A 57,344-nucleotide genomic window follows, 5' to 3' on the forward strand; every position below is an offset into this window, starting at 1 on the left:
CGCGACGCGGACGAGCTGGCGACCCGCATCCGCGGCGAGTTGGGCCGCCGGGGTGACAGCGACGCCGCGCGCCAGGTGGAGCGCAGCGCGGTCCGCGCCGCGCGCCCCAGCAACCCCTGCGGCGACGACGACACGCGCGTCGCGGCCCTCAACGCCCTCATGGGGATGGACTCCGACCGCGCCCTCCCGGTGCTGGAGCGCGTCCTCGCACGGCGCGACGAGTGCTCCGCGGAGCTGAGGGAGAAGGCCGTCTTCATCGTATCGCGCATGGGCGCGCCGGCCGCGGAGAACATTCTGATGCGCGTCGTGCGCACCGATCCCTCGTCGGAGGTGAGGGAGCAGGCCGTGTTCTGGCTTTCGCAGTCGGGAACGGAGCGCTCGCTTCAGCTCATCGAGGAGATCCTCCGCACCTCGAACGACATGGAGCTGCGCGACAAGGCGATCTTCGCCCTCTCGCGCCACTCGAGCCCGCGCGCGGAGGCGGCGCTGCACGCATACGCCGAGGGCGAGGGGAACCCGGCCGAGCTGCGCGAGAAGGCGATCTTCTGGATCGGCCAGCGCGGCACCCCGCAGAGCGCCTCGTACCTGCGCACCCTCTTCGGCCGCACGCCGAACGCGGAGCTCAAGGAGAAGCTGGTGGCCGCCCTGGCGCACAGCCGCGGCAACGAGCGGTTCCTGTTCAACGTGGTCGCCGACGCGTCGCAGCCGGGTGACGTGAGGAAGCAGGCGCTCTTCTGGGCCGGGCGCGCGAATGGGGTCACGAGCGCCGAGGTCGCGTCCGTTTACGACTCGCTGCGCGACCGCGAAATGAAGGAGCAGGCCATCTTCGTCCTGGCGCAGCGGGGCGACTCCGGCGCCGTCGACAAGCTGATCGCCATCGCGCGCCGCGAGCCCGACCGCGAGCTGCGGGAGAAGGCGGTGTTCTGGTTGGGCCGCTCCCGCGACCCGCGTGCCGCGCAGACCCTGGCGGAGATCATCGGATCATGAAGACGATCGTGACTCGCGCCGCGCTGGCCGGCGCCCTCCTGCTCTCCGCCTGCGACGCGCAGGCGCAGGACGCTCTCGCCCGCCGCGTGGCCGCCGCTCCGGACGGTGAGGTGCGCATCTCCTTCGCGTCGAAGCCAGGGGTGTGCGGGTGGGAGGAGGGGATCTCGACCGGGCGCGGGACCAGCGAGGGCCGCCGCACCGTCGTCAACGGCACCGGCTGGCGGTCGGAGGAGTGCATCGAGGGCCCGGTGCGCGTGGCGCTGACGAAGCGCGGCGGCCGCGTGACCGACGTCAAGACGCGGGTCGGGCACCCGTTCCACGACCGCGGCGAGCGCGTCACGGACCTGGGGACGGTGGAGCCGCGCGAGGCATCCGACTACCTCCTCTCCCTCGCGGAGCGCGGTACGGACGCGAGGGGCGGCAAGGAGGCCATCTTCCCCGCGACGCTGGCGCAGGGGGCGACCACCTGGCCCGCGCTGCTGCGGATCGCGCGGCGCGAGTCGATCCCGTCGGAGGTGAGGAATGGGGCGGTGTTCTGGCTCAGCCAGGAAGCGAGTGACGCCGCCACCCGCGGTCTCCAGTCGATCGCGGACGACGACGGCGACCAGGAGGTGCGCAAGCAGGCGGTCTTCGCCCTTTCGCGCCGCCCCAACGACGAAGCGGTCCCCGCGCTGATCCGCATCGCCCGCACCCATCGCGACCCCGAGCTGCGCCGCACCGCGCTGTTCTGGCTGGGGCGTTCGGAGGATCCGCGCGCGCTGGCGCTGTTCGAGGAGATCCTGCGGTAGGGCCCCCACCCCCGCTCGTCACCTCGCGGCCCCTCCCCCAAAACTGCCTGGGGGAGGGGCTGTTTGCGTGGGTTGGTGCGCGCCTGCGGGGTTCGCCGCGGGGGAGGGCACGGGCAGCCACGTGGGGCGGCCCCTACAGGGTGGCGGTGCGCGTGGCGGGGTGTGGTGCGCGGGAAAGGGTGGGCAGACACGTGGGTCTGCCCCTACGATTTTCCACGGGGAGGGCCGAAGATCGCGTTGAGGCCGTAGGAGCAGAGTTGCTGCAGGCGGTCCGGGCGGAGGTTTCGGTCGGCGGGGATGCGCGCGGCTGAGCGGATGATGTCGTCCACGGCGCCGAATTGCTTCGCGGTCAGTTCCGGGATGGTTCGTCCGATTTTCGGGGGCAGCGTAAGGAGGAGCGAGGATGTCCAGAGGTCGCGGAGGGTGTGCAGCTCGTTGCCGAAAAGCTCGAGTGTGTCGTGGATGTAGAGAGCGTCCTGCGCCTGTTTGTCGGCGGGACGCTTGCTTCGGATCAGGAGCTTCTGCGCGATGAAGCTGACCGGGTTCGCGATGGAGAGATCGACGGGGGGATCGAGGGGGATCGGCGCACCTGGGCCAAGGCGCACCGACCAGGGGTCGGCCAGGAGCAGATCCACGTGCCGAAGCTTCTGCGCCGTGATTCCGGCCTTCCGGAGGGTGGCATCCGGGGTGCCGTCGCGGCGTACTCCGCCGCCGTGCAGCGGGGTGAGGAACTCGGCGTAGAATCCCTGGCCCTCCTCGTCGCCGAGCTGGTAGTGGACTACCGGCGGAGTGTGGTCGCCGCGGAACGCTTCCTGGAAGTTGGCGGCGCGCAGTGCTTCGCGGATGTCTCCGGTGAGTGGCGAGCGTCCCGAGAACGCCACGTCCGCGTCGAGCGTCATCAGCGGAGCGTAAAGCGGGGTGCCCGCCAGCTCGTGCAGCCGGTGCAGACGGTGCGACCAGCCGCCCACGATCACCAGGTGGCCGAGCCAGGGGCGAAGCGCGTCCACGAGCCGCGCAAACGAGTCCACCTCGCTCATCCTTCCTCCGGCCCGGAGATCAGCGGCTCCAGTACGCGGCGGCGGATCGCGTCCGCCTGTTCCGATCCGCGCGACGGGTGCAGGGAAACGTCGAGCCAGACCTGGATGGCGTCGCTGGCCCACACGCCGCCTCTCTCCACCATCCCCCGGAAGACCGAGCTTCCTGGTGGACGCTCACGCAGGATCAACGTGGGCGCTTCGTGCCGCTCGGCGGGGACGATGTTCTGCCGGGCCGCGCCGCCTGCGAACGGGTCGCGCTGCACGTAAACGTGGGGTGGGACGCCGTGCACGAAGCCCAGATTAAGCGCGTCCGCGGCCGCGAACAGGCCGAGACACCCCTCGCCGTTCTGCGCCAGCCGTGCGGCCTCCGCGCGCGGGTCGCCAATCAGCACGCGAGACGGCATCTCCCGTCCAGGCCGCGAGGCGGAGTGCAGCCACCGTTCGAACAGCGGCTGCCGCCGTACGAGGCGCAAGTAACGCCGCGACTCGTCCATTTGCCCCTCGCGGACCAGCTGCCGCGTGAACCGGTACGCCACCGATGCCGACACACGTGCCGCCTTCGCCAGCTCGGACGCATTCCGGTAACGGCCGCGGGGTGCCGTCAGGAGCTCTTCCGGGAGCTCGGGCGCGAGCAACACCTTCAGCAGCCACTGGTTGAGATCGGAGAAGAGGTCCGCGTGCGACGCAACGGCCACGCGGACGCTCGCGCGTGGCGCGTCAGGATCGGCGTTGAGCGTTTCGAGGCCCTCACCCCGGAAGCGCCGCAACCCCGCGAAGTCGATCACGCCCGCGGCTGTGTCGGGGGCGTACTTGGAGGCGAATTCCAGGACTGCGTCCGCCGCTTTCGAAGAGATCTTGGGTGCCGCCACAACGGCCAGTGCCCGCCGCGCACCGCGCCGGTGCGACGCCTGAAGGCACGCCTGTGCCCACAGGGGGATGAGGCGGTCGCTTCGCCCCTCCGCTCCCGCCTTTACCTCGACCACGTACCACGGAGAGTCCGCGCTTTGACGCGCAACGAAGTCTGCTGCTGCGCGTTCCACCGTCCACCCGGCCGACGCGAACGCCTGCTCGAGCAGCTCCCCGAACCGCCGTTCGCGGGCGCGCGGTTCCTTCGCATCCGCGACCATTCGCCCCTCCGCGAAAAAGTGTCGCGGCCAAGATAGTTGTCTTGGCCGCGACACAACAGTGTATTCTTCCTTGAGCAACTACCGCTTCCCTTCGATCTCCGCGCGCAGGCGAAGGAGGGCGTCTTCGGAGGTCACGAGCTCGTCGCGGGCTTCGTTGAGCTGGTCCTGCTGGACCTGCACGAAGCGGCGGTAGGGGGCGATGCTCTCGTTGACGCGCTCGGTGCTGTCACCGATGGCGCCGTGGACCTGGCGCGTGAGGGCGTCGCGGAGGCGGGTCCGGAGGTCGGAGATCTTTTGCGTGAACTCGGCCTTGGCCTGGCGGCGGCGCGCGGGGATCACGTACAGCCCCGTCGCCGCCAGGGTGGTCGCCAGCACCACGCCCGTCACGTCCGCCACGGCGCCGGTGAGGAGCGCGGTCATCAGCACGCCGAGGCCCATCCCCGCGCCGGCGAACATCGTCATGCCGGACGAGGAGCGCACCTCGTCGGCCAGCTTGCGGCCCTCCGCTTCACGGTTGTAAGTGCCAACCGCTTCGCGCGAGGCTCGGCCGATGGAGTCGAGCAGCGCCTGGCGGTTGTACGAGAAGTTGCCGGTCACCTCGCCGATCATTCCCTCGCGGTGGCGGGCGATCTGGCGGCGGTCGATGTAGCCGCTGATGTCCTGCCACAGCTTGAGGTTGCGCTCCACGATCCAGTCGATGACGCGGCCCACTTCGTCGTCGATGTCGCGCGGGGTGTCGCCCACCACGTCGCGCTCGAAGTCGCGGCGGATGGTCTCGCTGTTCATCAGCTCGCGGATGCGGCCGAAGCGGATGCGCTCGTCGAAGAAGTTGAGGCCGCGCACCTCCATCTCCGAAAGGAGCGCGTCCATCCGCCCCAGCCGCGGCTCGAAGTCGCGCAGCATCTCCTGGTGGAAGGCGCCGAGCTGCGTGTCGATGTTCTGGAGCGTGGAGACGTCCTCGGCCAGCATCTTGAGCCGGTCGAAGGCGGTCTCCTTGTACTTCCGCGCCAGCGTGAGCCCCACGTTGAGAGGGTTGAGGAGCTTCAGCCGGACGCGCTCTTCCTGGTCCAGCGTGTTGAGCAGGTAGTCGTCCACCGCCGCGAAGCCGCTCTCCTTGTAGAGCGCGTCGTCGTTCTGCTCGCGCGCTTCCTTGGCCTGCCGCGCGGATACGGGAAGCACCAGCGCCGGCTCGCCCAGCAGCCGCTCCGCGTTCTCGCTCACGAAGGTGGTCACCTGCCGCCGGTCCATGGGGTCCTGCAGCAGGTCGATCTTGTTGAGGATGAAGACGATCTTCTTCCCCCAGGTGCGGATCTGCTCCAGGAAGCCGCGCTCGCTTTCCGTAAAGGGGCGGTCCGCGGAGGTCACGAAGAGCACGAGGTCCGAGCGGGGCACGAAGTCGCGCGTGAGCTCTTCGTGCTCGCGGATGACGGCGTTGGTGCCCGGGGTGTCGACGATGTTGAGGTCGCGCAGGATCTCGGCGGGGTGGCGCCGCTCCAGGAGGTACGCCTCCACCATCTCCTCGCCCGGCTCGTCGCCGTGGCGCACCAGGTTGATGCGGTCGGTGGTGGGGGTGACGCCTTCGGGAAGGATCTTCTCGCCGAGGAGGGCGTTGATGAAGGAGCTCTTCCCCGAGTTGAACTCGCCCGCGATCACCAGCAGGAAGAAGGAGGAGAGCGCCTCGCGCGCCTGCTCGAAGTGGCGCAGGTCGTCGGCATCGACATCCGTGCCGAAGCGCCCGAGCGCGGTCGAGAGGCGGTCCAGCAGCTCGCGCTCGCGTGCGCGCAGCTCCAGCTCGCGCTCTCCCAGCAGCCGGTTTCGCCGCCGCAGCAGTCCCAGCGCCATGCTCGTTCTCCGCGTGTCCGTGGCCTCTCGCTCCCCAATCCCGCGGAGAGTAGCAAACGCGGGGCCGCACGTCGCAAAAGCACGCGATGTCGCTTGTCTCACGCAGAGGCGCAGAGACGCAGGAAGAGAACAACAGAGAAAATCATCACACAGGGGGAGGCCAGAGATGAAACAGAAAGCCACAGAGAAAACCTTTAGCGGTTCTCTCTGTGGCTCTGTGTGAGCTATGCAGTTGCAGCTCTCTCCTGCGTCTCTGCGCCTCTGCGTGAGACTTCAGTGTCTCCGTGAGGCGTTTTCAGTCGCCCCAGGCCGGCTCGGGGGCCAGGCCGGCGTGCTCCTGCTCCTCCTCGATCTCAGACTCGCGGGCCGGCGACGTCAGCTTGCGCTTCACCCATCCGCCGAAGTCGTCGAAGTAGGTATAGGCGACCGGCACCACCAGAAGCGTGAGGAGCGTGGAGGTGATCAGGCCCCCGATCACCGCGCGGGCCATCGGGGCCCGGAAGCCGCCCCCCTCGCCCATGGCCATCGCCACGGGGAGCATGCCGAAGATCATCGCCAGCGTCGTCATCATGATGGGACGCAGGCGCACCTCGCCCGCCTCCACCAGCGCCGTCCAGCGGTCCTTGCCGTCGGCGCGGCGCTCGTTGGCGTTGTCCACCAGCAGGATGGCGTTCTTCACCACGAGCCCCATCAGCATGATCAGCCCGATCATGGACATCATGTTGAACGAGTCGCCCGTAAAGAGCAGCGCCAGCAGCACGCCGATCAGCGAGAGCGGCAGCGACAGCATGATGGCGAACGGCTGCGTGAACGACTCGAACTGCGACGCCAGGATCAGGAAGATGAGGATGACGGCCAGGATGATGGCCTCCAGCACGTAGCCCACCGTCTCCACCATCTGCTCCGTCTCGCCGCCGAGCGTGACCTGGTAGCCGGCGGGCATGCGCACGTCCTCCAGCGCCGCCGTGATCCGCGACGAGGCCTCGGAGATCGAGAGCTCCGGCGCCGTGCCGGCCGAGACCGTGGCCACGCGCTCCAGGTTCTGCCGGTCGATCTGCGAGGGCGCGGTGCCCTGCACGATGCGCGCGACCTGCCCCAGCGGCACCGTCACCGCCGCGCCCGCCGCGTCCCGCCGGCCGGTGGCCACGGGGAGCGAGGTGAGGCTGGCGAGCGAGGTGCGCTGCTCGGGGGCCACCTGCACCACCACGTCGCGCTCCTCGCCCGTGGGGTCCTGCCAGGTGGTGGCCGTCTGCCCCGCCAGGAGCGGGCGGACGGTGCCCGAGATCTGGCCCACGTCCAGCGCCAGCTCGTTGGCCACGTCGCGGTCCACGTCGATGCGGAACTCCGGCCGCGGCGCGCCCAGGGAGGTCTCCACGTCCACCACGCCGGGGATCGCCTTCATCTTCGCCGCGATCTGCCCGCTGATGCGCTGCAGCTCGGCGACGTCGGGGCCGCGCAGGTTCACCATGAGCGGCTTCTGCGCGCCGCCCACGCCGCCCGCGTCCAGTACGGCCACCGTGGTGCCGAAGTGGCCGCCCAGCGCCCTGCGGGCCGCCACCATCAGCTCGTCCTGCGAGCGCTCGCGCTCGGCCGGCTTCACCAGCTTCACGTACACGTTGCCGCCCGTGACGGTGCCGGTCACGCCCGCGCCCACGGTGGTGTAGGTGTAGTCCACCCCCGGCAGCGCCTTGATCCGCGCGCCGATCTCCTCCGCCCGCTGCCGCGTGTACGCCAGCGACGAGCCCTCCGGCGTCTCGAAGGTGACGGCGAACTCGGAGTTGTCCGAGTCCGGCATGAAGCCGCCGCCGATGAGCGGAAAGAGCATCATGGAGCCCACGAAGGCGAAGAAGGCCATCGCCAGCGTCGTCTTGCGGTGGCCCAGCGCCCACTCCACGATTCCGCGGTACTTCCTGGCCTGCCGGTCGAACCAGCGGTTGAACGCCGCGATCCCGCGCGTGACGGGGTTGCGCGACGGCGTGTGCGAAGCCGAGTGCGCCTCCACGCCCCACCACGCGGCCAGCATGGGCGTGAGGGTGAAGGAGACGAAGAGCGACACCAGCACCGCCCACGCCACCGTCATTCCGAACTGGTAGAAGAAGCGGCCGATGATGCCGCCCATGAACGCCACCGGCACGAACACCGCCGCCACCGAAAAGGTGGTCGCCATCACCGCCAAGAAGATCTCCTTCGTCCCCACGTTGGCCGCGGTGAAGTGGTCCTTCCCCATCTCGCGGTGCCGCACGATGTTCTCGATCACCACGATGGCATCGTCGATCAGAATGCCGATGGAGAGCGAGAGCGCCATCAGCGACAGCACGTTCAGGGTGAAGCCCAGCACGCTCATCAGGATGAACGACGAGATCACGGAGACGGGGAGCGCCAGCGCGGTGATGGCCGTCGCCTTCCAGTCGTTCAGGAAGAGCATCACCACCACGATGGTGAGCACCGCGCCCAGGATCAGCTCGTGGATCACGTCGTCCACGGAGCGCCGGATGCTCACCGAGTTGTCGCGGATCACCTGGAGCTGCGTGCCGCGCGGGAGCGAGCGCTGGATCTTGGCGATCGCCTCGTTGACGCCGTCGGCCACCGCCACCGTGTTGGCGCCCGACACCTTGAGCACGTCCATGGAGACGGCGCGGGTGCCGTCCACCAGGGCGAGCGAGCGCTCCTCCTCGGTGCCGTACTCCACGCGCGCCACGTCGCCCAGGCGCACGGGCTGGCCCTGGCGGTTGGCGACGATGACCTGCGCGAACTGCTCGGGCCTCACGATGCGGCCGGTTACGCGAACCAGCTGCTCCTGCGACCCGCTCTCCAGGCGCCCCGCGGGGACCTCCAGGTTCTGGCGCTGCAAGGCGCCCATCACCTCCTGGGCGCTGACGCCGGTGGCCTGCATGCGGTCCGGCTGGATGAAGACGCGCACCTCGCGCTCCAGCCCGCCGGCGATCTGCACCTGCCCCACGCCGCTCACCGACTCCAGCTGCCGGCGGATCCCCTCGTCGGCCAGCGTCGTCAGCTCCGCGATGGGCGCGGTCTTCGACGACAGGGCCAGCGAGATGATGGGCTGCGCCGAGGGGTCGAACTTCTGCACCACCGGCTGCTCGATGTCCTGCGGCAGGGAGCGGCGCACCGCGTCGATGCGCGCGCGGATGTCCTGCGACGCCTGGTCGCCGTCGCGCCCCAGGTCGAACTCCACGATCACCTGGCTGACGCCTTCCAGCGAGATGGAGGTGATCTTGTCGACCCCTTCCACCGGGTTGAAGGCCTCCTCCAGCCGCTTGCTCACCTCCCGCTCGATCGTCTCCGGGCTGGCGCCGGGGTAGACGGTCTGCACCGTCACCACCGGGATGTCCACCTCGGGAAACTGGTCGATGGGAAGGCGCCGGTAGCCAAAGATTCCGAGCACCACCAGCCCCACCATCATCATGGTGGTGAAGACGGGGCGCCGAATGGCGAGGGCGCTGAGCCCTCCGCCCATGCTCTGTCTGTTGTCGCTCATGACGTTCAGCGCCCCCCGGCGGCGTTGCTGGCCCCGCGCACCACCACGCGCGCGCCCTCTTCGATCTCGCCCGGCGCCACCAGAACCCGCTCGCCGGCCGAGAGCCCCTGCGCCACCGCCACCATCCCGCGGGCGTCGTCGCGCTCGCCCAGCGTGATGACGCGGCGCTCGGCGCGGTCACCCTTGATCACCCAGACGAACGACTCCGCGCCCGCCGTGCGCACCGCCGCCGAGGGCACCACCACCGCCTGGCGCGTGGTGCCGGTGAGCACGCGCCCCGTGGCGAAGAGCCCGCCGATCAGCGACCCGTCCGCGTTGGGAAGGCCCAGCGTGACGCCGAGCTGGCGGGTGTTGGGATCGGCCACCGGGTCCACGCGCGACACGGTGCCGCGGATCACCCGCCCCGGCTGCGCGTTCAGCTCGAACTCCACGGGCTGCCCTTCGCGCACGGAGGCGGCCTGGTCCACCGGCACCTGGCCGCGCAGCTCCAGCCTCCGCGAATCGACCACCGTCAGCAGCACCTGGCCCACGCTCACGGCCTCGCCCGGCTCCACGCTGCGCTCGCTCACCTGGCCGGTGATCGGCGACACCACGCGCGTGCGCGACGCCTGCTCCGACGCGCCGGACGACGCGGCGCGCGCCGCGGCCACCTGGGCGCGGGCCGCCTGCACCTGCGTCTCCGCCGCGCGGAAGGCGATCTCGCTCATGGCGCCCGCCTCGTGGAGGGTACGCGCCGACTCCAGCTGCCGCTGCGCCTGCGCCAGCGCCGCCTGCGCGCCGGCCACCTGCGCCGCGGCGCCGCCGGCCTGGCTCTGGATTCCCTGCGCCTGGATGCGGGCCAGCAGCTGCCCCTGGCCCACGCGGCTCCCGCGGTCCACCGAGAGCCCCGCCACCACGCCCGGCACCTGGGCCTTCACCTGCACCACCCGGAACGGCTCCAGCGACCCGGTGAGCGCCACGCCGCCCTGCAGCTGCGTGGTGCCCGCCGCGGCCACGTCGGCGGGGGAAAGGACCACCTCGTCCCTGGCCGCCACCGTGTCGCCGCGCGCCTCCTCGGCCGATGCGCCGCCGCCGCCGCCGCACGCCGCCAGCGCGGCCGCCAGCGCCAGCGCCAGGGGAGCGCGGGCCCGGCGCCCGCGCGATCTGTCGATCGTCATCACCGTCTCCATTGGGTCGAGGTTGGGTTGCCGCGTCACGGTGCCACCGCTCCCGCCGTGGCGCGCCGCACGCGCGCCGTGGCGATGCGCAGGTCGGCCGTGGCCTGCGCCAGGTTGCTGCGCGCCTGGAGAAGCTCCAGCCGCGACTGCGACACTTCTAGCTGCGTGGCGAGCCCCCGCTGGTAGCGGAGCACCGTCAGGTCGTAGACGCGCTGCGCCGCCTGCACCGTCGTCTGCCGCGCGGCGATCGCCGTGCGCGCGCGCTCCGCCTCGCCGCGCGACTGCTCGTACTGGAGCTGCACGCCCGCGCGGAGCTGCGAGAGCTGCAGCCGGGCGCGCTCGGCCTCGATGCGCGCCTGGGCGAGCTCGGCCGTGCGCTGGCCGCCGTTGAAGATGGGCACCTGCACCGCCAGCGTGGCCGCCGCGTCGCCGCGGGAGGCCTCGTCGAATCCGAACACGCTGGACGGCTGCAGCTGCCTGCCGTAGTGCGCCTGCACCGAGACGCTGGGGAGGAACGCCCCGCGCGCGATGCGGATCTGCTGCTCGCGGATCGCCACCTGCCGCTCCGCCGCGGCGATGGAGGCGCGCCCCGCGGTGGCTTCGGCCGCCGTCAGCGCCGCCTCGGCCTCCTGGGGCGCGTCCAGCGGCGAGGTGAGCCGCAGCGGCTGGTCGAGCGGAAGGTCCAGGAGGCGCTTCAGCTCCAGCAGCGCCAGCTCGGCGGCGTTGGTGGCCTGCACCAGCTGCGGCCGCAGGTTGTCGCGCGACACCTGCGCGCGCAGCACCTCCAGCTCGGAGCCCTCTCCGGCGCGCAGCCGGAGCTGCTCCTGCGCCAGGAACGCCTCGGCCTGCTGCAGCGCGGCGCGGGCGAAGCCGGCCAACTCCTGCGCGAGCTGGGCCTGCGTGTACGCGTTCCTCACCTGCAGCTCGATCTCGGCGCGCCGCTCGGCCAGCCCCAGCTGCGCCGCGGCCGTGTAGTCGCGCGCGATGCTGAGCGCCGCGCCCGTGCGCCCGCCCGAGTAGAGGAGCTGCGATCCGCTGAGCGTGGCCGTGTACGTGTTCTCCTGCCCGAACGGGAGGCCGCTGAACAGCCCGCCGATCCCGGCGAGCCCCGCCAGCGGCGCGTTGCGCTCCAGGTAGGCCACGCGCTCCGCCAGGCTCGCCGTGCTGTCGGGCGAAAAGCGGAGCGAATCGGGAAGCGTGAACGCGCCCCCGCCGCCGAACGGCGACTGGAAGGTGCGCGTGTACGCCAGGTTTGCGCTGAGCTGCGGGAGCGCCCCGGAGCGGGCGGCGGTCACCTGCGTCCGCGCGAGCCGTACCTCGCTCTCGGCCAGGCGCACCTCGTCGCTCTCGGCCAGCGCGCGCGTGAGCGCCGCTTCCAGCGTCAGGTTCACCGTGTCGCGCGCCTGCGCCGGCAGCGCCCGCGGTGCTCCCGCGGCGAGCAGGGCAAGGAGGAGGATCGATCGTCTCATCTATCTTCTTCGTTCGAGAGTGTTCGGAAGCATCACCGCGCGGCCGCGGCGCCGCGCTTGAGCCGGCGCAGCGTGCGCTCCACGCTCCGCGTGGCGAAGGAGTGCAGCCGGCAGAGGACGCGGAACCGCTCGCCCACCACCGGGTTCTGCGCGGCGGTGGTTCGCGAGCCCAGGTCCGCCGCGTCGCGCAGCCGCCGCATCCACTCCAGGCGCCGCTCCAGCATCATCACCGCACCGTCGGGGCGTGCGCGGTAGAAGTCGCGCCGGTCGCCGGGTCGGCTCACCTGCTCCACCACGCCCCACTGCTCCAGCAGGCGGGCATTGGTGCTGACGCTCGCCTTGCTGGCCTGCACCCGCTCCGCGATCTCGTCCAGCGACAGCTCCTTCGGGCTCAGCAGGAGGAGCGCGGCCATCCGTCCGGCCGTCCGCGAGCCGCCATCCTGCTCCACCAGCCGCGCGAAGTGCTCGATGAACTCGTCTTCGTGCAGCGGAGGTCCTTCAGTGCGTTCAGTATGCATTATACGTCACGTGTACGAGATCTGTTTCGGCGTGCCGCGTTCCGCCTACTCGGCCGGGCGCCGCAGCTCCTCGCGAAGGCTCATCAGCGAGCGGATGGCCGCGCGGTTGAAGGTCACGGCCCTGCCGAAGCGCGCGCTCACCTCCGGGTCCAGCGGGCCCAGCGCCTCGCGCGACCGTTCCAGCCGCTCGATCATGAGCTCGATGCGCCCGAGCTGCCGCTCGATCAGCCGCTCGGAAAGGTCGGGGGCGATGCGGTAGAAGTCGCGCCGGTCGCCGGGCCGCGTGATCCGCACGGCGACGCCCCAGTCCTCCAGCAGCCGCGCGTTGGTGCTGACGCTCCCCTTGCTCACCTGGAGACGCTCCGCGATGTCGTCGAGCGAGCACGGCTCCTCACCCAGCATCAGGAACCCGAACACCCGCCCCGCGATCCTGGGAACGCCCTCTTCCTCGAAGTGGCGCCCCATGACATCGATGAATTCGTCCCGCGCGTCCGCCATCGCTCCCCAGAGGTTCCGTTTCAAGGTGCAACCTACATCTACCCGATCGTTTAGTCAATACTGAACGCACAGAACAAAGCAGTGGTCAGCGTGGCACGAGCCGTCCCCTCGACCCGCGCAGTAGATCCTTCGCCACGCGCCAGAGTGTGGAGCCGGGGCAAGGCCCGAGAGGCGCGTTGCTCAGGATGACAAGAGGGGGGGACACCGCCCGCCTTCACCCATTTCTTTTTGTCATCCTGAGAGAGCCGCCCGCGCATAACTCTGCGTTCCCACCTAACTGTGGCGGCGATCAAAGGATCTAGCGTGCGAGGCAAGGGGCCGGCGTGACGGGCACCGTTCCCTCGACGCGCGTAGTAGATCCTTCGCTCGCGCCAGAGTTTGGGGCACGTGAAAGGGCGGAGAGGCGCTTTGCTCAGGATGACAAAAGGGGGGGCCGAGATGCCCTCTCTGTGCCTCTGCGTGAGCTCACCTACCGGCGGCGTGCGGTCCAGCGCCCGTTCGCCGTCACCTGCTGGCCGTCGGGGAGGCGGACGGGGCAGGAGAAGGTGCCCTCCATGCGATCGGGCTCGGTCAGGACGGCGGAAGGGCGGCACCCGGAAAGATCCAGCGATACCGTGGTCCCCCGCACGGTTCCCGTCCCGCTCCCCCGCCCGGAGTTGTCGATCGTGCGCCCGTCCAACGTGCACTGGCCGGTCTGCTCGAAGGTGACGCCGAGCGTGGCGCCGTCCTGGGTGAAGCGGTACGTGCCCTGGCTGCGGCAGCGGTAGCGGTCCCCCTCGCGGCCCACGGTCTCGTCGTAGTCCCACAGGCCGGTCATCTGCGGGGGGCGCGGCGCGTAGCTCACGCGGCGGACTTCGCGGATGCGCCCGCCGTCTTCCGCCCCCTCCACCAGCTCGTAGCCCAGCAGCGCGAAGATGCGGCCCCGCAGGAAGATGGGGCGCGCGTTGCCGTACCAGTCCACGCACGACGCGCGGCACCCGTCGTCGTCGCTGGAGGAGCGGGCGGCCAGGTCGCCCAGCTCGGAGAAGCGGAACGCGCGGTTGCGCAGGAAGAGCACCGACGCGGACCCGTGGCGAAGCTGGTCGTAGCCAGAAGCACCGGGGCCGCGGATGGGGAGCCCCAGCACGCCCGACTCCTCCCCGTCCTGCCGGTAGAAGAATCCGTGGCTGCGCGTCTCGCCCTGCGACGCGCTGGAGCGGGTGTAGCGGTCCGCGAGCGCCGCGGTCGTGCCCAGGCGCACCCCGCTGAAGTGCAGGTCGCCGCGGCTGTCGCTCCCCACCACGACGGCGCCCGTCCCCATCGCCTCGATGCGGTCCACCCGGTGCGGCACGGGGAGGACGACCACGCTGTCCGCCGCGGCCCAGCGCACGGCAAAGACGGCCGCACCGCCGGCGGAGCGCGGCCCCCCGTCGCCGTTCCCCGTTCCGTACAGGAGCCACGAGCCGACGTACCGGTTCTCGAAGCTCCCGCGCCGCTCCGGCACCAGGAGCGGGCGGTACGCGGAGACGGGCGCCGCCCGGCTCCCATCGCCGAACGAGGCGAGCGGAATGCGGAGGAGCGACAGGGGCTGCGGCATCGCGTGCGCCCCCCGGAGCGCGGCGTCGTGCACCAGCACGTTCAGGTGGCCGTCGCCGCTCTCCAGAAAGGAGAACTGGTCATCCGGCTCGCCCGTCACCCGCACCCCCGTGGGCGCCGTTCCGTCGAGCGGCATCCGGTAGAGCACGGAGCGCGAGGGGGCGTCGTCCTTTGCGTCCCACGCGGGCTCCTGCGTCGCCCACACGTACACCGCGCGCGGCGACACGTAGAACTCGCTCGACTGGGGCCCGAGCAGGGCGGTGGATTCGCAGCGCATTTCCCTGCCCGCGGGGTCGCACACGGTCACGGTGTGCATGACCGGCTCGTCTTCGAAGCTCACCGGGCCCGCGGGGCGGTACACCCGCGTGGCCCGGGCGGTGCGCCGGAAGGTGCTGTCCGGCGCGCCCCAGTGGCGCACGGCGGGCAGGGAGGCGAACGGGTCTTCGTCGTCCGCATCCACGGGGATGGGGGCGTAGAACACCAGCTTTCCGTTCACCAGCCGGCTGGCGTAGTTGCTGGGCGAGTAGTAGTCGAACGAGCGGAGCTGGTAGGTACCGCGATGCGCCAGGCCGCCCGCCGCGTCGATGCGAAAGAGCCCCACCTCGGTGCCGCCGCGCTGGTAGCTGTAGCCGATGACGGCCACCATCGTGTCGGACACCAGGAGCTCGTCGTACCAGGAGCTCCGCGGATCGATCCCCGGCCCGAACGCGTCCACGGCGGCCACGGGCTGCAGCGCGTCGCCGCCGAAGCGCACCGTGAAGATGCGCCCGCGGCGGAGGATCACCAGGTGGTCGCCGTGCGTCTTCACGATGCCGCCCTCGTCCACCCCCGCGTGCTGCACGTTGGTGATCGACTCGCCCGCCACCGGCGGGGCCGCGGCGGGTGCCTGTGCCGGTGCCGGTGCCGGTGCCCCTGGCTCGGCCATCGGGGGCGGGGCAGGCATGGGCGGCGGCGGCGGTGCCGGTGGAGGAGGCGGGCGCCTCTCCATGCTCCGCCGGTACTCGCGCACCATGCGGCGGTAGTACTCGGCGTACTCCTGGTCAGACCGGAAGGCGCGCAGCGTCTGGCCCGGCTGCTGTGCGGCCGCCGGACGCGCCGGCGGGTCGAAGAGGGTCCAGAGCGCGCAGGCGGCGAGAAGGATGCGGAGCTTCATTCGAGGACGATGTGCGAGGAGACTTCGGTGGAGAACGCAACCTTGTATTGGAGCGGCGGTAGCGCAACGCCTTCGTTCAGGGCCGGGCGAGGACCCGCGTCGTATTCTCCACCGTGCCCTCTGTGTGACGCGGCGGGTTGGTTGGAAAACGGCCGCGATGCGACTATGATTCGGTCGCCGCACCATCCTTCCCGGACCTTTCCATGCGACAGCTCTCCCTCGCCCTCACCGCGGCCATGCTGGCCGCGGCGCTCACCCTGTCCGCACAGGCACCCGCCGCGCCGGGGTGGCTGGCGGATGCGCAGCGCCTGGAGGACGCCGACCCCGACTCCGCGTACGCGCTGGTGCGGCGCGGCCTTCCGAGCCTGCGCCCCGGGCCCGAGCGGATGGCGGCGCTCGCCCTGCGCTGCTGGACCGCCGCCTCCGCCGCGCCCGACTCCGTGCTCGCCCACGCCGCCGCGGGGATGGCCGAGGCCGCGCGCCACCGCGACGCCCTCGCGCTCGCGAAGCTGCGCGTCTGCCGCGGCTACGGGCTGGAGGATGCCGGCAAGCCGCTGGAGGCGCTGGCGGACTACGACTTCGGCGTGGCGGAGGGGCGCCGCCTGGGCGCGCGCGACCTGGCCGCCGTGGCCCTCCTGCTGCGCGGGCAGCTCCGCTACTACCGCGGCGACTTCACCCCCGCGCTCGCCGACCTGGACGAAGCCTACCGCACCTTTGCGGCGCTCGGCGACGAGCCGCAGCGGCGCAGCGCCCTCAACTCCATCGCCAACCTCTACGCGGACGGCCGCGTGGCGCAGTACGACCGCGCGCTGGAGTACTACCGCCAGGTCCTCGCCTCCAACCAGCGCGGCGGATCGCGGCGAGGGATCGCGACGGCGCACTTCAACATGGGGAGCACGCTGGAGCGCATGGGCCGCCTGGGCGAGGCGCTGGCCCAGTACCGCCGCGGCCTGGAGATGGACGTCCGCCGCGGCGACTCGGCGGAGGTGGCGGTCGACCGCCGGGCGGTGGGCGTCGTGCTCTACAAGCTGGGCCGCCCCGCCGATGCGCTGGCGGAGCTCGAGCACGTCCGCGCCTACGCCGCGCGCGCCGCCGACGTGGAGCTCGCGGCCCAGACCCGCCTGTCGCGCGGCGTGGCGCTGCGCATGCTCGGCCGCACCGCCGAGGCGCTGGACGAGCTGGAGCGGGCGCGCGCCCACTTCCAGGCGACGGACAACCGCCGCTTCCTGGAAAAGGTGCACGAGGAGCGCGCCCTGGCCTACGCCGCCCGCGGCGCCTGGCGCGACGCGTACCAGGCCCGCGGCGAGCAGATGGCCCTGCAGCGCGCCCTGGAGGCGGGCGCCAACCAGGAGCAGAGCACCCGGCTGCGCGTGCGCTTCGACGCGGACAAGAAGGAGGCCGAGAACCGCGCCCTTCTCCGCGAGAACGCGCTGCGCCGCCAGGCGATGGCCGCGGCGGGGCGGGTGCGGCGGCTGCAGGTGGCGGTGCTCGTGCTGAGCGCGTTCGTCATCGGCGCGCTGGTGCTGCTGGCCGTGCGCCAGGTGGCCGGCGCCCGCCGCCTGCGCGCCATGGCGCTCACGGACGAACTGACCCGCCTCCCCAACCGCCGCCACCTCCACCTGCTGGCCGACGCCGCCGCGCGCACCGCCCGCTCGCGCGGCACCGCCTTCTCGGTGCTGGCGCTGGACGTGGACCACTTCAAGAGCATCAACGACCGCTTCGGCCACGACGCCGGCGACACCGTCCTGCGCCGCGTTGCCGACGCCGCGCGCCGCGCCCTGCGCGAGGGCGACCACCTGGGCCGCACCGGCGGCGAGGAGTTCGTCGCGGTCCTCCCCGATGCCCCCGCGTCCGCCGCGCACCCGGTGGCGGAGCGGCTCCGCGCCGCCGTCGAGCGCACCTCCTACGCGGACGTAGACCCGGCGCTGGTGGTCACGGTGAGCGTGGGGATCGCCGCCTGGGCCCACACGGACCCGGACTTCCACGCCACCTTCCGCCGCGCCGATGACTCTCTCTACCGCGCCAAAGCCGCCGGCCGCAACCGCGTGGAGCTGGCGCCGTCGGCCGACTGACGCGACGGCGCGCCCGCATCATGTATCCCGAAGCAACTTGAGTAAAAACGCGTATCGCGCGTGGGGTGCCGGCGCCGCGCCGAAACGTCCGATCGGCACGTTCCCGCCGAGCGTGCGGAAGGCGGCGGAGTCCGTCAATGAGCGGGTTGATTTCAGGGAAGGTCCGGGGTACGTTGACTGGGTCGTCTCCTCGGGCGGGTGGCTCTCGAGGCGCGACGGTGTGGAACCCTTCCCGCCGCATTCGCTCCATTGCAGATACGAGGTCGGCCATGATCTCGGGTGCGCCGAACGTCAGCGCCCTCCCGGGCCGGCACGGCCGCGCGCAGCCATGACCTCCGGTGGCCCGGCGCGAAAGGCGTGAGTAAGCGCACCCGCCGCATCACGCGCACGGCCCCTCCCCCTATTCGCGCCGTTATCATGTACGCCACCCACCACATCGGCGCTGTACCGGGCCCGTGGCTCTTCGCGTGAACTCGCCCAAAGCTTCCACGCCGGGCGGCGGCCGATGTGCGTCGTACGCGCATCCCGCCGTGCATTCCGAGATGCTGGCCGCACGCGTGGCCCAGCGCCTGGAGGGGCACACGGGACTCCCCGTGGAGCTCATGTCCAGCGGCTCGGCGGCACTGGAGTGCGCCCTGCGCGTGCTGGAAGCTCCGCCCGGTGCGCGCGTGCTGGTGCCCAGCGTCGGGTGCGACGCCATCGCCATGAGCGTGCTGAACGCGGGAGCCACTCCCTCCTTTTACGAGATCGACGCCGAGCTGCGCATGCACCTGGGCCCCGATGCGCGGGACGCGTTCGCCGTGGTGGTGAACTACCCCTTTGGATACGTGCCCGAGGGTGGCGAGCCCGCGCGCCTGGAACCGTTGCGGCGCGCCGGGGTTCGAGTGGTAGCCGACTGTGCCCAGGCATTCGGCACGCGTGTGGACGACCGCCCCGTGGGGAGCCTGGCCGACGTGGCCGTTTACAGCTTCGCCGATGGCAAGCACCTCTCCTGCGGCGAGGGAGGCGCGCTCGCCGCCGCCGACCCCGCGCTCCGCGAGCGCGCGTGGAGCTTCGCGCACGCGGCGCGGGTGCGCGGATCGTTCGACCGGGCGGCGTGCGGCCGCAATTTCGCCATGGCGCGCCCGGTCATGGCCGAGTTGAACCGGTGTCTGGACAGGTGGCCGCGCGACGCGGCGCGGAGGCTGGAGCGCGCCCATCTCGCGCGGGCGAGGCTGCGGGGCGCCGCGGTGCGGATCGTAGAGCCCGCGAACGACGCCGTGGTGGTGCCGCTCAAGCAGGTGATGCGGCTGGAGGAGCCCACTCCCGCGCACCGGGCCGCTGTGGCCCGTGTGGCGGCCGAGTTTCGCTTCGTGCAATCGTGGTGGCCGCGAGTGCCGATGGAAAAGAGCTACCTGGGCGGCCGTCACCTGCCCTTCGCCTCGATCTCCACGTGGCGGGAGAGCGCTTTCACCCTCTCCCTCTCGCCCGCGGTGCCGCGGGACGAGTTCCGCCGTGGGCTCGCCGCGCTCAGCTCTGCCCTTTCCGGCACTGCCTCCTGATGCACGCACCGGCCATCATCCCCGCCGCCGCCTGGGTTCCCCTCGAAGACGCCTGGCGCGCGACGTGGGGGGGTGATCCCAAGTTCTACGGACTTGCCGTAGCGGCGCTCTTTCGCCTCGGCGTTCCCGCGGGCGCGCTGGTGCTGGGCGCCCCCGGGTGGGACGCGGACACCGCCGAGCGCGCCGCCGCCGAGGCCATCGCCTGGATCGAATCCGCCGAGGGGAGGCCCGTAGGCGCGGCTGGGCCCGACGGCATCCCGCTCCTCCTGACCGTGCGCTTCGGCGACAAGTACTCGGATCCGCGCAAGCCGCCCTCCGTCTCGCTGATCGGCGCCGCCGCACCGCGCACCTCCGCCGAGGCCGAGGCGCACCTGCGCGCCTTTCTGGGCCGCATCGACGCCGCCGGCCAGTACGACGCACTGGCCGCTCTGCCGCCGGCGGCACGCGCGGCGCGCATCGCGGCCCTGGGCTTCGCGCGGCTGGTGGAGCTGGGGGTCGAACGTCCGCAGGTGCTGCTGCAGCGTGCGGCCGTGACCGTGGATGCGCCCGATAGCGGACACGGAACGGCGTACACGCGGCACCCCCAGACCGCCGCGGAGATGGACTACGGGCGCTACATGTGGGATGCCACCGGCCACGAGTTCGATGCGCGCTCGGGCGATCCACGCAAGCGCGACCTGTCCGTGCTGGCCGACGAGCACCCCGCGTCGTACGCGCGCCTCCGCTCGGTGCTGGCGTTCGTGGAGGCGTATTTCCAGGAGATCCGCTTCGTGGAGTTCGGACTGGAACGCGGCCGGCTGTACATCTTCCAGGTGACCCCCCGCAAGCGCGCCGAGGGCACGATGCCTTCCATGCGGCGGCTCCCCCCCGTCAGCGGAGAGGTGAGCGATCCTCCGCCCGCACCCCTTCCCGGCGAGTGGCGGGAGCTGCGGATGGAGGGGCTGGCGGTGCGCGTGGGTGCAGGCGCGGCGGCGGAGGCCATACGAGAGGTGTCCGTGGCGGCGGACCCGCCGGGCGCGGATACGGCGGAAAGCTGGCTGCTCACGCTGGAGGAGGGGACGTGGCCCGCGGATCCGCCGCCGGGTGGCGTACCCCGGGTGATGGAGCGCAGCGTGCACGGGGTGCACCGGATCGCGTGGAGCGTGGCGCGCGCGCACACGGAGTGGATCGTGGAATCACGCTGGGGATCGGCGCTCCGCATCGAGCCTGGCACGCGGACGCTGCGGGTGCACGGCCCCGCGCGCGCCGCGGCCGACCTGGCGGCGCACACCGTGGAGGCGCTCCGGCGGGAATACCTGGAGGCGCACGGCTGGGCCTGTCTCCATGCTGCCTCGGTGGAGATCGCGGGGCGGGCCTGGTTGCTCGTCGGCGACAAGGGCGCGGGAAAAACCACCCTGCAGCTCGCGCTGCTGGACGCGGGCGCCCGCCTGCTGAGCGCCGATCGCACCTGGGTGGCGGCGGGAGCGGCCGGCCCCGCCGCCCGGCGCGGGCCGGGAGCGCTCCGCGTTACCGGGCACACGCTGGCCCTGGTTCCCGGCGTCGTCGAGACGGGTGGAGGAAAGCCCTCCGTGGGAAGCGGGAAGTACACGCTGCCGCTCGCGCGCTTCGCGGCCGCGGGAATGCTTTCCGGGTCCGCGCGGCTCCCGCTGGGCGGATACGTCTTCGTTCGCCGTGGCGAAGGCGCGGCCGGGTGGCGTGTACGGCCGGCGGCGGCGGACAGCGCCGCCGCGCACCTTATGGCCGGCCCAGCCGACCACCAGCAGCGGTGGCTGCACGCCTGGCGCTGGTGGGGCGCGGGCTCGCCACCGGCGATCCCCGCGGCTCCCGCGTGGAGCCTGGAGGGTAGCGGCAGCGCCGCCGAGGCCGCGCGCCGGGTAATGGACGTGCTGGCCGGGGAGGGGTGATGTCCGCCCCCTCGGTTCCGAGCCCCGCGCTGGAGCCCGCGGACGCCGTGCGCCGGATGTACGGGCGCACGCTGGAGTGGTTCCACGCCACGTACGCCACCACCGCCGCCCCGGACCACACGCCGGGAGTGGTCGCCACCACCGCCGCGTGGCCGCTGGCCGGGGCCGAGCGGCTGGTGTGCGGCGGGCCCTGCCTGGACCACGCGCTTCCCGAAGGCGCGCCCGGAGTGAGCCTTCAGATCGCCGTGGAAACGGCCATCTGGCTGGAATACGCCGCCCGGACCGGACACCCGCTCTTCCTGTTCGTGATGGGTGGCGCCTCGGCCGAAGGGGAAGATCGCCCCGCGTGGGAGGGGATGCTGCGCGCCTTCCGCGCGTTCGTCGACGATCTCCGCGCCCACCCTCTCATGGCGGCGCCGCGGGTGCACCTGGAGCCCACCTGGACGCGTGCCGCCGCATGGGCCGCGGCGCGCGCCGAGCTCTGCGCGGGGGTCGCCACCGCCCGCTACGACACCCTGTACCAACCGGTCCGGCCGCTCGACGCCGTGCGCGGCGAGCCGCTGCCCCGTGAGCTGGAGCGAGCATACCAGGACAACCTGCTGGCCTATCACCCGGCCATGGTCGCCCGGCTCAGTCCCTGGCCCTTCGAGCGGCTGCAGCACCTGGAGAACCTTCAGCAGCTTCGCGCCTACGCACTGGCCGCGCGCATCTTTCAGCTCGACGCCGCCGTGAACGCCCACACCAGCTTCCTTCCCATGACTTCCCCGGACGGGTCCATTCGGCTCACCCGCGCTCCCGGCGACGCGCGCCTCCCCGCGCGGCTGGGCGCCGCCGTGCTGCGGCGCCAGGCTATGGAAGAGCCCAACCTCCGCGGCTACCTGGATGCGCACCTGCCGCCCGCACTGCACGACCTCGTGGTGGAGCGCTTCTCCGCGCGCTTCGCGCCGGGGGTGGCGTGAGCGCCTCGGCGGCCCTGCGCGCGGGGTGGAAGATCGCGGCTTCGCCGCGCTCCGACGACCTGGGGGTCAACAACCGCGTATGGCAGGTGGGGCGGCGGTTCTGGCTACACTGCTACGACCCGGACGACCTTCCGTGGCGTGAGCGGCAGGCGCGGCTCGTGGAGGCGCTGGGCCAGGTCGCCGCGCGCGAGGGGGCGGAGCTGCGCGTTCCCCAGACGGTGCCTCCGCTGGGGGGAGGGCTCTTCCACCGGGACGAGGAGGGCGCCTGGCAGCTCACCCACAACGTCCCCGGCCGCCGGCCCGATCCGCTCCACGGCGCCGAGTACCCGGCCGTGGCGGGCGGCCTCGCGCGGCTGCACCGGCTCCTGGGGCAGATCGATCCATCGCTGGCACCCGCGCCCACCACGCTCCGGGGCGACCTGCAGGCCAACCTGGCGCGCCATCGAGCCGAAAGCGGCGACGCCGCGTTCGCGGCGATGGTGGAGCCCGCGGTCGAGAGGGTGGAGGCGTGGCTCCCGCGCCTGCTGTCGCTCCCGGTGCAGGTCATCCACGGCGACTTCTCGCACCCCAACCTGAAGCTCGCGGGGCGGGGCGCTGCCGCCGAGCTCACCGGGGTGATCGACTTCGAGTTCTGCAGCGCCGATCCGGCGGTGCTCGACCTGGCCACCGTGGTGCTCACCCTCCTCCTCCGCGGCCCCGGCCGCGGTGCCGATGCCCGGATCGGCGCGATGCTGGATGCGTACGCCGCCGCGGGGGGGGTGGAGGTCGGGGCCGATGATCTGTGGCCGGCGCTGCTGGCGCGCAAGCTCGACAGCTACTGGCACCACGGCGAGCGGGCCAGGCGCGATCCGGCGGCGCGCCCGGTCGCCGAGCGCCAGGTGGAGCAGCTACGCCGTCTCCTGGGCTTCCTGGACGCGCGATGACCTCCGGCGTACGTGTCCGCCGCGCGGAGTGCCGGCCCGAGCGGCTGGACGAGGTGCGGGCCGCGGGCTTCGTCCACGTGGAGTGGGAGTGGTCGTGGAACGGCGCCGGCTCCAGCCCCGTGCCATCCGCGGGCGAGCTGGCGAGTGCCGCTCGGGCGCTGGCCGGCGCGGGGCTCACCTGCAGCGTGGCCGGCCCCACGGGGATCTCGGTGGCCGAAAAGGTCGACCCGCTCCGGGCCGTTTCCACCCGGCTCTGGCGCGAGCTGTACCAGGCCGCGGGGGAGCTGGGAGCGCGCTGGGTGGTGCTGGAGCTGGGCCAGGCGCGGTGCGCACCCGATGAGACGGAGAAGCGCCGCCGGCGGATCGACCTGGCGCGTCCCGCCCTGCACGCCATCCTCGAAGGCTCGGATGGCGGGCCGCTTCTGCTGGTGGAAAACCAGCGCCGCCTGGATCCCGTGCTGGGGCGGACCTACCTGGGAGACCATGCCGCCGACCTGGTTCACCTTCTCGACGGCCTCCCCCCCGAGCGCGCCGGGATCATGTTCGATGCCGGCCACCCGCTCATCGGCCAGGACCCCCTGGCCTTCCTCGAAGGCGTGGATCCCTGGATCCGCGCGGTGGCGCTGCACGCCAACGACGGGGTGCGCGACGAGCACCGCGCACTCGAGCCCGGCGACGTGGACCGGCACCCGGCATACTGGCACGGGCTCGCCCGCCGCGCCGCGGGGCTCCCCGTCGTAGTGGAAATCGACGACCTGGATGCGGCCCGCAGTTGCTGGCACACCTTCTCCCATCTCCCCTGACCGTCGCCTACGCCCATGATGAACAGCCCTCTCGCCCTTCACGGCGGCGCCCCCGTCCGTCCGACGTACAAGCCCGCCCGCCCGCGGGTTCCAGCCGAAGCCCGCGACGAAGTCCTGCGCGTACTGGACGACGGCACGCTGGCCCGCTTCTACGGCGGCACCCACGTCCGCGCGCTCGAGGCCGAGTTCGCCGCCTGGTTCGGGCGCAGCCACGGCGTGGCGGTGAACTCCGGGACGTCGGCGCTCCACGTGGCCTACGTGGCGGCCGGCCTTCCCCCCTTCTCCGAGGTGCTGGTACCCGCCAACGCGTACATCTCCGCGATCACCGCGCTCATCCAGAGCCACCTGGTGCCGGTGATCGTCGACGTCGATCCGTCGAGCTGGGTGATGGACCCCGTCGATGCCCGCCGCAAGCTCACGTCCCGCACCTCGGCCATCGTGCCGGTGCACATGTACGGGCAGCCGTGCCCAATGGACGACCTGCTGGAGCTGGCGCGGGCACACGGGCTGTGGGTGCTGGAAGATTGCGGGCAGGCTCACGGCGGCATGTGGAACGGGCGCCTGCTGGGGAGCCTGGGCGATGCGGCCGCCTACAGCGTGTGCTGCCGCAAGCACGTCACGTCGGGCGAGGGAGGGCTGGTGATCTCGGATTCGGCCGCGCTGGTGGAGCGCGCCCGCAGCCTGGCTCACAAGGGGAAGGGTGACGGCTGGTTCGAATATCTGGAGATGGGCTTCAGCTACAACATGACCGAGGTGCAGGCGGTGCTGGCCCGCCACGGCCTGCGCGCCCTGGAACACGAGACGCAGACCCGTCAGAAGTTCGCCGCCGGGATCCGGGCCGCGCTGGATGGGCTCGGCCTGGAGTTCCCCCACCTGGGCGAAGGGTCGGCGCACGCATACTTCAAGTTCAACTTCCTCCTCCCGCGTGAGCTCGGCCCCTGGCGCAACGAGATCGTCACGGCGCTGCGGCGCGAGAACGTGGGCGCCGACCCCGCGCATCCGTACGTGCTGGAGATCGACTGGCTGCGGAACCAGGAGCCGCTTCTCTACTCACAGATTACCGAGGGGCGGCCCTGCTATGCTCGTGAAAGCTGCCCCACCGCGCTGGATGTGATGGCCCGCCAGGTGGGGCTGGAACTGGGGCCGGGGCTGGACCAGGAAGACATCGAGTACACCATCGCCGCCGTGCGCAAGGTGATCCCGTGGTACGCCCAGAACCATGCGCGGCTCGGGAGTCCCACGGTCGTCTCCATATGACGCGCTCCGCGTAAGGCAGCGTCACGCAAACGGAGGTCCGGGAACCATTCTCCCGGACCTCCGTCGCTCCTTGGGTCGTGGCCCCGCCGCACGGCTTACACGGCAGGCATCGCCGTAAGGAAGCGCGAGACGATGGCCGACTGCCCGGTGCACTTGTAGCTGTCGGTCATGCGGGCGCGGAGCGATTCCAGAACGTTGCCGTCTTCCCCGGGGGTGTTGATCATGCGGTGAATCCGCTCGCCCACCTCCCCGCGATGGTCGCGCAGGATGGCGCGGAGGATGGAGGTCACCCGCTCCAGCCCGTCCGTCTCGGGGAGTCCGGGGGGAACCGCGAACTCGTCTCCGAACCCGCTGAAAGCCATGCAGCGCCCGGGTCCCAGCTCGTGGGCGTACTGCTCGCTGATCAGCGCCTGGCTGTAATTCTGCGGCAGCACGAAGTGCGGGATTTTACCCAGCGCCATCGCCTCCAGCGTAGTGGTGATCCCCGGAGAGGTGAGCACCACGCGGGCGGTGGACAGCCGCTCCACGAACTCGCGGTGCGGAAGGTGGCCGATGCGGACCCCGGTGCGCGTGCCCAGCCGTCCGCGCAGCCGTGCCGCCAGACGCTGGTTGCAGCAGACGGTGACCTCACCCTCCCCCACCGACTCCAGCACCTGCCCCACGATGAGGTCGGCGTATTCATCGTACAGCGCGGGATCGACGAACGGATTGGCGCACCCGCCCAGGCTCACCAGTACTTGGTCGTCCGGTGCATCCGCTCGCCGCGTAACGTAGTCGGCCGTCGCCTCGATCGGCGCCACCACCTCGATGGGAAGGCGGCTGGACCATTCCCGCAGCCGGCTCGGCGGCACCAGGTAATCCTGCACGAAGTAGCGGGTCGCGTGCTCGATCCCCGGCGGGGGGCCGGGCCACATCCAGGCCAGGCTGTCCACCATGTACAGCGGCGTGCGGCGCCCGGCCCAGAAGGGAAGAATGTCCAGGTTGAGCACCGAGAACACGGCCTGATACGCCTCCAGATGCTCCGCGAGCGACGCCAGCACTTCGGGCCGGTCCACGTCCACGCGATACACCCGGTCGAAGGCCGGCGAGGTGCGCGCGAAATCGTAGTCCAGCCCGGCGCCGAAGCAGTGCAGGGTGATGCCCGGGCGCCGCCGTTTGATTTCGGCCGCGATCGCCACCGCCTTGGAGATGGGGCCGAAGCCGAACGCCGAGGAGAGGAAGGCGCAGCTCTCGCCCTGCGCGGCCGCGGGCGCGCGCTCCTCGCGCAGCTCATGCACGGCGGCCAGCAGCGCGTCGTGCAGAGCCGCCTGCGCCGCCACGTCCGTTCGCGCTTCGGCCGCGGCGGGCACGAAGATGCAGCGGCCCACGGAGGCCAGCCCCGCCAGAAGCGCCGTGGTGTCGCGCCCCCCTTCGGGCACCACGATCACCATCGGCTTGTCCATGGCGCTTGCCCACCCGAGTTCCAGGTGCACGCCGTAGCTGTCTTCCGCCAACGCCACCACACAGTCGGCGCGCTGCATCTCCAGCATGTCGAAGGGGGTGCAGACGGAGGCGGCGCGCAGCTTCGCGCCGTACTCCTCCAGACGAAGCGCCAGAAAGACGTCATGCCCCGCGTGCTGCAGGGCCGTGTCGATCCCTTTGATGAAATGCGCGTATGCCGGTTCGACGGAGGGTACGGGGCCGTCGTGCCGAAGGTACCCGGTGATCGGGCACGCGAAGAAGATCCGCATTCTGTTCGTGGGGAGTGGTATGAGACGTGGGGACGTGCAGGGGGGCTAAAGCCACTGGGCGTCGGGCCAGCCCGCCGCGGACAGCGCCAGGTCTGCATCGCGGTTGAAGCGGACGTTGCCGGGCTCGCAGCCGGTGCACACCTGCGAAGCCACCGACGCGAACGCCGCGCGCTCGCCGGCGAAGCCCGGCTCGTTCCAGCTCTCGCCGAACGGCCGGTCCCACACGCCTTCCAGGCTGAGCGGCCTGCCGCGGCGGTGCGGAAGGCAGTTGCACGCGGTGAGCAGGCCGCGCCGGGCATCGATGTAGCCCACCACGTCGGGAACGAAGCACCGGGTGTGAGTGGGCAGGCGGCCTCCCGCCGACGCCACGCGGGCGGCGTCGCTGGTGCCGAAGACGTGCGGGCTCACGGCGTTCAGCCGCACGCGTGCGCGCTCCAGCCGCGCCTCGATGCGGGGGACGACCGAGGCGGAGAACTCGTGCGCTTCTTCGGCCGTAAGATACAGGCTCTTCTTGTCTTTGATGGGGATCAGGGTCCAGAAGTCCACGCCGATGCGGTCGAGCAGCGGAACGAATTCGTGGATGTCTCGAAAGGTCTCGGCGGAGACGATGGTGTTTACCGTGATGGGCAGGGAGCGGCCGCGGCGCGCGCGTTCCGTGGCGAGAGTCTCGAGCCCCGCGATCGCCGCCGCAAAGAGGCCGGGGGTGCGGCGCAGTCCGTCGTGGATCTCGGGGCGCGGCGAGTCGAGCGAGCAGGTGAGCGCGGAGAGACCGGCGTCCAGCAGCGGTGCGGCCATCTCGGCCAGACGGCTTCCGTTGGTGATGAGGCTCACCCGCAACCCCGCCGCGCGTACCTCGGCCACCGCCTCCAGCAATCCTTCGTGCAGCGTGGGCTCACCGCCGGTAAAACGCACCTCCTCGCCGCCCAGCGCCGCCAGCTGCACCGCGAGCGTGCGCACCCGCTCAACCGCCAGCCGGAAAGGATCGCTGGAGTTGGCGAACGGGCACATCCGGCACCCGGCGTTGCACGCCTCCAGGATACGTACGTAGACGATTTTGGGGCTCGTCCGCTGGAATACGGGAAGAGGCGCGTTCATAAGACGACGTTTTGGCAGGTTGGCCCACGGGCGGTCGCACTCCAGCAGAAACGCTCTCGGAAAGAATTGCCGAATGTTCTTGTTAGCGCAAGGATGCCGGCCGTGGCCACGGACCAGAGAAAAACCTCGCGGTCCTCCGCCGCGAGCGCAGCCTGCGTGCTGCCCGCACCGAGGATCTGAGAAGCCAGCAGGGGTCGTGCACCTGTGCACGACCCCTGCTTTCGATCCGCGGCAGACCCCTGGAGTAACGCACTTTTAATGTTCGACGTGTGCCCCCTCCGGGTGGCCGCAGAGGCGTCTCAACGTCCAGCGGGCGCGGAACGGCTCATCGTCGCTCAGCGCCCGTACGCGGGTGGTTGTACACGCGCAGCAGCGCCGCTTCCGCCAGGCGGTCCGCGGCGGCGGCGGAGAGGGTGTGGTTGTTGACGAGGATGGAGAACACCATGCGCTCGCCAGCGGCGGTGGTGAGGTAGCCGCTCAGGGAGCGCACGCCCGAGAGGGTGCCCGTCTTGGCGTGCACGTTCCCCGCGAGCGGTGTCCCCTTCATCCGGTTGCGCAGGGTGCCGTCGACGCCGGCGACGGGCATGGCGGCGTAGAAGACGGCGTAGTTGGGGCTGCGCGTCATCCGCTCCAGCAGCGCCACCAGGTGCTCAGGTGCCACCAGGTTGTAGCGCGACAGGCCGCTGCCGTCCGCCGCGCGGAAGCCGCCGCGGGGGAGCTGCCACGCGCGCGCCAGCGAATCCTCCACCGCGAGCCCCGCCTGCGCGGTGCCGGCGTTGCGGATGCGGCGGCCCATCGTCTTCAGCAGGATCTCGCCGTACTGGTTCTGGCTCGGCTTCAGGAAGGCGGCCAGCACCTCCGGCATCGGCGGGGAGGCGTGGACGAAGAGCGGCGCGGCGGGGCGGCGAGCCGTGTCGGGGCGCGCGTCGTCGTCCAGCGCGGGGCCGTCCACGCGGATCCCGGCCTCGATCAGCGCCTCTCGCAGCACGTGGGTGAAGAAGAGCGTGTTGTCGCGCACCGCCACCTCGATCTCCTCCGGCGTGGAGTCGGGCGGGGCGGTGCCGGTGACCACGATGCCGGGGCCGAGCGGGGCGCGCGTCGCGTCCACGTTGCGGGCGGAGCCGGATGCGCCGGTCGTCGCATTCACGGTGACGGGGAGGTACGCCGTGGCGGGATCGAGGGTGACGACGGCGGGAGCGCCGGGACTCGGGCCGGGGCCCACGCGCACGGTGACGTACCCCTCGTTGAGCTGCAGCCCACCGATCTCGGCGGAGTACGACGCGTCCAGGTCGTCCCACGCCCAGCCGCGGCCCAGCGGCACGTCGTCGAAGACGTCGTCGTTGCCCACGACCGCGCCCGCGATGCGTGTGATGCCGCGCGCCCGCAGCGAGTCCGCCCAGGCGCGGAAGAGGGGGCGTGCGCCGCCGAAGCGCGCGGAAATCGTAGGATCGCCGCTTCCCCGCACCACCAGGCTGCCGGCCAGCACGCCGTCGCGAACGGGGCCCTCGGCCTCCACCGGGGTGCGGTAGCGGAAGTCCGGCCCCAGCGTCTCCAGCGCGGAGGCGCCGGTCACGATCTTCTGATTGGAGGCGGGGACGAAGAGCTTCTCCGCGTTGCGGCGGTAGAGCGTCTCGCCCGTCTCCAGCGAGCGGACCATCACGCCCCACTCCGCGCGGGCGAAGAGCGTGTCGCCGAAGATGGAGTCGAGCGCGACGGCGATCGGCGCGCGGGCGGGGGCCGGGGCGAGCGCGGGGCGTGCGGGAGCGCAGGCGCCCAGCGCGAGCGCCGCGGCGGCGACGAGGGTTCGTTGCGGGGTCATCGGGCCGGGTAGGGGCGGGCGAGCATGCCGAGGAGGCGCGCCTCGACGGCGGGCCATTCGTCGTCCACGATGCTGTACCACGCGGTGTCGCGCACGCGGCCGCTCTCGGTGACGCCGTGCTTCCGAAAGATCCCTTCTTCGCGCGCGCCGATGCGGAGCATGGCGTTACGGGAGCGCTCGTTCAGCGCATCCGTCTTGAGCTCCACGCGCAGGCAGCCGAGCGTCTCGAAGGCGTGGCGGAGCATCAGGAGCTTGGCCTCGGTGTTGGCGGCGGTGCGCTGCCACGGCCGCCCGATCCACGTCCAGCCGATCTCCACGCGCGGGTGAGGCGGCTCGACGCTGGCGAAGCGCGTGCTCCCGATCACCCGCCCCGTCGCCGCCTCGGTGGTGGCGAAGGGGAGCGCCGTGCCCGCGTCGCGCATGCGGAGCGCGGCGTCTACGTAGCGCTCCAGGTCGGCCTCGGTGCGTACGGCGTTCCACGTCCAGCGCCACAGCTCCTCGTCGCGCGCCACCTCCCAGAGCGCGGGGAGGTGCTCGCGTGTGAGCGGCACCAGGCGGACGTGCGTGCCTTCGAGGGTGACGGGCGCGAGCTTCACGGGCGGCTCCGAAATGGGGTGCCCGGTGAAAGTAGGTGGAAGCCGCGGGATGGGACAGGCTTCAGCGATCTCGTCGCGCATGGAAGGGCGCGGGGGAGCGGGCAGGGCCTCCCGCGGTTCTCAGCCCGTTGTAACCTTTCGTAGGGTAACTGGCCTACATAGATGTGGGCCCGGTCTTCTTCGACCCTGGGCCCCAGCTGAAGCCTCGCCACTCCCTCACCGGCTCCGCGTGAACGACTATAGCGATCCTGACCACCTGCGTGATCTGTACGATCGACATTCGTCTTCCGTATACAGGATTGCGTACCGCCTCACGGGCTCCGCACCCGACGCCGAAGACGTCGTGCAGGACCTCTTCGTCGCTCTGCCGATGGCGTTCCGCGGTTATGAAGAGCGGGGGAGTATGGGCGGCTGGATCCGCACCGTGGCTACCCGCCTGGCACTCAGGCGCATTCGCCGACGCCGTAACGAGGTACCCATGGAGGCCGCCGCGGATGTCGTGGCGCGGGGGTCCGCCGACGGCTGTATCGACGTTCTCGACGTCCAGCGCGCTCTTCAGCTGCTTCCTGAAACGCTCCGTGCCGTGCTGGTGCTCCGCGAGATCGAGGGCTACTCGCATGCGGAGATCGCGAATGTGCTCGGGATTCGGGCGGGGACTTCCAAGGTGCGCCTTCACCGGGCGCGGGAAGAGATGCGACAACTACTCACAGGACCGAAATGAACCGACATCCCAATACGCGGACGCTCAACCTGTACATGGACGGTGAGCTGGGTGCACTCCGGCGCCGGCGGGTATCCGAGCACCTCGCGGAGTGCCAGCCATGCCGCGGCAAGATCCAGGCGTGGCGCGCGATCGGTGCGGCACTCCGCGAAGACGCCGTACCCGAGCTTCCACTGGAGACGCTGGAGCACGTGCGTGCCCGGCGAGCCGCCGGTTCTCGCGTGCTCCTTCCCGCCGCGGTCACGCGCCGCCCGCGGGTCCGCGTGTTCGCCGACGCCGCGGCCGCCGCGGCACTGTTGCTCGCCGTGGCCGGCGGGCTCACGACGATGTGGCGCACGCCGGAGCTGGCTGCAGAGGGAAGTCAGCTGCTGCTCGCTCCCGCCGCGCCACGCCCAGGGCAGGTGGTGAAGGTGGAGTATCGCGCCGCGGGCAAGCTCGCGGGCGAGGAACGGCTCATCCTGCGCGCACGCCTCTTCCGGTCCGAGCCAAATCCCTACTCGGGGGGGCACGCCACCCTTGCGGTGCTGGCCCGCACCGGGGCGCGGACATACACCGGCTCCTTCCAGATCCCGGACTCGGTCGTCTACGCCTCACTCGCGGTAGAAGATCCGAAGGGCGACCTCGTCGACTACGACCCGGCTGCCTGGGAGGTACTTGTCCACGGTGCCGACGGGAAGCCGCTGGCCGTCGCGCTCGAGCGGAAGGTTGAGGGCACCGGCGAATGGGATTCGAGTATCGCACTACGGACCACCCGTGAGCTGACTCAGCTGTACCCCGACAGTACCGCCGGGTGGATGAGGCGGTATTCGGCGGAGAAGTCCATGCTGGATCGGGTGAGGGGCGACAGTCTGACCGCCGTGTTCCACGCGAGGTTCCGGACACTGGAGGCGAAGCGCGCGGAGACGCGGGACGCTCGCGAGCTGGCGCGCTTGGCATTCTTTGCGACGGCACTGCGTGACAGCGCAAGCGAAGCCCGCTGGAGTGACCGCCTCATCCGCCTGGCGCCCACTTCTCCCGAGGCCGTACAGTGGCGCGTGTTCAACGCGACTTCGAAATACCGGGCGGACCGTGCCGCGCTGCTCGCGGCGCTGGAAGCACTGTGGACCGAGGCCGGAGGAGTGTCGCCCCAGCTTTACTACACCGGCTTCACCACCGCCCGTGCCTCAGGGGATCCGGTCGCGATACTGCGCTGGGCACGGCGGTTGGAAGAGTCGATTCCCTCGTTCGCCGGAATGGTCGCACGCATGCTCCCGAACGTTCCTGCCCTCCGGAACGAGAGAGAGAATCGTCTCCGTGCGCAGATTCGCCGCCAGGACCAGGATCAGAGCGAGTACCGCCTGCTCGGGCACACCCGAACCGACTTTCAGACCGACCGCGCGCGGACCAAGTCCGCGTTGCTCGGGGACCTCGGCCGCTCCCTCATCGAGTCCGGGCGAGTCGCCCCCGGACTCGATACCCTCTCGCATGCAGCCGCGACGGGGTGGGACGTGGGGGTCTTCCGTACGATCGCGAATACGCGTTTCGCGATCGGCGACACCGCCGGAGCGCTGCCGGTTCTGGCGCGGGTGGCGGTGGACCCCTCCACGTCGGCTACGTTCGTGGACTCCGTGAAGGTACGCGCCGCACGGCACTTCGACCCGTCGAAGTGGACCGCGCTCGAAGAAGACGCCCGGAGCGTGCTCGGTGCGTACGTCTGGGCACAGTCCATCAATCGGGGGTTGCGTGCGCCGGTTCGGCTCACGGACTCGTCAGGAACTTCCGTGACGTTCCGCGCCGAAAACCGGACCCCCACTCTGGTGGCGTTCTGGTCGCGCTACTGCCCTCCGTCCTCGGCGCAGCTGCGGGAGCTTGACCGTGTTTCGAGCACGCTCCAGAGCAGCGGCATCCGGGTGGTCACCATCACGAAAGACGAGTCGTCGGCGGCGGTGTCCAGTTTCCTGGGGCAGGCCCAGTACCGATTTCCCGCGTTCCTCGACCCGGACGGGGATGCCGCGCGCGCCTTCGACAACCAGATCACCCCGCGCTACTTCGTTCTGGACGGTGCTGGCCGGATCCGCTTCGACAACTACTCTCCGGACGACATCCTACGCCAGGTAGCGGCGCTCCGAAGCCCGCGGTGAGCTGCGTACGCGGGTGCCGCCTCGGGTCATGCACTCCCGGCCGGCCTTACGCACCACCAGCCGGACGGGAGAGGCCCGGCGTCCGAGAGGACTGACGGAGGTCCGTGCTCGATACGCGGCGCGCGGGAGCAGGGTGAACGAGCGCGGGTTTTCGGCGGGTCGAAGCGTGGGGCTACACGTCTCATCCACCTTCGACGCGCCTGCGCCGGACGCGCTACCGCACCTCGCTCATCAGGCCCAGGTGGTTGCCCTCGGGGTCGCGGACGAAGAACATCCACAGCTCATGGTCCGGCATGCGCGCGATCAGGTGCGGCGCATCCACGGTGTCCGCGCCGGCGGCCTGGAGCGATGCGTAGGCCGCGTGGATGTCGTCGACCTTGTAGTAGAGGATGGATGCGGGGTGGTCGAACTCCGGCTTCTCGGCCGTGCCCAGCATGAGGCGCAGGCCGCCGCAGTCGAAGAAGGCGCTGTTGGGGATCTGGAAGAGGAGGCGCAGCCCGAGCACGTTGCGGTAGAACTCCACCGCCCGCTGCACGTCCCGCACGTTGATGGCCACCTGTCCGACTCCGGTGATTCCCAGCGATGCGGCGGTGCTCATGGGTGACCTCGCGTTGGAAGTGGATGCTTCACGGATCGTCTTCCTTGAATATTTAGCCTCGCTAACTAAATTGGCAAGGATGACGAATCGACCCCCCACGCCCGAGCACGTCGCCGACCGGCTGCACTCGGCCAGCATCCACCTCCTGCGCCAGCTTCGCCGGGAGGATGACGCGCTCGGAGTGTCGGCGCCGCTCCTCTCCGCCCTGTCGGTGCTCGTGTTCGGCGGCGCGAAGACGCTGGGGGAGCTGGCGGCGGCCGAGCAGGTTCAGCCGCCCTCCATGACCCGCACCGTTCGCAAGCTGGAGGAGGCCGGCCTCGCCACCCGCGAGCTCGACCCCCTGGACCGCCGCGTCACCTGGCTCTACGCCACCCCCGAGGGCGAGCGCGTGCTGCGCGAGGGCCGCGCGCGCCGTGTGGCCTCCCTCGCCGCGCGGCTGGGCGCGCTGGATGGGGAGGAGCTGGCGGCGCTGGAGCGTGCGGCGGAGCTGCTGGAGCGGGTGCTGCGCGGCGGCGGGTAATACGTTGAGGGTGGAAGAGGGCGGGGGTGGCTCCTCAAGTGGAGCCACCCCCGCATCTCTGCGTCTATGCGTCGCGGATCAGCACCCGCCCGCGGCCTTGCCATCCGCGATTACGTCGCGCTTGCCGATGACCTCGGCCTCGTCAGGATCGGATTCCGCGATCGCCTCGGGCGAGAAGTAGCGGCGGACGCGATCCCGCGCGGCCAGCATGCGCTTGCGGGCACCCTTGTGCACTCCCCCCGTCGTATCGGCGGCTCGAAATGGGTTCGTGGACATCTCAGCTCCAATTGTTCGGGAGGTCCTTCACCAAGTATCGGACCACACCCTCTCGGTGCGCAAGCGTAAACCCAAGATTGCGGTACAAAGTCTCGACCCCCGGGGCGGGGTTCTCGATACGCACCCGCGGGAGCGAAAGTCCTTCGGCGTAGTACTCCGCCGCCGCTAGTACGATCCGCGCCACATGCCCCTGGAGCGGGTGCCCGTTCGGGCGGCCTTCCATGTATCTGAGCGTGAGAGCGCCGTGACCGCGGGGCACTGAGCCGATCGCTAAACCGCAGAGGACCGGCCCATGCCAGAGTGCGCAATGGAAGCTCCGGCGGTCATGCCGACACACCCGGTGCCAGAGCCGACTCCAATCGAACCCGCCGTACCCGGAGGGATGCCGCCCCTGCCAGGTGGTCGTATACGCGGTAAGAGCCTTTGAGTCGATGCCCGTGATTCTAACGCGGATCGGCGGGATCGCGTCGGACGCGTCTTCCTGGGCGAGCGAGTGCGCCAGGGTTCGGACAGCTCCGTAGTCCAGAAATGCCACAGGCCGGACGACTCGTGATTCGTTCGAAGGATCTCATCCCGTTACCAGTACGGGGGCCGGAGCGCGAACGAGTAAAATATCTAACATCAAGCCTGGCCGACATATACAAGCCGCGGAACCGGCGATATTCGTGCGCCGGCTGACGCAAAGCAAGCGGGCGCGGTCCCGCGAGTGGCGGGACCGCGCCGTTCAGGACTGTCTCGCCGGTTACGCGTCAGGCGAGGCGAAGCGGACGGACGAGAGCGCCTGGCCGAAGGTGTGGGCGTTGAAGGCGCCGTCGGGCTCCTTCTTCACGTCCATGAACCACTGCTCCGGCTCCGTGACCGGGTGCTTGCGGTGGAGGTTGCGGACGATCGCCACGTAGCCCTCCTTCACCCCGAGCTGGAACCACCCCTCGTCGCCCTTGAACTCGGGGGCGTTGAAGCACTGCACGGTGGCGCCCGTGTTCCCCAGCAGCAGGAGCGAACGGATCTCGTCCTCCGCCTCCATGTCGTTGGTGAAGCGGTCGTTCTGGATCAGGACGATGTCGTTCATCTTCGCGATCCCCTCCGTTTCGCGGAAGGCGATGTGCGGGTTGGTCAGCGTGCCGGAAAGGATGCTGCCGAACCCGAGCGCCAGCGGCCCGAACTGCGGAAAGGAGCGGAGCGCCTGGAGCACCGCCTGCAGCGGCTCCAGCCTCTTCAGGAACTGGCTGAGCTCGCCCAGCGGCGACCCCTGCGGCACCATCACCAGCGCCGGGCCGGTGAAGTTGTAGTCGGCGAACATCGCCAGCATCCGCGGAATCCCCAGCGACAGCGTGGCAAGCTCCACGGGACCCACGGACGCGGTGTGGCTCACGCCGGACGCCGAGATCGTCACGTCCGCGAACAGGTACCGCTTGGCGCCCTCCGCCGGCGGCGGGATGGAGCCGTCCTCCTCCTTGAGCCAGTCGAAGGTGTCCGGCCGCAGCACGATGTCGACGGAGGGCTGGTCCAGCGGACCGTCGATGCGGTACTCGGAGCTGCTCAGCGGCTCCTTCCCCGCCCTGTCGGCGCACACGCGCCAGCTCACCGACACCTTGAAGGGAACGTCCACGGGCAGGTTCACCACGGTGTCGATGGTGGTGACGATGGTGCCGGTGATGGGGCCCGCGAGGTCGCCGGTCAGCGCGTGGTCGATGGTGGAGGTGAGCGAGCCGTCCGCCTGCGAAAGGGCGCCCGGCACCCCCTCGATCGCGGAGCGCGGCACGAGCCCCAGGTTGATGAGGTTGAAGTTCGGGCCGCTCGGTCCCTGGGGGGGAAGAGCGGGGAGGTTGATGAAGGGAAGCTCCGGCGCGCCCGCGTTCTGCGGATTCTCCACCCCGGCCCCTTCGAGCAGGGTGTTGGCGAAGAGCATCTCCTTGGAAACCACGCGCGCGTCGAGCGTCTGCGTGAGGCCGCCGGTCAGCTTCACGTCCGTGAGCGTGGCGCCGAGCCGCACGTTCGTCAGCACGCCGGTAAGCGGAAAGTTCAGCGGCACGGGAAGGTCGCGCGTGAGCACTCCCGATTCCGGAAGCCCGATCACGCGGATGCCGATCGGCTTGCCGGCCTCCGCGGTGGTGGCGGTGAGCGGCTCCAGCTTCAGCGCCGCCAGCGTAGACTTCACGACGTCGTCCAGCAGTCGTACGGTTGCCATCGTTTCTCTCTCTCCAGACTGTGCGTGATCTCTGCCTGCCCCGTAAAATGGGCCATGTCGTGCCATCGCCCCATGGCAGCGCCGGTGCCAGCCCGGCCACGCCACGCCAGCATCCACGCAAAGCCTATTTTTACAACAGTTAACGCGCGCAGACACTCGCCTGTGCGCACTGTAAACTTTGTACCCACCGCGCCACAACCTGGGGCGCCACGGCCTCACGCATCCCCCCACACACTCCTATTCCGCCCGTGTTCCCTGGCGTAACCAGATCTTAACCGCGCGTCTTCTGAGGAAATCCACACACGAAAATGCACGGAGAAAAGGATCTTTCTCCGTGCATTCGATCAGAGCGCTAACGATGTCGAGGCTCGTTCCTCTCTCGTCATCCTCGAGGTTTGACTACCCCGTTTCGAGTGGTGATCTCCACCCGATCCACGCGAGCGGCGAGGCGGCCCTCGTGATGCTCCACCGCCTCTTCCAGTGCTCTGATCAACATCTCGCCAAAGCCGTTTTTCTTCTTCTTCACGAACTCTCCTCTGTCACCAGTTCCCTCATCCGGCGCTTGACTCACGCTTGATCATACCCGGGCTTACGGGCAAGGCAAGTGGCGAACCTCCACTCACGCCGTGCCAGCAGGGGGAACTGCAAATCATAGACAGCCCTCCTGCTGTTCTCTCTGTGTCTCTGTGTCTCTGTGTCTCTGTGTCTCTGTGTCTCTGTGTCTCTGTGTGAGCCATGCAGTTGCAGTTCTCCGCGGCCTCCGCGCCTCCGCGTGAGGCCGCTTTTTGTCCACCCCGGAAATATTCACATACACGTCCACATTGCCGCTCAACAGCGGACGCATTGAGCCAGGGCGTTGCACCGCAAGTGATTGCACGGGCCACAGATGTGTTCACTCTGTACCCATTGCGCGCTGAGCCTTGATGCGGCTTTTCTTCGGTTTTAGTCTTGCAATACCCGGTCGCGTCCGGACAGTCCACCCTCGCTCCCGGATGAGCCATGTCGGCACAGGTCGCCGCGCTGCGGCGCACACTGGAGGAACGCTTTCCCGGCGCCATGCCGGTGGCGTTCCGCACCGCACGGGCGGTGGCGACGGGGTGGACGGCGCTGGACGCGGCGCTCCCCGGAGGCGGCCTCCCGCGCGGAAGGCTCTCCGTGTGGAACGGGCCGGGCGCCACGGCCGTGCTGCGCGGAGTGTGCGCCGCCGCCCTGGAGCGGGGGGAGCGCGCCGCGTGGGTCGACGCCGCGCGCACCACGAGTGGCGAGGCGGAGTGGGGCGGGATCTCGCTGGTGAGGACGGAGAAGCCCGCCGACGCCCTCCTCTGCGCCGAAGAGCTCCTGCGGTGCGGGGGCTTCGGGGTGGTGGTGCTGGCCGGCGCCGCCACCGCCGGCACCGACCGCGTGCGGCTGGTGCACGTGGCCCGCGAGGGCGGCGCCGCCTTCGTCGAAGCGGGGTCGGGCGACGGGTGGATGGCGGCGGTCAAGGTGTCGTCGTGGGTCCCCCCCGGCGGAGTGCGCTGGCGGCGAGATGGGCTGGGGGAGGCGGTGGAGGTGGATGCGGTGGGAGTGCGCTTGCGCGCGACCGCGCTCGGCTGGAGCCGGGACGCGGAGGTGGAGCTGCCCGTGGCTGCGCGTGACGTTCGTCTGTCTCTGGAGCCCGGCCTGGGAGACCGCCGGGGCGCCGCTCGCTGAAGTGGGGGCTTCGCTGATGGAGGCCGCCCCGCGCGTGGCGGTGGGGGCCGGTGTGGTGTGGGCCGACGGCCGCGGGCTGGATGCCGCCGCGCTGGCGGCGTCGCTGCTGGCGCGCGCCGGCGCGCTGGGGGTGGGAGCACGGGCAGGGGTGGCCGGCGTTCCCGTGGCCGCCGAGGCCGCCGCCCGCCACGGCGGCGATCCCGTGACCGCGGTGCGAGCCGGGTGCGAGCGCGACTTCCTGGCCGCCATGGGGCTGGACGTGCTGGACCCCGACCCGCGCACGCGCGCGCTGCTGCAGGGCGCGGGGATCCGCCGCTGCGGCGACCTGGCCGCCCTTCCGCGCGAGGCGGCGGAGGTGCGCTTCGGCGCGGAGGGCGCGCGGCTCTGGCGCCTGTCGCGCGGCGACGATCCGCGCCTCCTCTTCCGCCCCATCCCCGCGGAGGCGCCGCACGCGGCCATCGACTTCCTGGACTACGCCATCACCGACGCGGCGCGGCTGGCCTTCGCCGCGCACGGGGCGCTGGCCAGCGTGTGCGCCACGTTGAAAGAGCGAGGCGAGCGGGCGCGGCGCATGGTGCTGGAGCTCCCCCTCTCGGGCGGGGGCACGGTGACGCGCGTCCTGCGCACCGCGCGCCCCACGGCCGAGCGCGACGAGTGGTCCGCCCGCGTGCGCGGCGAGCTGGAGAATCTCGCCCTTCCCGACGCGGCGGTGGGCGTCTCGCTACGCGTGGAGGGGCAGGAGCCGGCGTCGGCCACGCAGGGCGACCTCTTCGACCGCGGCTTCGCCACCGCCGCGCCGGTGGAGGAGACGGTGGCGCGGCTGGCCGACGCGCACGGCGCCCTGCTGGTGGCGCCCGACGTCTGCGCGCACCCGCTGGCGGACGCGCGCACGGCGTGGCGCCCCCTGGCCCCCGAGGAGGTCTCGGCTACGCGCGCCGCCCCCGCTCTCGCCGGCCTCACGCTGCAGCTGCTCCCGCAGCCGCGCCCAGTGCGGGTGGAGGCTCGCCCGCGCCGCGACCACGCCTTCCCCGCCCGCCTGCGCGACGGCGGCGTCTGGTGCACCGTGGCCGAGGCCGCGGGCCCGGACCGCGTCTCCGGCGGGCACACGGGCGAGCGCCCCTTTGCGCGCGAGTACTTCCGCTGCGCCACGGACGACGGCCGGCTGGTATGGCTGTTCCGCGACGCGCTGGAGGAGGGATGGTTTCTGCACGGGTGGTGGGACTGATGGGGAATGGGGAAATGGGGAATGGGGAATGGGGGGGCCTGGCTTCCGGTGCGGTGGTGCGTGGCGGGCTCACCCTGCTGCCGCCGTCGCCCGACGGCGAGGCCGGCGCACCGGCGCGGATCCATGCGCGCGGTGCCGTTCAACCATTCCCCATTCCCCATTCCCCATTCCCCAATTATGTGGAGCTTCGCGCCCGCTCCGCCTTCTCCTTCGGCGACGGAGCCGTGGCGCCCGAGACGCTCGCCGAACGCGCGGCGGAGCTGGGGTTCGAGGCGCTCGCGCTGTGCGATGCGGCGGACCTGGGGGGGATCATCCGCTTCGCGCTGGCGGCGAAGACGGGGGGGGTCAGGCCCATCGCCGGGGCGGAGCTGCGGGTGGATGGACATCCCGTGGGGCTGCTGGCTCGGGATGAAGTTGGCTTCCGCAACCTTTCGGCGCTCGTGTCGCACGCGCGGCTGGAGAACGGGAGGGGGGAGGCGGGCGTGTCGTTCGACGTGCTGGCGGAGCGGTCGGAGGGGGTGCACGTGCTCACCGGCCCGGCATCGGGGCCGATCGGAGCGCGCATCCTGGAGCAGCGGCCGGAAGAGGCGCGCTACGAGCTGGCGCGCTGGCGCGGCGTCTTTGGAGAGAGGCTGGCGGTGGAGGTGCAGCGCCACCACGTCTCCGGGGCGGAGGGGGCGCTGGTGGACGCGCTCATCGAGACGGCGGAGAGGGCGGGGGTGCCGTGGGTGGTCACCAACGAGCCACGCTACCTGGATGCGGAGGGGCGCCGCGTGCACGACCTGCAGACAGCGCTGCGCCATGGGGTGGACTACGACACCGCGCTCCGCCGCGGGCTCCTCCTTCCAAACGGCGAGTGGCGGCTCAAGGGGCCGGCCGAGATGGCGCTGCTCTGGCAGGGGCGCGAGGCCGGGCTGGAGGAGAGCGCGCGCATCGCCGAACAGTGCACCTTCGACATGCGCTGGCTGCGCCCTCCCCTTCCCCGTTTCGACCTGCCGGAGGGGCACACGGACGACTCGTTTCTGGCTGAGAAGGTGCTGGAGGGCGCCATCGAGCGCTGGGGCGGGATCGACGAGAAGCAGCAGCGGCAGATCGAGCACGAGCTGCGCGTCATCGAGAAGCTGGGCTTCTCCGGCTTCTTCCTCATCATGTGGGACGCGGTCCGCTTCGCGCGCCGGCGCGGCATCCTGTGCCAGGGGCGGGGGAGCGCGGCCAACTCCGCCGTGGCGTACTGCCTGTCCATCACCGCGGTCGATCCCGTGCGCCACGGCCTCCTCTTCGAGCGCTTCCTGAGCGAGGCGCGCGCGGACGGCGGCACCGAGGCGCCCGACATCGACGTCGACTTCGAGGCCGACCGGCGCGAGGAGGTGCTCAACTACGTCTATGAGAAGTACAGCCGCCAGCACGCCGCCATTACCGCGGTCACGCAGATGTACTCCGCGCCCACCGCCATCCAGGACATGATGCGCGCCCTGGGCTACCCCGCCGAGCAGGCCTTCCGGCTCAGCAAGCGGCTGCACTGGGCCGGCCCCGCCGAGGGCGCCGAAGCGCTGGCCGGCGAGCTGGGGCAGGAGCAGGGCTTCGACGCGGCCTCACCCAGGGGACGCGCGCTGATCGCGGCGGTGCGCGCGGTGGAAGGATTGCCGCGCATGCGGTCGACCCATCCCGGGGGCTTCGTGCTCTCCTCCCGGCCGCTGGGGGAGGCGCTCGCCATCGAGCGCACCACCATGGGGCGCACCATCCTGCAGTTCGACAAGGACGACCTGGACGCGGCGGGAGTCCCCAAGTTCGACTTCCTGGGGCTCGGCGGGCTCACGGCGGTGCGGATCGCCTTCGACCAGATCGAGCGCCGCACCGGCGTGCGCCCCCTGATGTACGACCTGCCGCAGGACGATCCCGAGACGTTCCGGATGATCTCGGCAGGCGACACGCTGGGGACCTTCCAGATCGAGAGCCGCGCGCAGATCCAGAGCATCGTGCAGACGCGGCCGGAGCGGATCTACGACATCGTGGTGCAGGTGGCGCTGATCCGCCCGGGGCCCATCGTGGCGCACTTCGTAAAGCCGTACACCCGCCGCCGCCGCGGCATCGAGGAGGTCACCTTTCCGCACCCCGACCTGGAGCCGATCCTCGCGCGCACGCAGGGGATCCCCATCTTCCAGGAGCAGGCGATGGCGATCTCCATGGCGCTGGGCGGCTACACGGCGATGGAGGCCGACGAGCTGCGCCGCACCATGGGCAACTCGCGTAAGGCGGCGAAGCTGCGCGTGCAGATCGAACGGCTGCGCGAGCGGATGAAGGAGCGCGGGATCGACGCGGAGGTGGCGGAGCGCATCACCGAGGACATGCGCATCTTCGCCAACTACGGCTTTCCGGAGAGCCACGCCTGGTCGTTCGGGCTGATCGCCTACGCCACGGCGTACCTCAAGGCGCACCACCCGGCCGAGTTCCTGGTGGGGCTCCTGAACGCGCAGCCGATGGGCTTCTACTCCCCCGCCACGCTGGTGCACGACGCCATGCGCCACGGCGTGGAGGTGCGCGCCCCCTGCCTGCGCGACGGCGACTGGGACGCGACGCTGGAGGAGACCGCCGACCCCGCCAGGCCCGCCGTCCGCGTGGGCTGGCGGCAGATCCGCGGGATGGGGGCGAAGGCGCGCGAGGCGCTGCGGGAAGCGCGCGCGGAGGGTCCTTTCCGCTCCATCGAGGACCTGGTGCGCCGCACCGGCTTCGGCCGCGCGGACGCTCTGCACCTGGCGCGCGCGGGGGCGCTGGAGGCGTGGGAGCCCGGCCGCCACGCCGCCGCCTGGGAGGCCCTGCGCGCCGCCGCGGACACGCTCCCGCTCGCCCCGGCCCACCGCCTCCCCTTCCGCGCTCGGGAGCTGGAAGGATCGGAGCGCATCTTCCTGGACTACCTGGCCACGGGCGTCAGCGTGGCCGGCCACCCGGTGCAGCACCTGCGCCCGCGCCTCAACCGCATCGGCGCCCACTCCAGCGCCGACCTGCACCGCGCCCGCCCGGGGACGCACGTGCTGGTGGCGGGGCTGGTGGTGGCGCGGCAGCACCCCTCCACCTCCAAGGGCACGGTGTTCGTGCTGCTGGAGGACGAGTGGGGCTTCATCAACGTGATCGTCCCCCCCGCGCTCTTCCTGGAGCACAAGGAGGTGGTGAAGCACTCCCCCTTTCTCCTGGTGGAGGGGAAGTTCGAGCAGCAGGGCCCGGTGCTCAACGTCGTCGGCCGCCGCTTCAAGCGCATGGAGGCAGGGGCGCTGGCGCACACGTCGCACGATTTTCGGTGAGCCCCCACCCCCAGCGTCGCTCCGCGACGCATCCCCCTCCCCCAAAACTGCCTGGGGGAGGGGGAGGGCGCGAAGATCTTGCACCACGCACGGGTCCCGTAGGGGCGCGATTTATCGCGCCCGTGCCCGACGCTGCTCCGCCGCCCGCCCGCTCACCCCGATGCCGTAGGGGCGGCCCCGCGTGGCCGCCCGTGCCTGCCCCGTCTCCGACGCCCGCTCAGGCATCCCCAGCCCTGCGCTATCCCCTTGAAAAACGCGCCTTTCGCGGTCCTCCTCCAGGGGTGGAAACGTCAAAGTTTTCCACAGCTCGCCGCGGCTGGAAATCGTTGGATTTCCGGCACTTTCGAGCCCTCCCCGCTGTGATCGGCGGCACCCTCATCCGAGCACCCTCGACACCCGTAGTTCCTCCCCCGCTCAAATGCGGCCGGGGCGACGAGTGCGCAGCTTCTGAATACGAGTGGATCTGCGACGAATGCGTACCTCTGCCCTGCACAACGACTTACGCCTGCCGCGCTCTCATTGCGCCGCGCCCCGTATCCGGGTAGCAGCAGGTACGTGGCAGTGTTTCCTGATGCGAATTCGGAGCGGCGGGAAATGGCTGCACACCCCGGAAGAGTAGGAGCGGCGCGGGTTTTCGCCGGGTTGCGGTGCAGGACCGAAGATCCGGAGTTATCCACAGCGTTGTGGAGAAAAGTTGGAGCCATTCGGCCTAAGTCTATGTACCGTATCCACTGAACCGCGCGGCCCCTGGATTGCCGTGCGACGACGCACAGAGTTCGTCCAACGCACCCGCACGCCTGGAGCCCGCGATGACCCGCCCCGACCCCTCCACTACGACGATGCGCGTGGCCGTCACCGGCTCCTCGGGCCTGATCGGGGGAGCGCTGGTGGAGCGGCTCCGGCGCGACGGCCACCACGTCGTCCGCCTGGTACGCCGCCCACCCCGCGCCGCGGACGAGGTGCGCTGGGACCCCGAGTCCCATTCGGTGGACGCGGCGGCGCTGGACGGACTGGACGCGGTGGTGCACCTCGCGGGCGAGAACGTCGCGGGGCGCTGGACGGACGAGAAGAAGCGCGCCATCCGCCGCAGCCGCATCGACTCCACCCGGCTGCTGGCGGACGCACTCGCCCGCCGCGCCCACCCGCCGCGCGTGCTGGTGTGCGCGTCGGCCGTCGGCTTCTACGGCAACCGCCGCGGCGACGAGGTGCTGCACGAGGGGAGTGGAGCCGGGAGCGACTTCCTGGCCGGCGTGGTGCGCGAGTGGGAGGAGGCCTCCGGACCCGCCACCCGCGCCGCGATCCGCGTGATGAACCTGCGCTTCGGGGTGGTCCTCAGCGCGCGCGGCGGGGCGCTCGCCAAGATGCTCCTCCCCTTCCGCATGGGTGCCGGCGGGCGCATCGGGAGCGGGCGGCAGTGGATGAGCTGGATCTCGCTCGAGGACGCGGTGGAGGTGACGGTGCGCGCCATCACGGACGACGCGCTACGCGGCCCGGTGAACGCCGTCGCGGGCGCCGCCACGAACGCCGACTTCACGCGGGCACTGGCGCGCGCGCTGCACCGCCCCGCCATCATCCCCGTGCCCCCCCTCGCGCTCAAGCTGGTCTACGGCAGCGAGATGGTGGATGGCACCCTCCTCGCCAGCCAGCGCGCCGAGCCTCGCCGCCTCCTGGAGGCCGGCCACCGCTTCCATCACCCTGCGCTCTCCGATGCCATCCGCGCGGCGCTGGCGAAGGGCTAAGCCCGGGAGCCTCTGCGTCAGAGCTCCACAGTTCCAGATACGAACGAGCCGCCGAGATCTTCGAACTGGTTGATCCGGACGGACCCTTCGGGGAAGCGCGCGGTGATCTCCAGATCGCCTCCCATGGCACGCAGGTATCGGCGCAGCGAGCTCACGTACATGTCCGTGCGGCGCTCCATCTTGGAAACGCCCGCCTGGTTCGTGCCTAGCACCTGCGCCAGCGCTTCCTGCGACAATCGCCGCGCCTGACGCAGCTCGTGCAGCGGCATCTCTCGAAGCATATCGGCGGTTTTGCGGGCTGCCTGCTCGAGCGTCTCTGAGTCGGCTCCCGCGCGAATCTCGCTCCACTTCTTTCGTCCCATCAGATCAATCCCTCTCGTTGAAGCAGTATGAGGTGTACATCATAAAGATCATCCGCCAGCGGCACGTAGGTGTCGTCCCATCGGTCATCACCCGTCTTGTCGCCGCCCAGCAGGAGGATGGCGGCCCGTCGGGGATCGAAGGCGTACAGCACCCGGTACGGCCTGCCCGCGTGCTGAATCCGAAGCTCGCGCATGTGCGAGTGCCTCGATCCTCGGATCCCCGAGGTATGGGGAAAGCCGAGGTACGGGCCTCTCGACTCCAGCAGGTCGACGCTCGCGACCACATCCTCCTTCTCCGCCGGACTCAGCGCCTCGAACCAGGCAGCGAACTCGTCCGTACCCTCGATCTCCCATGCCATGGAAGGAATGTACCAGATCGACCGCATTCCGTCAATGGAATTGATACGTACAGCACGGAGGCCGAGGTCCGCGCATCCGTGGCTGAACGGCGTCATGCGGTAACACCGCTCCACCAAACACGTTGCCGTGTGTTGTCCCGGATACCAAGAATGCAACTTTGTCAAACGTTTGTGCATACCTCTTGCCTCAAAGGCCGCGCCCCAACGTCGGGGCCGCCCGGATGCGGCGGCCCCAGGGTTCACTGAGCGGTAGGAGGAAAGATGGGCAACGCGAAGATGCAGTTCCGTGGTCTGGCGGCGTGTGGGCTGGTGATGGTGACGGCGGCGTGCGCCACGACGGCGGAGATGGGGGCGTCGGCAGGGGCGGGCGGGGCGTCGGTGAACGCGTCGGCCACGGTGATGACGGACGCGAACGTGGCGGCCGTGGCGCACGCGGCCAACATGGACGAGATCCAGACGAGCCAGGTGGCGCTCCGTCGCTCGCAGAACGCGCAGGTCCGCGAGTTCGCGCAGATGATGATCACGGAGCACACCGCGGTCGACCAGCAGATGATGCAGATGCTGCAGGCCAAGAACATGACCCCGCAGCCGAACGCCGCCGCGCAGGCCGCCATGCAGGCGACCCAGGCCACGCTCGCCAACCTGAACCAGCGCAGCGGGATGGACTTCGACCGCGCCTACATGATGCACCAGGTGCAGGCGCACCGCTGGACGCTCACCTCGCTCGACCAGTCGCTGATCCCCTCGACCCGCGACCCCGAGATGAAGGGGTTCCTGAGCACGCGCGTCCGGCCGGCCGTGGCGATGCACCTGGAGTCGGCGCAGCGCATCAACGCGTCGGTCGGCGGCTCCGCGAGCACCGGCAACTGAGGTAGCACGCAGGGCCGGAAAAAAGAAGCGGGGCACGCCGATGATGGCGCGCCCCGCTCTTCTTCATGTATCCAGCACGAGCTCTCTACTGCGACGGGAGCTGTTCCATCTCGTCGGAGCGCGGCGGGCGGGTGGAGCCGCCGCGCTGCAGGGTGCACACGAGGGTGGTCACCTCGTCGAGAAGCTCGGGGGAAAGACGGGGGTAGAAGCTGCGCGCGAGCTCTTCGATCTCCACCGGCGTGGAGCCGGGGCGAGCCGCGCTGCGCACGGCCAGCACCCGCGAGTCGCGGATGGCGCGGGCCGTCTGTTCGGTGCGCCGCTTTCTGGCAGCGGCCATCTCTGAGGCCAGATCCACAACGTCGGACATCGGCAACCCTCCGGGATAAAGTGTGAGGGCAGGGCTCACCCTGCGCACTTGTGCTGAGGCAATATAACCCATTCAGCGCATAAGTGTGCAGTTTATCTGGAAATCTCCGCAGGAACGTGCGATCAGCGCTCGCCGTCGCGTATCCACTTCTCCATCGTGGGCGGCTGAAAGCGGGCCATCGCGTCGAGGAGCGTGGCGGGTTCGGTGGCCTCCAGCACCAGCCCGCGGTGCGCCTCGCGGACGAACCCCTCGCGCACGGCGTGATCGAAAAGAGCGAGGAGCGCGTCGAAGTAGCCATCGACGTTGAGGACGCCGCACGGGCGCGCGTGGATGCCGAGCTGCGACCAGGTCAGCGCCTCGCACAGCTCGTCGAGGGTGCCGTAGCCGCCGGGGAGCGCCACGAACCCATCGGAGAGGTCCACCATCAGCGCCTTGCGCTCGTGCATGGTGCCGGTGACGTGGAGGGTGGTGAGCCCCTGGTGTCCCACCTCGCGCTCCATCAGCGCGCGCGGAATCACGCCCGTCACCTCGCCGCCCGCGGCGAGTACCGCATCGGCGACCTCGCCCATCAGCCCAACCTTTCCTCCGCCGTACACCAGCCCGATCCCCCGCTCCGCCAGCAGCCGCCCCATGGCGCGCGCCGCCTCCGCGTACACCGGCCGCGTCCCCGGGCTCGACCCGCAGAACACGCACACGCGTTTCATCTCCATCGGTACGATTTCCTGGTGGCGGGTGGCGAGTAAACTCGCGGCTACAACAGCACAAAGTCCGCCTGCGCGGACTCGCAGTCCAGTGCCCGTGTGCACGAGCCGGCTTCAGCCGCCTTCGCGTGGTTCCAGCCGGGGGATTTATCCCCCGGCGGCCACGCCCCCGGATCTCGGCGCCGAGGGCCCGTCACCGGCCTTTCGCGTGAACGCCGGGCCGCCATCCTTCCAGCTCCACCAGCGGAGGAGCTCCGGATCGTGGCGCTCCTCGGTGGCGAAGTAGACGGCGCACCGAAATACGTACAGCATGCACCGGTCGACGTGCATCCCCTGTTCGCGGCAGAGGTCGTCGTAGAGGGTCTGCGGATCGCGGCCGCGCAGCTCCTCCACGCGGCGGAAGCCCAGGCGCCACAGGTCGTCCGCGATGGTGGGGCCGACGCCCGGAATGCGGCGCAGATCGCGAAGCGCGGCGGCCTTTGGAGAAGCGTTCATCGGGATTCGTGTGCGGGGAGTGCAACCTTTCGGGGCGTTCTCACGTCCAAAAGATCGGGAGTGGATGCGCGGAGCGAAACCCGGGGGGGAATCGTCCCGTAGCCATCTTTCGTGAAGTGGTACGAAGCTCACCAACCCTTAATCCTTTTGCCGCAACACGGTGAAGGAAGGGAAGGTACCATACGACGAGCACCGGGCGGAATTCGAGAACGCCGACGCTACCCCCACCTCTCGCTTAATCGCGTCCTCCGGGTGGGCACGGCTGAGAACCCAGACCACGGGCTCGGGAAGTACACGATGGGGGGAAATGGGCGATGAAGCCCGTCGGCCGAGAGGCCGGCGGGCTTCTCGCTTTGGAACAGAAGTGCGTGAGTGCGTGAGTGCGCAGGTGCGTTTGGATCCAGCGCACTCTCGCACTAACGCACTCACGCACTTTCCGGCTTCGCGGCCCGGCGCAACATCGCCCACCCGACCGCGCCAGCCAGAATCGACGCGGTGAAGATGCCGATCTTGGCCTCGGCGACGAGGGCGCCGGGGGGGAACGCGAGGGCGGAGATGAAGAGCGACATCGTGAAGCCGATCCCGCCCAGCCAGCTCACCGCGTGGATGGAGCGCCAGGTGACGCCGCGCGGAAGCGCCGCCATCCGCGTGCGGACGGCGAGCCAGGCGAAGAGGGTGATGCCGATCGGCTTCCCCAGCACCAGGCCCACGATCACGCCCAGCGTCACCGGGTGCGTGAAGGCGGCGCCCAGGTTCCCCTCCAGGCGGATGCCGGCGTTGGCCAGGGCGAAGATGGGGATGATGGCGAAGGCGACCCAGTGGTGGAGCGTGTCCTCCATCCGCTGAAGCGTCGACTGTGCCTGGATGCACGTCGTCTCCAGGTCCTGGATGATGGCCTGCTGGCGGTCGCTGGTGAGGATGCGCTTCCCCTCCTCGCCGGTGTCGTCGAAGGCGTCCAGCAGGCGGCGGCCGCGGTCCAGGAACTCGTGCGTGTCGATGCGGGTGCGCACCGGGACGGTCATCGCCACCAGCACGCCGGCCACCGTGGCGTGCACGCCGGACTTGAGGAAGGCCAGCCAGACCAGCACCCCCACCAGCGTGTAGGTGATGGGAAGGCGCGCGCCCATCCGGTTGAGCAGCGCGAGCACGCCCAACAGCAGCGCGCCGATCCCGAGCGCGCTCCACACGATCTGCTCCGTGTAGAAGAGGGCGATCACCAGCACGGCGCCCAGATCGTCCACGATGGCGAGCGCGGTCAGGAACACCTTGAGCGCGAGCGGCGTGCGCGGCCCCAGCAGCGCCAGCACGCCCAGCGCGAAGGCGATGTCGGTGGCCATCGGGATCCCCCACCCCGCCGCACCCTCACCGCGCGCGTTGAACAGGGCGTAGAGGATCGCCGGCACCACCATTCCGCCCAGCGCCGCCGCGGCGGGTAGGGCGGCGCGCTGCATCGACGCCAGCTCCCCCGCCAGCACCTCGCGCTTGATCTCCAAGCCCACCAGGAAGAAGAACACGGCCATCAGGCCGTCGTTGATCCAGTGGTGCAGCGAGTAGGTCAGGCCGAACCCGGGCACGCCCACGGTGAGCGGCGTCTCCCACAGGTGCTCGTACGATGCGCCCCACGGCGAGTTGGCCCACGCCAGCGCCGCGATCGTGCTCACGATCAGCACGATCCCGCCCGCCGACGCGGTGCTGAAGAAGTCCTGGAACGGCGAAAGGAGCCGCTCGATGGGCGTGGGGCGCTGGGGGGGCAGCGCGAAGGTCTGCTTCACGTCCATGGGCGCGTCGTCTCGGTTCGGATGTACCGGCCCGGCGCCGGCCCGAACAAGCTAACCCCGACCCCCCCATCCAGAGAACGATTGCAGCTTCGAGTCAGCGGTTTACCCGAAACGGGGAAACGTGCCTCAAATCCTCTCCCCGGAACGCAGCCTCGCGGAGAGCTCCGCGACGTCCAGGGTGGCGCCGTCCGGATCGGGACCGGAGTAGCGCGCCACCAGCTTCTCGAACACGGACGCGACCTGCCCCGCATCCACCGAGTGCGCAACGAACGTCTGCACGGCGTGCTGAAACGGCGTATCCTGCTCGTCGTTGAGGAGCGCGGTCGCCAGGTAGAGGAGGATCCTGGCGTGCTCCTCCACCGAGAGGCCGGCCTTCTCCGCATCCTCCCGCAGCGCCTCGCCGAGCTGGGGCGGCAGTTCCAGCGTAATCCGCATCTCTTGCGTCTCAGGCTTCTGGTTCACTCGAGCGGTCGTGGATGATCCGCCGTACGACGCGACAACCTGGCGCGGGCTCTGCACGAATCCCGCCCGCGCGGTTCTCCCAACGGCGCAGAGGCGCGGAGGATGATCTCCGCGCCTCTGCGCTTCGTGGGATGGTGGGTCAGCGTCCTTCGCGCGAGCGCGCGGCGACGCCGGCCAGCATGGGGTACGGGTTGACGTTCTCCCCCTGCCACCAGCGGCGCGGGTCGTCCAGGCGCGACACGCTGAAGTGCAGGTGGAAGTTCCCGCGCCCCGCGTTCCCGGTGTCGCCCACGTACGCGATCACCTGGCCCCTGACGATGGGGAGCCCCTCGCGCAGCCCGGCGGCGTAGCGCTGCAGGTGGGCGTAGTAGTAGAGCGTCCGCCCATCGCTGGCCAGCTGGTAGACGGTGACGCCGCCCAGCCCGCCCGTGCGCAGCTTGAAGATGGTGCCGTCGCCGGCGGCGAGCACGGGGGTGCCTTCGGCGGCCATGATGTCGATGGCGTTGTGCACGCGCCCGCCGGAGCGCGGCGACTCGTAGCTGTCGCGAAGCTGCTCCGGCCGGATGCCGCGCACCGGAATCGCCAGCGACGCACCCGGCGCGACGTACGCATGCGCCCTCGGTCCGTCAGGCTCGGAGTTGCCCATGCAGGCGGTGCCAAACAGCGCGGCGGCCACGACGGCGGCGCGGCGCAGGCGCCCCGGGAGGGGCCTGTAAATGGGATACATGATGCGGCGGGGACGGGGTCCGTCGGAGAGTCCGGGCGAGGTGCCTGGGGGGAAGAGTCTATACGGTGCGCTTTTACGGCGCTCAGCGCAAGGGGAACGTTAAGGGAGTTTGAGCAGGCGAGTGAACTCGCAGCAACAACAGCACAAAGTCCGCCTTCGCGGACTCGCGGGCGAGATCTCGACGCGTCCCGCGTTCCTCCAGCCGGCTTCAGCCGGCTTCGCGTCGTTCCAGCCGGGGGATTCATCCCCCGGCGCTGGGCGCCGATGCTCGCTGCGGCGCACCAACCCCGCCGCCCCAACCTGCGAAGGCAGGTTTCCCGCGGTTGTTGCAGCGGTTTCAACCGCCGGCCCCCATCCGGCCCACCTAACCTGACCACCCCTCACGGCAAACCCCACCCCCTGCGCAACCGCCGGTACTCGGCCTCCGGAAGCTGCACCAGCACCGGCCGCTTCCGCGGATCCAGCCAGCGGAGGATGCGGCGGACGTCCTCTTCTGCGAAGGCGGTGCAGCCGACGGTGGGGGCGCCGGGGCGCGAGCGGATGTGGATGAAGATGCACGAGCCCCGCCCCGCCACCGCCGGCCCCGTGTTGTGATCCACCCACACGCCCCAGCGGTACAGCCCGTCCGTACGCCGCATCTCCTCGTGGCTCGTCCAGTCCGGCGTGACGGTGTCGCGGTCCACGCGCTGGTTGTAGAAGCGGGAGGCGGAGTCGTCCACGCACTCGATGCTCGGGTCGCTGGCGTGGTAGGGGAGGCGGACCCAGCGCGCCGAATCCGCCGGGGCGTACCCGAAGGCGGAGCTCAGCCGGAATACCCCCGCCGGCGCTTTCCCATCCCCCTCGCGCTTCACGGGCCCGGCGCCCTGGTCCGCAGGGGCGTGCAGCCCCGTGCCCCATCCCAGCCCCGCGCGTCCAACCGACGCGCTCATCGCCGCCCCCACCTGCGCCCATGGCGAGGTCGGAGTGCGCCGCGCGAAGAGCCGCACGCGTGCCGTCGTCGCATCCCACCCTTCGGTCGTGGAGACGACCGCCTGCAGCGGCGGCTCGGAGCCCTGCGCGTGCACTGTGGCCGCGGGGAGCGCCGCGGCGGCGAGCACGGCGGCGAGGCGGATGCGGATCGAGAGCATACGGTGCCTGTGGTTCAGGGGAGCGGGGGACGCTGGATGTTACCCCGGCCGAGCCTGCGCGGGCAACCCGGGAGAGTACGCCATCTGTTTGCAAAACCGCACACCGTGGCTATCTTCCCGACATTCTTCCGCAGCCAACCGCCGCCCCAGTGCCTTCATGACTATCCGCCTTCCCCGCCCCGCCGTCCTGGCCGCCGCCCTCCTCGCGCTCACCTCCGCCGCCGCCAGCGCACAGGCGCCCATCGCCACCCGCGTGCCCGGGCAGCGCTGCGAGACCGTGCCGGACAGCGTGCGCGGCCCCACGCCCGGGCAGCTCAACGAAAGCCGGCAGCTCCGCGCGCAGCTGGTGGAGATCGGGCGGCGCAACGGCGTCACCGAGCCGCAGGGGCTGCTCCTGGTGGACGTGGACAGCACGCGCAAAGGAGTGCTCCTCTTCATGCACTCCAACTACCCGGAGCCGGGGGTGGCGCAGGTCACCGCGGCGGTCGACAAGTACATGGAGTCGCTCCCGCGCGGGCGCGGGTACCAGGCGCTGATCCGCGTCGATGGCGAGTACCCCGCGATCCTTCCCGGGCGCCAGCACTGCCGCCCGGTGCTGCTGAACGAGCAGGATCGCATCGACATGATCGGGCAGGCGGTGCTGAACCACCCCGAGCGCGGCAAGCTCCCGGCGCCGGTCACGCGCCAGGCGGTGGTCCTCCTCGTCGCGAACCGCGAGGGCGGCGTGTCGCTGGCGGTGGTCGCGCGCTCCTCGGGCGACGAGTACCTGGATCGCGCGGCCGAGGAGATCGGGCGCAGGCTGCAGTTCGCGCCGGCGACGCTGGACGGCGTTCCCTTCGATGCGCGCTTCCGCTTCCCGGTGGGCTTCCATATCCAGTAGCGCGCTGGCGCGGGTCCGGCCGGGGGAGTAGCTTTCCGCGCTTCCCGCACACCGCACCCGCTCGTACGCACGATGGAACTGCTGCCGCTGCTGACCGCCGTAAGCCTGGGCTTCCTGCACGCGCTGGAGCCCGACCACATGGCCGCGGTCACCACCTTCGTCTCCCGCCGCCCGCGACCGCGCGAGGCGGTGGGCTTCGGGCTGCGCTGGGGTCTGGGCCACTCCGCGGCGATCCTGGTGGCGGGCTCCGCGCTGATCGCGCTGGGCATCCGCGTGCCGCAGGGCGTGGTCAATGGCCTCGAGTTCGGCGTTGGGACGATGCTCCTCGCGCTCGGCGTCTGGCTCCTGTGGAGCGTCGCCCACGGCGAGGCGCACGCGCTGGCCGAGGGCGAAGACGATCCGCATCCGCACCGCCACGGAAGCCTGTGGGTGGGGATGGCGCACGGCCTGGCAGGCACCGCACCGCTCGTGGCGCTGATCACCGTCACCGTCAGCAGCTCGCCCTGGGTGGCGGGGATGCACCTCTTCTTCTTCGGCGTGGGGACCACGGCGGGGATGGGGCTGTACGCCGCGGTGGCCGGCGCCGTCTTCCATCGCGCGCGCCACCGCATCCCCGCACTGGGCGGCACGCTGCGCACCCTCACCGCGCTCGGAAGCGCCGTGCTGGGAATTTTCTGGATGGCCAACGCGATCGGATGAGGAACAGGGGACGTTGATCCCTGATCCCTAAATCCTATTCCCTACTTGGAGCACATGATGACGGACGGCAGCGAAGCGGCGAACAACGAGGCGGCGGTCACGATCCTGGCCCGGCACAACGGGCCGTTCGTGGTGGAAGGTCCCTTTCGCTTGATCGATGCGGATGGCAACGAGTTCCCGGTGGTGGCGGGCAAAAAGGTATCGCTCTGCCGCTGCGGCGCCTCCACACGCAAGCCGTTCTGCGACGGCACGCACAGCAATATCGGCTTCGACGCCGCGGAACGCGCCGTGCGCGAGCTGGAGGAAGGAAAGGAGCAGGGTTGATGCGGCCCTGATCCGCATCTCCCGATTTGCCCGTACAACCGAGGAACCATGCCCGACTCCACCCCGATCGACCAACGCGGCTACGCGCACCCCGACGCGCTCGTCTCCACCGAGTGGGTGGCCGCGCACCTGGATGACCCCTCCGTGCGCCTCGTGGAGTCCGACGAGGACGTGCTGCTCTACGAGGTCGGCCACATTCCGGGCGCCGTCAAGATCGACTGGCACACCGACCTCCAGCACCCGCTGAACCGCGACTACCTGGACGAGGAAAGCTTCGCCCGCCTGATGCGCGAGCGCGGCATCTCGCCGGAGACGACGGTGATCTTCTACGGCGACAAGAACAACTGGTGGGCCACCTACGCCCTCTGGGTCTTTCGCCTCTTCGGCCACGACCGCGTCAAGGTGATGGACGGCGGCCGCAAGAAGTGGGAGGACGAGGGCCGCCCCATGACCACCGACGCGCCGCCGTATCCCCCGTCCGAGTACCCCCTGCCGAAGCGCGACGACGAGCGCATCCGCGCCTTTCGCGAGGACGTGCTCCAGCACATCGGGCAGCGCGGCCAGCTCGTGGACGTCCGCTCGCCCGAGGAGTTCAGCGGCGAGAAGCTGCACATGCCGGACTACCCGCAGGAAGGAGCCATGCGCGGCGGCCACATTCCGGGCGCGAAGAGCATGCCCTGGGCGCGCGCCGTGAACCCCGACACGGGCGAGTTCCGCTCCGCCGGCGAGCTGCGCGCGCTCTACCAGGAGCAGCTCGGCCTCGACCCCGCCCAGCCGACCATCGCGTACTGCCGCATCGGCGAGCGCTCGTCGCACACCTGGTTCGCCCTCACGTACCTGCTCGGCTTCCCCAACGTCCGCAACTACGACGGCTCGTGGACGGAGTGGGGCAACTCGGTGCGCCTTCCCATCGAGAAGTAAGCGGCGGACACGAACTCTCGAAGGGCCGGTACGAGACATGTACCGGCCCTGGATTGTTTCATCGCGTCGTCCAGAATGAGCCTTTCTCTTGACACAATCCCCGGGGGATGAAATCATTCCTGACGTACCGCTTGATCCCTACCCGCCTGACCTGCTCTCCAGAAAACCTCCTTGTGTCGCATAAGCGACCCACACCGCTTTTCGGCGGCGTGGCGCTTTTTTTCTGGTGCGCTCCCGCTCGCAACTCGTTCTATCCCACGCCTTCGCAGAGTCAAACGCCCATGAACGCACGCAGTCGTACGAGCATCCTGATCTTCTTAACCGCCGTGCTTGCTGGAGCGGCACCGTCCTCTGCCGTAGGCCAGCGGGGCTTCACCGTAGCCATCCGCCCGCCGGTCCAGAATCCCCAGAAACACACACGTTACCAGCAGTGGCTGCAGCAGAGCCAAATGCTTCAGCAACTCGCACGGAGCGTCAATCAAGGCTTCAACATTCCGCAGCAGGCTTATATCACGGGCGCAGAGTGCGGACAGGAGAACGCCTTCTGGCAACCCGAACAGCGCGTTGTCGTGATCTGCTATGAAATGATCGACGCGATATTCAAGGAATTCCAAAACGACGGGCTCACGCCGGAGCAGTTCGGGACTGCAGTCGCGTCTAGCACGATCTTCATCGTCATGCACGAGGTCGGGCATGCGCTGGTCGATCTGCTAGACTTGCCGGTGACGGGCAGAGAGGAGGATGTGGTCGACCAGTTCGCCACCATCGCGCTGGCGCAGGACAGCCCTGAGCTCGCGCTCTGGGCAGCCGTGTTCTGGCGTACGAAGAACGATCTCGGAGACATAGGCGTATTTCGAGCCGACCCGACACCGTTCGACGATGAGCACAGCTTCGATATGCAGCGCTTCTACAACGTGCTCTGCTGGACTTACGGCAAGGACCCGCAGAACCGTGGTCAGATCCTTTCAGAGCTACCGCAGGGACGTGCCGCACGTTGCCCCGGCGAGTACCAGCGGATGGCCAGCTCGTGGGACCGCATCCTGGCTCCTCATCAACGTGGCGCCACCACCCTTCCGCCTCCTCCCCGTGCGCCGAGGGTCGCGAACGTGGGTGGCACATGGGACATCGTGGAGCAGATCGGATCGCTCACGTCGGATTTCTACTGCGAAAGCCGCATCCAGATGAACGTCCAGCAGTTGACGCAGGTGTTCACCGCGCCATACCGACAGACTGGGCGGTGCACCATCAACGGACAGCAGATCGATAATCCGGGAAACGGCGAAATCGAGCGTGGCACTGTGGACGCCAACGGAATGCGCTTCCAGATGGAGACCTGCAATTACGCAGGGGTTCTCCAGGCCGGGAGCCCTAATGTAATCGTCGGGAATCTTGCCTGCGCAGTCAATCAGGAAGACGGCACGACACGGACTGTGAATGGAGTCTGGCGCGCAACTAGACGATAATCTGGTACGCCCGCCACACATGCGGGATGAACAACGAAGAGGCACGGTGGGGATGGCGCTCCCCGTGCCTCTTCATGAACGGCTAACGGAGCCACCGAGAGACCCCAAAGGTTTTCTCTGTGGCTTTCCGTTTGTTCTGTGTTCTTTGTGTGAGGCCGTTTTGCTTGAGCTTGGACGATACGGAAGCTACCGTGCGACGATCGCCGATTGCGGTTTCCTATATCCGGGCTCCCCCATGCGCCGCACGACGCTCTTCGCCCTGCTCGCCTGCGCGGTTGGATGGCACCCGCTCAGCGCCCAGCTCGCGCTCACGCACGCGAACGTGGTGGACGTGGAGCGCGGGGTGGTGCTCGCGGACCGCACGGTGCTGATCTCGGGGAACCGCATCGTGGCGGTAGGCACCGGCGTGCGCGTGCCGGGCGGCGCGCGGGTGCGGGACGCGCGGGGGAAGTACGTGATCCCGGGATTGTGGGACATGCACGTGCACACCTCGCGCGAGGGGCGGGCGCGCCACTTCTGGCCGCTCTTCCTGGCGAACGGCGTCACGGGCGTGCGCGAGATGGGGAGCTACCTCGACACGCTCCAGTACTGGCGTGCGGAGGCTCGGCGGCCGGGGAGCGGAGCGCCGCGCATCATCTGGTCCAGCCCCATGCTCGACGGCGTGCCGACCTCGTGGGTGCACGGCTACGGCGTTCCCGATGCGGCGCGGGCGCGCGTCGTCGTGGACACGATGCAGCGGCTCGGCTTCGACTTCCTCAAGGTCTACGACCGCCTCACGCGCGACGCGTACTTCGCCATCGCGGCGCAGGCGAAGCGGCGCGGGATCCCCTTCGCCGGGCACGTGCCGCGCGCGGTCACCGCCATCGAAGCGAGCGATGCGGGGCAGCGCAGCATCGAGCACGTGCTCGACGCACTGCACCTCGCCTGCACGCCGCGCGGCACCGAGTTGCTGACGGATTTCACCAGGGCGCGCGAGTCGCTCGGGCCCGCCGCGGACTCCACCCGGGCGGCGCTCCGGCGGCTTCAGTCCGCTGTCGTTCAGGGGCCGGTGGAGGACGCGTGCCGGCCCCTCTTCGCGCGGATGGTGG

Annotated in this window: 49 protein-coding genes (1 of these 49 running past the window's edge); 23 read left to right on the forward strand and 26 right to left on the reverse strand. The window is 70.5% G+C overall.

Annotated features, from left to right (window positions below):
* Positions 1-987, forward strand: a 987-nt coding sequence (locus tag VF647_21610) for a HEAT repeat domain-containing protein (GenBank protein HEX8454692.1), incomplete at its 5' end; no start/stop codon positions are given.
* The gene (locus VF647_21615; GenBank protein HEX8454693.1) at positions 984-1,775 is read left to right on the forward strand and encodes a HEAT repeat domain-containing protein; all 792 of its coding nucleotides are present in this window, start codon (positions 984-986) and stop codon (positions 1,773-1,775) included. The genes VF647_21610 and VF647_21615, both read left to right, overlap by 4 nt.
* Positions 1,776-1,978: 203 nt before the next feature.
* Here VF647_21615 and VF647_21620 read toward each other — a convergent pair whose 3' ends face one another.
* From VF647_21620 to VF647_21660, 9 genes are all read right to left on the reverse strand, one after another.
* On the reverse strand, positions 1,979-2,812 hold the full coding sequence (locus tag VF647_21620; GenBank protein ID HEX8454694.1) for a GSU2403 family nucleotidyltransferase fold protein: 834 nt from the start codon (positions 2,810-2,812) through the stop codon (positions 1,979-1,981).
* Complete coding sequence (locus tag VF647_21625; GenBank protein ID HEX8454695.1) at positions 2,809-3,939, reverse strand: hypothetical protein; 1,131 nt, start codon at positions 3,937-3,939, stop codon at positions 2,809-2,811. Before VF647_21625 ends, VF647_21620 begins: the two co-directional genes overlap by 4 nt.
* A 78-nt stretch (positions 3,940-4,017) precedes the next feature.
* Entirely contained in the window at positions 4,018-5,781 is a 1,764-nt protein-coding gene (locus tag VF647_21630; GenBank protein HEX8454696.1) for a dynamin family protein, read from the reverse strand.
* Positions 5,782-6,076: 295 nt separating this feature from the next.
* On the reverse strand, positions 6,077-9,277 hold the full coding sequence (locus tag VF647_21635; protein HEX8454697.1) for an efflux RND transporter permease subunit: 3,201 nt from the start codon (positions 9,275-9,277) through the stop codon (positions 6,077-6,079).
* 5 nt (positions 9,278-9,282) lie between these two features.
* The gene (locus VF647_21640) at positions 9,283-10,434 is read right to left on the reverse strand and encodes an efflux RND transporter periplasmic adaptor subunit (protein ID HEX8454698.1); all 1,152 of its coding nucleotides are present in this window, start codon (positions 10,432-10,434) and stop codon (positions 9,283-9,285) included.
* 35 nt (positions 10,435-10,469) lie between these two features.
* The gene (locus VF647_21645) at positions 10,470-11,903 is read right to left on the reverse strand and encodes a TolC family protein (protein ID HEX8454699.1); all 1,434 of its coding nucleotides are present in this window, start codon (positions 11,901-11,903) and stop codon (positions 10,470-10,472) included.
* 32 nt (positions 11,904-11,935) lie between these two features.
* Positions 11,936-12,421, reverse strand: a complete 486-nt coding sequence (locus VF647_21650) for a MarR family transcriptional regulator (GenBank protein ID HEX8454700.1) — start codon at positions 12,419-12,421, stop codon at positions 11,936-11,938.
* A 45-nt stretch (positions 12,422-12,466) separates the two neighbouring features.
* Complete coding sequence (locus VF647_21655; protein ID HEX8454701.1) at positions 12,467-12,919, reverse strand: MarR family transcriptional regulator; 453 nt, start codon at positions 12,917-12,919, stop codon at positions 12,467-12,469.
* 469 nt (positions 12,920-13,388) lie between these two features.
* The gene (locus VF647_21660; protein ID HEX8454702.1) at positions 13,389-15,647 is read right to left on the reverse strand and encodes a beta-propeller domain-containing protein; all 2,259 of its coding nucleotides are present in this window, start codon (positions 15,645-15,647) and stop codon (positions 13,389-13,391) included.
* 203 nt (positions 15,648-15,850) lie between these two features.
* On the opposite strand from VF647_21660, the gene VF647_21665 reads away from it, so the two are divergent.
* From VF647_21665 to VF647_21695, 7 genes are all read left to right on the forward strand, one after another.
* On the forward strand, positions 15,851-17,719 hold the full coding sequence (locus VF647_21665) for a GGDEF domain-containing protein (GenBank protein HEX8454703.1): 1,869 nt from the start codon (positions 15,851-15,853) through the stop codon (positions 17,717-17,719).
* 530 nt (positions 17,720-18,249) lie between these two features.
* A complete protein-coding gene (locus VF647_21670) occupies positions 18,250-19,260 on the forward strand; it encodes a DegT/DnrJ/EryC1/StrS family aminotransferase (protein HEX8454704.1) in 1,011 nt (336 codons plus the stop codon).
* Positions 19,260-21,164 carry a hypothetical protein gene (locus VF647_21675; protein ID HEX8454705.1) on the forward strand — a complete coding sequence of 635 codons (1,905 nt, stop codon included), beginning with the start codon at positions 19,260-19,262 and terminating at the stop codon, positions 21,162-21,164. The genes VF647_21670 and VF647_21675 overlap by 1 nt, the downstream gene beginning before the upstream one ends.
* Positions 21,164-22,123, forward strand: a complete 960-nt coding sequence (locus tag VF647_21680; GenBank protein HEX8454706.1) for a hypothetical protein — start codon at positions 21,164-21,166, stop codon at positions 22,121-22,123. Before VF647_21675 ends, VF647_21680 begins: the two co-directional genes overlap by 1 nt.
* A complete protein-coding gene (locus tag VF647_21685; protein ID HEX8454707.1) occupies positions 22,120-23,046 on the forward strand; it encodes a phosphotransferase in 927 nt (308 codons plus the stop codon). Before VF647_21680 ends, VF647_21685 begins: the two co-directional genes overlap by 4 nt.
* Positions 23,043-23,849, forward strand: coding sequence for a TIM barrel protein (locus tag VF647_21690; protein ID HEX8454708.1), 807 nt, complete (start codon positions 23,043-23,045; stop codon positions 23,847-23,849). Before VF647_21685 ends, VF647_21690 begins: the two co-directional genes overlap by 4 nt.
* 15 nt (positions 23,850-23,864) lie before the next feature.
* On the forward strand, positions 23,865-25,106 hold the full coding sequence (locus VF647_21695; protein HEX8454709.1) for a DegT/DnrJ/EryC1/StrS family aminotransferase: 1,242 nt from the start codon (positions 23,865-23,867) through the stop codon (positions 25,104-25,106).
* Between the two features lie 95 nt (positions 25,107-25,201).
* Here VF647_21695 and VF647_21700 read toward each other — a convergent pair whose 3' ends face one another.
* From VF647_21700 to VF647_21715, 4 genes are all read right to left on the reverse strand, one after another.
* The gene (locus VF647_21700) at positions 25,202-26,836 is read right to left on the reverse strand and encodes a hypothetical protein (protein ID HEX8454710.1); all 1,635 of its coding nucleotides are present in this window, start codon (positions 26,834-26,836) and stop codon (positions 25,202-25,204) included.
* Between the two features lie 45 nt (positions 26,837-26,881).
* The gene (locus tag VF647_21705; GenBank protein HEX8454711.1) at positions 26,882-27,931 is read right to left on the reverse strand and encodes a radical SAM protein; all 1,050 of its coding nucleotides are present in this window, start codon (positions 27,929-27,931) and stop codon (positions 26,882-26,884) included.
* Between the two features lie 325 nt (positions 27,932-28,256).
* Complete coding sequence (gene dacB / locus VF647_21710) at positions 28,257-29,750, reverse strand: D-alanyl-D-alanine carboxypeptidase/D-alanyl-D-alanine-endopeptidase (protein ID HEX8454712.1); 1,494 nt, start codon at positions 29,748-29,750, stop codon at positions 28,257-28,259.
* A complete protein-coding gene (locus tag VF647_21715; protein ID HEX8454713.1) occupies positions 29,747-30,346 on the reverse strand; it encodes a GNAT family protein in 600 nt (199 codons plus the stop codon). Before VF647_21715 ends, dacB begins: the two co-directional genes overlap by 4 nt.
* A gap of 229 nt (positions 30,347-30,575) precedes the next feature.
* Between VF647_21715 and VF647_21720 the strand changes: the two genes are divergently transcribed.
* Both VF647_21720 and VF647_21725 read left to right on the forward strand, forming a co-directional pair.
* Positions 30,576-31,067: an RNA polymerase sigma factor gene (locus tag VF647_21720; protein HEX8454714.1), complete on the forward strand. Its 492-nt coding sequence runs from the start codon at positions 30,576-30,578 to the stop codon at positions 31,065-31,067.
* Entirely contained in the window at positions 31,064-33,187 is a 2,124-nt protein-coding gene (locus VF647_21725; GenBank protein HEX8454715.1) for a redoxin family protein, read from the forward strand. The genes VF647_21720 and VF647_21725 overlap by 4 nt, the downstream gene beginning before the upstream one ends.
* A gap of 214 nt (positions 33,188-33,401) precedes the next feature.
* On the opposite strand, the gene VF647_21730 is transcribed toward VF647_21725, so the two are convergent.
* Positions 33,402-33,785 (reverse strand): VOC family protein, encoded by a 384-nt coding sequence (locus VF647_21730; GenBank protein HEX8454716.1) that lies wholly within the window; start codon positions 33,783-33,785, stop codon positions 33,402-33,404.
* A 79-nt stretch (positions 33,786-33,864) separates the two neighbouring features.
* Here VF647_21730 and VF647_21735 point away from each other — a divergent pair, with 79 nt between their 5' ends.
* On the forward strand, positions 33,865-34,305 hold the full coding sequence (locus VF647_21735) for a MarR family transcriptional regulator (protein HEX8454717.1): 441 nt from the start codon (positions 33,865-33,867) through the stop codon (positions 34,303-34,305).
* Between the two features lie 78 nt (positions 34,306-34,383).
* Here VF647_21735 and VF647_21740 read toward each other — a convergent pair whose 3' ends face one another.
* The 3 genes from VF647_21740 to VF647_21750 form a co-directional block, all read right to left on the reverse strand.
* Entirely contained in the window at positions 34,384-34,581 is a 198-nt protein-coding gene (locus tag VF647_21740) for a hypothetical protein (GenBank protein ID HEX8454718.1), read from the reverse strand.
* Between the two features lie 742 nt (positions 34,582-35,323).
* Entirely contained in the window at positions 35,324-36,769 is a 1,446-nt protein-coding gene (locus tag VF647_21745; protein ID HEX8454719.1) for a hypothetical protein, read from the reverse strand.
* A 382-nt stretch (positions 36,770-37,151) separates the two neighbouring features.
* Entirely contained in the window at positions 37,152-37,295 is a 144-nt protein-coding gene (locus VF647_21750; GenBank protein ID HEX8454720.1) for a hypothetical protein, read from the reverse strand.
* A gap of 473 nt (positions 37,296-37,768) precedes the next feature.
* Between VF647_21750 and VF647_21755 the strand changes: the two genes are divergently transcribed.
* The 4 genes from VF647_21755 to VF647_21770 all read left to right on the forward strand — a co-directional run bounded on the left by VF647_21755 (position 37,769) and on the right by VF647_21770 (position 44,721).
* Positions 37,769-38,461, forward strand: a complete 693-nt coding sequence (locus VF647_21755; GenBank protein ID HEX8454721.1) for a hypothetical protein — start codon at positions 37,769-37,771, stop codon at positions 38,459-38,461.
* The gene (locus tag VF647_21760; GenBank protein HEX8454722.1) at positions 38,403-39,686 is read left to right on the forward strand and encodes a hypothetical protein; all 1,284 of its coding nucleotides are present in this window, start codon (positions 38,403-38,405) and stop codon (positions 39,684-39,686) included. Before VF647_21755 ends, VF647_21760 begins: the two co-directional genes overlap by 59 nt.
* Complete coding sequence (locus tag VF647_21765) at positions 39,659-42,982, forward strand: error-prone DNA polymerase (protein ID HEX8454723.1); 3,324 nt, start codon at positions 39,659-39,661, stop codon at positions 42,980-42,982. The genes VF647_21760 and VF647_21765 overlap by 28 nt, the downstream gene beginning before the upstream one ends.
* A gap of 809 nt (positions 42,983-43,791) precedes the next feature.
* A complete protein-coding gene (locus VF647_21770; protein HEX8454724.1) occupies positions 43,792-44,721 on the forward strand; it encodes a TIGR01777 family oxidoreductase in 930 nt (309 codons plus the stop codon).
* 17 nt (positions 44,722-44,738) lie between these two features.
* Here VF647_21770 and VF647_21775 read toward each other — a convergent pair whose 3' ends face one another.
* Together VF647_21775 and VF647_21780 are read right to left on the reverse strand one after the other, a co-directional pair.
* Positions 44,739-45,083 (reverse strand): XRE family transcriptional regulator, encoded by a 345-nt coding sequence (locus VF647_21775; protein HEX8454725.1) that lies wholly within the window; start codon positions 45,081-45,083, stop codon positions 44,739-44,741.
* Positions 45,083-45,538 (reverse strand): type II toxin-antitoxin system RelE/ParE family toxin, encoded by a 456-nt coding sequence (locus VF647_21780; GenBank protein HEX8454726.1) that lies wholly within the window; start codon positions 45,536-45,538, stop codon positions 45,083-45,085. The genes VF647_21775 and VF647_21780 overlap by 1 nt, the downstream gene beginning before the upstream one ends.
* Before the next feature lie 165 nt (positions 45,539-45,703).
* Here VF647_21780 and VF647_21785 point away from each other — a divergent pair, with 165 nt between their 5' ends.
* Positions 45,704-46,312 (forward strand): DUF4142 domain-containing protein, encoded by a 609-nt coding sequence (locus VF647_21785; GenBank protein ID HEX8454727.1) that lies wholly within the window; start codon positions 45,704-45,706, stop codon positions 46,310-46,312.
* Positions 46,313-46,397: 85 nt separating this feature from the next.
* On the opposite strand, the gene VF647_21790 is transcribed toward VF647_21785, so the two are convergent.
* From VF647_21790 to VF647_21820, 7 genes are all read right to left on the reverse strand, one after another.
* The gene (locus tag VF647_21790) at positions 46,398-46,649 is read right to left on the reverse strand and encodes a hypothetical protein (protein HEX8454728.1); all 252 of its coding nucleotides are present in this window, start codon (positions 46,647-46,649) and stop codon (positions 46,398-46,400) included.
* A 152-nt stretch (positions 46,650-46,801) separates the two neighbouring features.
* Complete coding sequence (locus VF647_21795; protein HEX8454729.1) at positions 46,802-47,389, reverse strand: TIGR00730 family Rossman fold protein; 588 nt, start codon at positions 47,387-47,389, stop codon at positions 46,802-46,804.
* Positions 47,390-47,527: 138 nt separating this feature from the next.
* Positions 47,528-47,875 (reverse strand): helix-hairpin-helix domain-containing protein, encoded by a 348-nt coding sequence (locus VF647_21800; protein HEX8454730.1) that lies wholly within the window; start codon positions 47,873-47,875, stop codon positions 47,528-47,530.
* Between the two features lie 425 nt (positions 47,876-48,300).
* On the reverse strand, positions 48,301-49,653 hold the full coding sequence (gene nhaA / locus VF647_21805) for a Na+/H+ antiporter NhaA (protein ID HEX8454731.1): 1,353 nt from the start codon (positions 49,651-49,653) through the stop codon (positions 48,301-48,303).
* A gap of 126 nt (positions 49,654-49,779) precedes the next feature.
* The gene (locus VF647_21810) at positions 49,780-50,115 is read right to left on the reverse strand and encodes a hypothetical protein (protein HEX8454732.1); all 336 of its coding nucleotides are present in this window, start codon (positions 50,113-50,115) and stop codon (positions 49,780-49,782) included.
* 139 nt (positions 50,116-50,254) lie between these two features.
* Positions 50,255-50,842: a M23 family metallopeptidase gene (locus VF647_21815; GenBank protein HEX8454733.1), complete on the reverse strand. Its 588-nt coding sequence runs from the start codon at positions 50,840-50,842 to the stop codon at positions 50,255-50,257.
* Positions 50,843-51,222: 380 nt separating this feature from the next.
* Positions 51,223-51,969 (reverse strand): L,D-transpeptidase family protein, encoded by a 747-nt coding sequence (locus tag VF647_21820; protein ID HEX8454734.1) that lies wholly within the window; start codon positions 51,967-51,969, stop codon positions 51,223-51,225.
* Between the two features lie 157 nt (positions 51,970-52,126).
* On the opposite strand from VF647_21820, the gene VF647_21825 reads away from it, so the two are divergent.
* The 6 genes from VF647_21825 to VF647_21850 form a co-directional block, all read left to right on the forward strand.
* Complete coding sequence (locus tag VF647_21825; GenBank protein ID HEX8454735.1) at positions 52,127-52,849, forward strand: energy transducer TonB; 723 nt, start codon at positions 52,127-52,129, stop codon at positions 52,847-52,849.
* Between the two features lie 72 nt (positions 52,850-52,921).
* On the forward strand, positions 52,922-53,548 hold the full coding sequence (locus VF647_21830) for a hypothetical protein (protein ID HEX8454736.1): 627 nt from the start codon (positions 52,922-52,924) through the stop codon (positions 53,546-53,548).
* A 57-nt stretch (positions 53,549-53,605) separates the two neighbouring features.
* Positions 53,606-53,872, forward strand: coding sequence for a CDGSH iron-sulfur domain-containing protein (locus VF647_21835; GenBank protein HEX8454737.1), 267 nt, complete (start codon positions 53,606-53,608; stop codon positions 53,870-53,872).
* 48 nt (positions 53,873-53,920) lie between these two features.
* Positions 53,921-54,793 (forward strand): sulfurtransferase, encoded by an 873-nt coding sequence (locus VF647_21840; GenBank protein HEX8454738.1) that lies wholly within the window; start codon positions 53,921-53,923, stop codon positions 54,791-54,793.
* 107 nt (positions 54,794-54,900) lie between these two features.
* Positions 54,901-56,256 (forward strand): DUF4344 domain-containing metallopeptidase, encoded by a 1,356-nt coding sequence (locus tag VF647_21845; protein ID HEX8454739.1) that lies wholly within the window; start codon positions 54,901-54,903, stop codon positions 56,254-56,256.
* Positions 56,257-56,491: 235 nt separating this feature from the next.
* Positions 56,492-57,344 carry the 5' portion of an amidohydrolase family protein gene (locus tag VF647_21850; GenBank protein HEX8454740.1) on the forward strand. 581 nt of this gene lie beyond the right edge of the window, so the window shows 853 of its 1,434 coding nt (coding positions 1-853); its start codon is at positions 56,492-56,494; the stop codon falls past the right edge of the window.

It is taken from the genome of Longimicrobium sp., from assembly GCA_036387335.1.
Taxonomy (GTDB): Bacteria; Gemmatimonadota; Gemmatimonadetes; order Longimicrobiales; family Longimicrobiaceae; genus Longimicrobium.

Excerpts from the sequence above, each read along its gene's own strand:
- VF647_21615 (HEX8454693.1), top strand. The coding sequence starts at position 984 with ATGAAGACGATCGTGACTCGCGCCGCGCTGGCCGGCGCCCTCCTGCTC.
- VF647_21620 (HEX8454694.1), bottom strand. The coding sequence starts at position 2,812 with ATGAGCGAGGTGGACTCGTTTGCGCGGCTCGTGGACGCGCTTCGCCCC.
- VF647_21625 (HEX8454695.1), bottom strand. The coding sequence starts at position 3,939 with ATGGTCGCGGATGCGAAGGAACCGCGCGCCCGCGAACGGCGGTTCGGG.
- VF647_21630 (HEX8454696.1), bottom strand. The coding sequence starts at position 5,781 with ATGGCGCTGGGACTGCTGCGGCGGCGAAACCGGCTGCTGGGAGAGCGC.
- VF647_21635 (HEX8454697.1), bottom strand. The coding sequence starts at position 9,277 with ATGAGCGACAACAGACAGAGCATGGGCGGAGGGCTCAGCGCCCTCGCC.
- VF647_21640 (HEX8454698.1), bottom strand. The coding sequence starts at position 10,434 with ATGACGATCGACAGATCGCGCGGGCGCCGGGCCCGCGCTCCCCTGGCG.
- VF647_21645 (HEX8454699.1), bottom strand. The coding sequence starts at position 11,903 with ATGAGACGATCGATCCTCCTCCTTGCCCTGCTCGCCGCGGGAGCACCG.
- VF647_21650 (HEX8454700.1), bottom strand. The coding sequence starts at position 12,421 with ATGCATACTGAACGCACTGAAGGACCTCCGCTGCACGAAGACGAGTTC.
- VF647_21655 (HEX8454701.1), bottom strand. The coding sequence starts at position 12,919 with ATGGCGGACGCGCGGGACGAATTCATCGATGTCATGGGGCGCCACTTC.
- VF647_21660 (HEX8454702.1), bottom strand. The coding sequence starts at position 15,647 with ATGAAGCTCCGCATCCTTCTCGCCGCCTGCGCGCTCTGGACCCTCTTC.
- VF647_21665 (HEX8454703.1), top strand. The coding sequence starts at position 15,851 with ATGCGACAGCTCTCCCTCGCCCTCACCGCGGCCATGCTGGCCGCGGCG.
- VF647_21675 (HEX8454705.1), top strand. The coding sequence starts at position 19,260 with ATGCACGCACCGGCCATCATCCCCGCCGCCGCCTGGGTTCCCCTCGAA.
- VF647_21680 (HEX8454706.1), top strand. The coding sequence starts at position 21,164 with ATGTCCGCCCCCTCGGTTCCGAGCCCCGCGCTGGAGCCCGCGGACGCC.
- VF647_21690 (HEX8454708.1), top strand. The coding sequence starts at position 23,043 with ATGACCTCCGGCGTACGTGTCCGCCGCGCGGAGTGCCGGCCCGAGCGG.
- VF647_21695 (HEX8454709.1), top strand. The coding sequence starts at position 23,865 with ATGATGAACAGCCCTCTCGCCCTTCACGGCGGCGCCCCCGTCCGTCCG.
- VF647_21700 (HEX8454710.1), bottom strand. The coding sequence starts at position 26,836 with ATGCGGATCTTCTTCGCGTGCCCGATCACCGGGTACCTTCGGCACGAC.
- VF647_21705 (HEX8454711.1), bottom strand. The coding sequence starts at position 27,931 with ATGAACGCGCCTCTTCCCGTATTCCAGCGGACGAGCCCCAAAATCGTC.
- dacB (HEX8454712.1), bottom strand. The coding sequence starts at position 29,750 with ATGACCCCGCAACGAACCCTCGTCGCCGCCGCGGCGCTCGCGCTGGGC.
- VF647_21725 (HEX8454715.1), top strand. The coding sequence starts at position 31,064 with ATGAACCGACATCCCAATACGCGGACGCTCAACCTGTACATGGACGGT.
- VF647_21730 (HEX8454716.1), bottom strand. The coding sequence starts at position 33,785 with ATGAGCACCGCCGCATCGCTGGGAATCACCGGAGTCGGACAGGTGGCC.
- VF647_21735 (HEX8454717.1), top strand. The coding sequence starts at position 33,865 with ATGACGAATCGACCCCCCACGCCCGAGCACGTCGCCGACCGGCTGCAC.
- VF647_21740 (HEX8454718.1), bottom strand. The coding sequence starts at position 34,581 with ATGTCCACGAACCCATTTCGAGCCGCCGATACGACGGGGGGAGTGCAC.
- VF647_21745 (HEX8454719.1), bottom strand. The coding sequence starts at position 36,769 with ATGGCAACCGTACGACTGCTGGACGACGTCGTGAAGTCTACGCTGGCG.
- VF647_21755 (HEX8454721.1), top strand. The coding sequence starts at position 37,769 with ATGTCGGCACAGGTCGCCGCGCTGCGGCGCACACTGGAGGAACGCTTT.
- VF647_21765 (HEX8454723.1), top strand. The coding sequence starts at position 39,659 with ATGGTTTCTGCACGGGTGGTGGGACTGATGGGGAATGGGGAAATGGGG.
- VF647_21770 (HEX8454724.1), top strand. The coding sequence starts at position 43,792 with ATGACCCGCCCCGACCCCTCCACTACGACGATGCGCGTGGCCGTCACC.
- VF647_21775 (HEX8454725.1), bottom strand. The coding sequence starts at position 45,083 with ATGGGACGAAAGAAGTGGAGCGAGATTCGCGCGGGAGCCGACTCAGAG.
- VF647_21780 (HEX8454726.1), bottom strand. The coding sequence starts at position 45,538 with ATGACGCCGTTCAGCCACGGATGCGCGGACCTCGGCCTCCGTGCTGTA.
- VF647_21785 (HEX8454727.1), top strand. The coding sequence starts at position 45,704 with ATGGGCAACGCGAAGATGCAGTTCCGTGGTCTGGCGGCGTGTGGGCTG.
- VF647_21790 (HEX8454728.1), bottom strand. The coding sequence starts at position 46,649 with ATGGCCGCTGCCAGAAAGCGGCGCACCGAACAGACGGCCCGCGCCATC.
- VF647_21795 (HEX8454729.1), bottom strand. The coding sequence starts at position 47,389 with ATGGAGATGAAACGCGTGTGCGTGTTCTGCGGGTCGAGCCCGGGGACG.
- VF647_21800 (HEX8454730.1), bottom strand. The coding sequence starts at position 47,875 with ATGAACGCTTCTCCAAAGGCCGCCGCGCTTCGCGATCTGCGCCGCATT.
- nhaA (HEX8454731.1), bottom strand. The coding sequence starts at position 49,653 with ATGGACGTGAAGCAGACCTTCGCGCTGCCCCCCCAGCGCCCCACGCCC.
- VF647_21815 (HEX8454733.1), bottom strand. The coding sequence starts at position 50,842 with ATGTATCCCATTTACAGGCCCCTCCCGGGGCGCCTGCGCCGCGCCGCC.
- VF647_21820 (HEX8454734.1), bottom strand. The coding sequence starts at position 51,969 with ATGCTCTCGATCCGCATCCGCCTCGCCGCCGTGCTCGCCGCCGCGGCG.
- VF647_21825 (HEX8454735.1), top strand. The coding sequence starts at position 52,127 with ATGACTATCCGCCTTCCCCGCCCCGCCGTCCTGGCCGCCGCCCTCCTC.
- VF647_21830 (HEX8454736.1), top strand. The coding sequence starts at position 52,922 with ATGGAACTGCTGCCGCTGCTGACCGCCGTAAGCCTGGGCTTCCTGCAC.
- VF647_21835 (HEX8454737.1), top strand. The coding sequence starts at position 53,606 with ATGACGGACGGCAGCGAAGCGGCGAACAACGAGGCGGCGGTCACGATC.
- VF647_21840 (HEX8454738.1), top strand. The coding sequence starts at position 53,921 with ATGCCCGACTCCACCCCGATCGACCAACGCGGCTACGCGCACCCCGAC.
- VF647_21845 (HEX8454739.1), top strand. The coding sequence starts at position 54,901 with ATGAAATCATTCCTGACGTACCGCTTGATCCCTACCCGCCTGACCTGC.